Raw genomic sequence first — 56548 nt, 5'->3', positions numbered from 1 at the left:
GCGCCTTTGCTTCGCCATGCGATGGCAAGAAGCGCTGCACCGCATATAGACCCACGGCGCCGATCGGCACGTTGATGAGGAAAATCCAGTGCCACGTGATCGCCTGAACGAACCAGCCGCCGAGCGTCGGCCCGGCGATCGGGCCCAGTTGCCCCGCCACCGAAATGAACGCGAGCGCCGCGACATACTGGTCGCCCGTGACGCTGCGCAGGACGGCGAGCCGCCCGATCGGCAGCAGCATCGACCCACCCACGCCTTGCAGCACGCGCGCCATCACCAGTTGACCGAGCGTGTGCGCGCTCGCGCAGCAGATCGAGCCGAGCACGAAAACGAGAATGGCGGCGAAGTAGACGCGCCGCGTGCCGAAGCGGTCGGCGAGCCAGCCCGAGGCGGGCGTGAGCATCGCCATGGTCAGCGTGTAGGCGACCACGATCGGCTGCATCGCGAGCGGTGCGACGTGCAGGCTTTTGGCAATCGACGGCAATGCGGTGTTGACGATCGTCGTGTCGAGCGACTGCATGAAAAAGCCGGCGGCGACGATCCAGAGCAAAGCGGTCTGGGAAGAATCCTTGGTCATCTTTTCACCGGGCAGCGGGGCGGCGGCATGGGGCGGCCGTCTCGACGCCGAGTATTCAGTGGGGGCGACCCAGTCATCATATTGACATCCTCGTCAATCGGGAACCCCACTAAGGGCATTGACTGTTATCGACTTTGCCGATGAGCGGCGCGACAATGCCCCATGCTCAATCCCATCTGGCTCAAAACTTTTTCGACCGTCGCGGCCTGCCACAGCTTCACCGAGGCGGGGCGGCGACTCGACTTGACGCAATCGAGCGTCAGCGAACACATCCGGCGGCTCGAGCAGAGCGTGGGCCGGCGCCTGTTCGTGCGCGACACCCATTCGCTCGCGATGACGCCGGACGGTGAAGCCATGCTCGCGCACGCCAGCGTGATTCTGCAGGCGCTGGCGCGGGCCGAATCGCAGTTTCGCGCGCCGCGTCTGAAAGGCCGCGTGCGGCTCGGTTCCTCGGACGACGTCGCGCTCGGTCCGCTGCCCACCGTACTCGCCGCGTTTCGCGACGCGCATCCGGATGTCGAACTGGAAATCACCATCGGCATGACCGGCAAGCTGTATGAGTTGCTCGATGCGGGGGCGATCGATCTGCTGGTCGGCAAGCGCCGTCTCGGCGACAGGCGCGGCGTGCCGCTCTTCACCGGGCGGCTGGAGTGGCTGGCGCGCGCCGGTACGCTGGTCGACTTGAGTCAGCCCTTGCCGCTGATTCTGGTCGCCGAACCGAGCGTGACACGCGCCGTCGTGCTCGACGCGCTCGCCGAGGCGGGATTCAGTTGGCAGTTGGTGTGCACGAGCAGCAGCCACGCCGGTTGCATCGCGGCCGCGCGCGGCGGCCTCGGCATTACGGTTCGTCCGCAGTATCTGGCGGCACGCGGCCTTGCGGCGCCCCTGAACACGGCGAGTCTGCCGACGCTGCCATCGGTGGAATTCATCGCGCTGGCGGCGAAGCGGCTTAGCCGGCCGGCGGGCACGCTGCTGCAATTGCTGCACGACAGCGATTTGCGCGGATCGTGGATCGGGGAATAGCGGCGAGGCGTGCGACGCAAGGATCGACGCCATGCATTGACATGACGGCGAAGGATCGCGCACCGGCATAGCGAATCCGCGTGGTGCGTGCCGCCGCTTTCCAACCGAAGCGGACTGAACTGAATTGTTTGTGAGCGCGTGCCGCTTAGGCGGGCAGCTTGCGGAACGAAATCGCGAAGCGGTTCCATGCGTTGATCGCGGAAACCAGCAGCGTCAAATCGACCAGTTCTTCGTCGCTGAAGTGCGGGCGCACCGCTTCCCAAACGGCGTCGGGCACGTGCTCTTGCGATACCAGCGTCAGCGCTTCCGTCCATTCGAGCGCGGCGCGTTCCCGGTCCGTGAAGAACGGCGTTTCGCGCCAGACCACCACGGTCGCCAGACGACGGTCGGTTTCGCCGCCCTTGCGGGCGTCGGCAGTGTGCATGTCGACGCAGTATGCGCAGCCGTTGATCTGCGAGGCGCGCAGACGAACCAGTTCGGTCAGCGATTTTTCGAGCGCCGATTTGCCGATGCGTTCTTCAACGCCGATCATGGCCTTGATCGCGGCGGGGTTGGCTTTGTAGAAGTCGAGACGTTGTTCCATGATTTGCTCCTGAGTTGGGTTGGACGCATTCCGCGATGCGATGGGGGAAGATTAGGCGCATGACTGGCTTCGGGAAATGACCGATTATGGTTATTTTCAGGTAACCACTTTGACGCGGTGAGCGGGCGCGCACGCGGCCCGCCGAGCGTCCTTACCGACCGTAATGGCATCGTTGCCGCGCATCGGCCGATTCGGTATGGTGGGTCATTCACCCATCTACCCATCCGAAGAGATCGCGCATGACTTCCGCCGCAGACCAGCAACCGCCGCCGATCCGTACCGACGTCCTGATCGTCGGCGCCGGCCCGGTGGGGCTTTTCGCCGCTTTCGAGGCGGGCGTGATCGGCCTGTCCTGCCAGATCGTCGACGGGCTCGACAAGATCGGCGGCCAATGCATCGAGCTTTATCCCGACAAGCCGATCTACGACATTCCCGCCATTGCTTCGTGCACCGCGCGCGAACTGGTCGAGCGACTGCTGGCGCAATGCAAGCCGTTCGATCCGCCTATCCATCTCGAACAACGGGTCGAGTCGGTCGAGCAGGGCAGCGACGGACGCTGGACGGTACGTACCGGGCGTGGCCTCGTGTTCGATGTCGCGGCGATCCTGCTGGCCGCCGGCAACGGCGCGTTCGTGCCGCAAAAGCTGGCCTTGGCCGAGGCCGTACCGCTGGAGTCGCGTCATGTGCACTACAGCGTGCCGCGTCTCGCGGACTTCACCGACAAGGTCGTGGTCGTGGCGGGCGGCGGCGATTCCGCGCTCGACTGGGCGCTGGCGCTGCGCAAGGTCGCGCGCCGGGTGACGCTCGTGCATCGGCGCAGCGGTTTCAGCGCGGCTGATTCGAGCGTCGCGTCGATGCGGCGCGCGGTCGAGGCGGGCGAGATGGACTTTATCGTCGGCGCGATTGCGGGGCTCGACGTCGAAGGCGATGCATTGAAGTCGATCACGTTGCGACATATCGACGGAGAGACGCAACTCGCGGCCGAGCATCTCGTCGCGCTCTATGGACTCGTTGCCGATCTTGGGCCGATCGCGAAGTGGGGGCTATCGATTCACGCGGGGCGCGTCGATGTCGATACGTCGAACTATGAGAGTTCGCGGCCCGGCATCTTCGCGGTGGGCGACATCGCCAATTATCCGAACAAGCAGAAGCTGATTCTGTCGGGCTTTCATGAGGCATCGCTGGCGCTGCGCCGAGCGTACTCGTACGCTTACCCGGACAAAAAGCGTGTGCACGTGCATTCGAGCTACGACGCGAAGCTGGCGGCAAAGGTCAGTGCCGCCGGGTGACCATCTCGCCGAGATAGCGGTTTCCTGATTGATCCAGCCGGCAGTAACCGCAGGCCACTACCGGCTCTTTTCCACACGCCGCTTATTTCCCGGCGGGTTGACTCGCGGCCGCGGCCGCGCTGGCTTCCTTGTCCTTCTTCTTGGCCTCGTGATGGCCGATCGCGCAGCCGGCCGCCGCGCCCGCTACGCCATGGTCACCCGCGACGTGGCCGGCCACGCCGCCCACTACCGCGCCTTTCGTACAGCCTTCGGCTTGCACGGCAGTGCAGGTGAGTGCCAGCGCGGCACTGAGAGCGAGGGTAATGAATGCCTGTTTCAATTGCGACTCCTGTTGTTTGATGATGGTGCGATCACGGAGTAGCAATTGCGGGGCCCGGCGATCCCGCCAGCGCTTTTCTCGACGCGGACTCTGGCGCCGGGCCGTTCGCGCGGACCTCAGGTGAAACCATAGGCCAAGCGGGCGATGATTGGCGGTGTATGCTTTTGGCCGTAGCCCTTATTTCCGACCACAATGAAACCGCTTGATGTCCCTTCCGCCAGCGAAAACGGCCAGCCCGTCACCGTCCCGGCCGCGGTCCGCCCGGGCGCGGCTGTCGAGGTCGACTACTGGGCGCTGCTGCAGGCAATCGAAGACTATGCGATCTTCCTGCTCGACCCGACCGGGCTGATCATGAGTTACAATGCGGGGGGGCACAAGCTGACGGGTTACTCGGAGCAGGAGATCGTCGGCGAGCACTTTTCGCGTTTCTATACCGAGGAAGCCGTGGCGCGCGGCTGGCCCGCCTACGAACTGCAACAGGCGTCGCTGACCGGCCGTTTCGAAGACGAAGGCTGGCGCAAGCGCAAGGACGGCACGACCTTCTGGTCGAATGTCGTGATCACGTCGATGCGCAACGACGCGGGCATACTCACCGGCTTTGCCAAGATCACGCGCGATTTGAGCGCGCAACGCGAGTACGTGGAGGCGCTGCGGCAAAGCGAGGAGCGTTTCCGTTTGCTGGTCGACTGCGTGAAGGATTACGCGATCTTCATGCTCGACCCGCAAGGCTACGTGGTGAGCTGGAATTCGGGCGCCGCGCGCATCAAAGGTTATACGCGCGAGGAAATCGTCGGCCGGCATTTCTCGACCTTCTACTTACCTGAGGAAGCGGCGGCCGGCAAGCCCGCGCGCGAACTGGCGATTGCCCGGCAGCTCGGCCACGTCGAGGACGAAGGCTGGCGCGTGCGCAAGGACGGCACGACTTTCTGGGCCAACGTCGTCATCACGGCGGTGCATGACGAATCGAACCGGCTGCGCGGCTTCGCCAAGGTCACGCGCGATCTGACCGAGCGGCGTCAGCGCGAAGAACTGGAACGTTCGGGCGAGCGCATGCGCCAGTTTCTCGCGACCCTCGCCCATGAGTTGCGCAATCCGCTCGCGCCGGTACGCAACGCGATCGGCGTGATGCAACTCGAAACCGGTGTGAGCCCCACAGTGGCACGTTCGCGCGACCTGATCGACCGGCAGGTCGCGCACCTCACGCGGCTCGTCGACGATCTGCTCGACGTTGGCCGGATCATGTCGAACAAGGTCGAGTTGCGCTTCGGCCGTGTCGATCTGGCCGAGGTCATGGCGCGCGCGATCGAGGCGGCCCGGCCGTTCACCGATGCGCACGAGCAGCGGGTCGTCCAGCATATGCCCGACGAGCCGGTGTTCGTGCGCGGCGACATGACGCGCCTCGTGCAGGTGTTGCAGAACCTCTTGCACAACTCGGCAAAATTCTCGCCGGTCGGCAGTGCCATCGATGTCGCGGCGCGAGTCGACTACCAGATGGCCGTGCTCGAAGTGCGCGATGCGGGTTGCGGCATTCCTGTGCGCTCACTCGACAAGATCTTCGAACTGTTTGCTCAGGAAAAGGACGGGCAGAATACGGGCGAGGGCGGTCTCGGCATCGGCCTCACGTTGTGCAAGTCGCTCGTCGAGATGCACGGTGGCAGCATTATCGCGAGCAGCGAAGGGCCGGGCTGCGGCAGCACCTTCACGCTGAGTCTGCCGCTGGCTGCCGCGCTACCCGAAGCAACGGGCGATGAAGCGAACGCGGCGAACACCGAAGTCGCGCCGCTGCGCATTCTGCTGGTCGATGACAATCGCGATTCGGCCGACAGTCTCGCCATGCTGCTCGAACTCAAAGGCCACGAGGTGCGCATCGCCTACGAGGGCGAGCAGGCGGTGCTGATCGCGCCGCGTTTCGCGCCTCATCTCGCGGTGATCGACATCGCGATGCCGAAGATGGACGGCTACGAGACGATTGCGGCACTGCGCGTCATGCCCGCGCTTGCCAACACGCGGTACGCCGCCATGACTGGCTTTGGCCACGCGAGCGATCGCGAGCGTACCCGCGAAGCCGGTTTCCATGCGCATCTCGTGAAGCCGGTCGGACTCGAACTGTTCGATGCCCTGCTGGCCGACGTGGAAGCGCGGCGCAGCGAACGCGGTCCCGACTAGCCGTTCAGGCAGGGCGCGCTTCCCTCATACCAGAGCGGTGTGACGGCTTGCGCGCCTGGGCATTCCCGATTCCTGAAGAAAGGTGTTGCGCGTTCGGGCGTCCGGCGTTCGACTTCCGATGTTCGAGGCACGCCACTTGCTGTGGGTCTTCTGTGCGCGGCGGCCCTTGAGAGTCCGCCGGCAGTCGATGAACAGCTTCAGGGAGGCACGATGCTCGATACGCGTGGCCGTACGGCGGGCGCCAACGCGCGGCCGCCGCAAAACGCCGGCATGATCGCATCTCGCGATTGCCATGTCGGGGCGGGCGGAACGCCCAAGGACGCGAAACCCGCCGCGTCGCTCGACAATTTTCTGCGTGATACGCGTTTCGATTCCGGCGACCCCGTCGCGCTCGGCGGCGTGTTGCGCGCGCTGGTCGAGCGCGGCTACGACCGTGCGCCTGACATGCCCTTGCCCGGGCACGGCGAAACGCTGGTGCGCTGGCGTACCTTGGCCGCAGTAGCCGCGTGCGATCTCGGGCTCGTCAAGCTGTTTGAAGGACACACCGATGCGCTCGCGATTCTCGCCGAGCTGCGAGGCCCCACGCCGCCCGCGGGAAGCCGCTGGGGCGTCTGGGCCGCCGAGCCGCCCGATGCGCGCGTGCAAGCGCTCAAGGTAGGAATCCGAAGCGATGGCGAAAACCTTCGCCTCACCGGCACGAAAGCGTGGTGCTCGGGCGCGGGTGTGGTCACGTATGCGCTCGTTACCGCATGGTTGGACGATGAGCCGGTGCTGGCGGCCGTCGCAATGAATCAGCCGTCCATCTCGATCGACACGTCGAAGTGGCAGGCGGTCGGCATGCAGGCCACCGCAAGCGCGGACGTGAGCTTCGACCAGGCATCGGCGACACTCGTGGGCGGCGCGCATGCCTATGTACGGCGCCCCGGCTTCTGGCACGGCGGCGCCGGCATCGCCGCGTGCTGGTACGGGGCCGCCGCGCAGATCGCGCGCATGCTGCGCGCCGCGTGCACACGGCGCGCGGATCCGCATTGGCTTGCCCACCTCGGTGCGGTCGAGGTGGCATTGGCCGGCGCGGCCGCGGTATTGCGCGAGACCGCCGCGCACATCGACGCGAATCCGTTAGCCGACTCGCAGCGCGAGACCCTGCGCGCGCGCCTGGTGGTGGAAGAGGCCTCGACGGCCGTGATGAATCACGCTACGCGTGCGCTTGGCGCCGGCCCGTTGTGCCGCGACGCGCGCTTCGCACGTGCGCTGGCGGATCTGCCGGTGTTCCTGCGGCAGAGCCACGCGGAGCGCGATCTCGCTGCGCTCGGTGAGCTGATCGCCGCAGCGGAACCCGCCGACGGTCGTGACGGTCCTGATGCCGGAGGTGCCCCGTGGATGCTGTGACGTCATACACGGAGGGCCGCTGACATGAGCTCACCGGCTACCTACTTCGACGAACTCTATCGACACAGCGACGATCCGTGGAAGTTGCGCGAAGGCTGGTACGAGAGCCGCAAGCGGTCGTTGACGCTCGCGTTGCTGCCGCGCCCGCGCTACCGGAGTGCGTTCGAACCCGGCTGCGCGAACGGCGAACTGACCGTCGAGCTGGCGAAGCGTTGCGACATGCTGCTCGCGGCGGATCTGCATGAGCGCGCGGTGCAGCTTGCACGCGAGCGCGTTGCCGACGCGCCGCACGTCCGCATCGAACAGCGCACGGTGCCGCGCGAGTGGCCGACCGAGGCCGGGCCGTTCGATCTGATCGTGATCAGCGAATTCGCCTATTACCTCGATTCGGCGGAGCTGGAAACGCTGGCTGCTCGCATCGCCGCCTCGCTGACCACGGACGGCACGCTGCTCGCCTGTCACTGGCGCCGGCCCTTCGCCGAAGCGCTCGAATCCGCCGATGCCGCGCATGCGCTGTTCGACGCACGCTGCGGCCTCACGCGTCTCGCGCATCACGATGAAGCCGACCTGCTGATCGATGTCTGGTCGCGCGACGCACGCTCGGTCGCGCAACGCGAGGGGCTCCTATGATCGGCGTGATCGTTCCGGCGCATAACGAAGAGGCGTTGCTGGCGCCGTGCCTCGCTGCCTTGATCGCGGCCTCGCGCCACGAGGATCTGGCGGGCGAAACGGTGCGCATCGTGGTCGTGCTCGACGCATGCGACGACTTCAGCGGGGCGATCGCACGGGCCTACGGCGTCGAGACGCTGACGCTGAAGGCGCGCAATGTCGGCATTGCGCGCGCGGCGGGCGCGGACTTCCTGCTGGCGGACGGCGCGCGCTGGCTCGCGTTCACCGACGCCGACAGCCGCGTCTCGTCAGGCTGGCTGGTGGCGCAGCTTTCGCTGGAAGCTGACGCGGTGTGCGGCTCGATTGCCGTCGACGACTGGACCGCGCATCCGCACAGCGTGCGCGAATACTTCCGCAAAACTTACGTGGATGCCGACGGTCATCGTCATATTCACGGTGCGAACCTCGGCGTGTCGGCCGACGCCTACCGGCGCGCGGGCGGCTTTCCGCCGCTCAAGTGCAGCGAGGACGTGGCGCTGGTCGACCGGCTGATCGCGATCGGCGCGCGCATCGCGTGGAGCGCGGCGCCGCGCGTGATTACGAGCGCGCGCGCAGCGGCTCGCGCTCGCGGCGGCTTCGGCGATACGCTTGCGGCGTGGGCGGCCGCCGGATAAAGGCGCCGCCTGCTACAACAGGAGGGCGACAGCATGGAAGCGTTCTTGCTGCTGTTCGGTCAAGGCAGGATGCTCGACCCGCTGCAGATGGCCATGCGCTCGATCGTCGTGTTTCTGATCGCGCTGGTGCTGATCCGCATTTCGGGCCGACGCTCGTTCGGACAACGCTCGCCATTCGACTCGGTGGTGGTGATCCTGCTCGGCGCGATGTTGAGCCGGGCCATCGTCGGTGCGTCGCCGTTTATCGCCACCGTCGTGGCGTCGTTCGCAATCGTCGTCTGCCACCGGGCGTTGGCGTGGGTATGCATGCGCTCGCGCGCGCTGGAGCGGCTGGTGGGCGGCGTCGAACGCGAGGTGTTCAGCAACGGCGAATTCAACGCGCGCGAGATGGACGCGGCGTTGATCAGCCGAACCGACTTCAGGAAAGCGTGCGGCAGAAAACCGGCTCACGTTCAATGGAAAACGTGGCCGCGGCGATTCTCGAGCGCAACGGCGAAGTGAGCGTGATCCGCAAGAAGGCGTGAGTCGAACCGGTCAGCCCCGGCCACCGCGCGAGATTTCTTCGCCGGCTCCGCGCGGCATGCGCAGCGTGACCGGAATCGACGCGAACGAGCATAGTCCAACCACCAGAAACGCCGGCCAGAAATCCGACCATGTGATGCCAGGATGCCCATGCAACACGCGTGAGATCTGCAGCACGATGCCGCCGATCGTGACGCCGAGGCCGAGCGACATCTGCTGCACGACGCTGCCGAGACTCGTGGCGCGGCCCACATCGCGGCTCGCGATTTCCGCGTAAGTGAGCGAGTTCAGACTCGTGAATTGCAGCGCCGGGAAGAAGCCACCGAGCAGCACGATCACCCAGATGATCCAGGTCGGCGTGCCGGGGAAAAACAGTCCGCACGCAGCGATTGAAAGTCCGGACAACGCGGCGTTCACTACCAGCACCGAACGGAAACCGAAACGATGCAGCACGCTCGAGGCGACCGTGCGCATGAACATGCCGCCGAATGCGGACGCGCAGGTGATCAGGCCGGATTCGAACGCGCTCATGCCGTGGCCTTCCTGCAGCATCAGCGGCAACAGGAACGGCAGCGCGCCGAGGCCGATCCGGAACAACGAACCGCCCAGCACGCTCGCCTGGAACGTGGGCACCTTGAAAAAGCGCAGGTCCAGCAGCGGCAGCGGGACGCGCTGCGCGTAGGCGACATAGGCCGCGAGCAGAACCGCGCCGCACGCGCACATGCCGAACGCGTCGCCGTTGGAAATCAGTTCGCCGCCGACCAGCGACAGCCCGAGCAGAAGCAGCACCGCGCCCGCCGCCGACAGAAAAAAACCGATCCAGTCGAGCGGGCCCGGGTCCGGTTCGCGCGTGTTGGCGATGTGCTTGTTGGTCAGATAGATGCCGAGGATGCCGATCGGCACGTTGATGAAGAAAATCAGGCGCCAGTGCAGATAGGTGGTGATGAAGCCGCCGAGCAGCGGCCCCGCGGCCGGGCCGAGCATCGCGGGAACGCTCAGATAGTTCATCGCGCGGATGAAGTCGGCCTTGTGCACCACGCGAAAGATAATGATCCGCCCGACCGGCACCATCATCGCGCCGCCCACGCCTTGCACGAAGCGCGCGAGCGTGAAGGTGGCGAGAGAATTCGACGCGGCGCACAGCAGCGAACCCGTCACGAAGATACCGATCGCCGTGCGGAAGATCGTGCGTGCGCCGAACCGGTCGGCGAGCCAGCCGCACACGGGGATAAACACGCCCAGTCCCAGCACGTAGCTCGTCACCGCGATTTTCAGCGTGACCGGATCGCGCCCGAAGTCGCGCGCCATGGCGGGTAGCGCGGTCACGATCACGTTCGCGTCGACGCTTTCCATGAACATCGCGCAGGCGACGATAAGGGGCGCAATCAGGGCTTTCTGGACGGCGGTCATGAAGGCGGGCTGCGGCGAACGGTCGCAGGCAAAGGGGCCATTATTGCACCTGTACGGTGCGGTTTGTTAATAGCGCGGCGGCCGATGCCACCCTTTTTAAGTCGGGCGACCGGGCATGTGACCGTCATGCAACAGTCGGTCGTTTTATTGATATTTGTTGCAGTGCGGCAGGAGGCGGTTATAATCGGGTTATTGCCTAGGTATAAACCCTATACAGGAGTCCGCCATGAACACCGCTTCCAACGCTTCCGCCGTCCGCGCTACCGTCGCCGCCAACAGCACTTTCTTCGGCAAGCTGCGCGCCTTGGCCCTGCATGCCCTGAACCTGCATCTGCAAAACTGCGCCGTGATCGCCGAGGCGCATCGCCGTCCGGAGTAAGACAAAGGCCGCGCGCCGCATGCGCTGACTGATAGAGCAGGGCGCTGACATGCGCCCCGTCTGTCATGCGCACGTCGCCACGGCTTAGCATTATTTCTGCGTCATTCATGCCAGCCAGGCCGCGATGTCACCGCGGCTTGGCTGGCATGCGCAGCGAGCGCTGAGCGAACCGATTCCCCATTATTCGAAAATCGTTGCAGCGGCGGCACGCGCATATCGCGCGCTGTGTGCGGTCCTTTCGTCACGCCGGTCGTGTTTGATCTCGTACGGCATCTGGGCCGTACATCGTGGCCTGAGTCAGTCGCGGGCGCGGCGCGACACCTTCGCTACGGTCTTGCGTTCCATGGTCGCTCGCGTGGCGAGCGCGCTCATCAACAGCGCCATGGACACCAATCCGACCAGATACACGCCTGCCATCATCCAATCCTGTTCCGCCATCTTCTTTCTCCTTCAAGTACCGAATTTCACCCGGCAAATGTGCCGCGTTTCACTGAGCTATTGCTCTCGATTACGGCACGCGAAGAGAAAATCTTGATGCTGCGCTTCCATGGTTCGAGCGATACAGCGTGCGCGCACGCTCGGCGCCATGTCGAATCTTCATTCGCGGCGCGTAAATAGCGTTTAAACTTCAGCCCCCTGTCAGCTACCGGGCGCGTCCCGTCACAGCCCAATCGGCAATATCGACCGTTTTATTCGCGCATATCGCCGCAGCGCGCCGCGCGGCGCTTTCAGCTCCGAAGGCCGGCTAAGGTTAAACCCCGCAATCCGGCTGACGCTGTCAACCTTTTCACCCCAATGCCGTTATCCATTTGTAATCGCCAATAACCGGCGATGCCGCGGCAGACGATCCGTCGTCGCAACAGTTCCACGCAAGGCCCAGCATTGACCATGTTCCATCGATATAACTATAAATTCGACCGGCTAGGCGCGATGTTCGACCGTGCATCGAAAACGCTTGGCAACCGGGGACTTCTCTCGCCCCTGCTCGCACTCGTGATTGGCGCGTTGCTGCTGGTCGTCTTGCAACATCTCTCGCAAGCAGTCGACTATCGCTCGGTGATGCATGAGTTGCGTCGGCTGACGGCCGGCGAATGGAGCGCCGCGCTCGGCGCCACCGCGCTCAGCTATGTGGCGCTGGTCGGCCGCGATGCCGTCGGTTTGCGCTATCTGGGTGCGCTCGTGCCGCGTGTGGCGCTGTGGATCGGCGCAACGGCGGGCTCGGCGCTCGGCAACGCCACCGGTTTCGGCGCGCTGACGGGCGGCGCCGTGCGCGCGCGCGTCTACGGCGTGGCGAGCGTCACGCCCGCGCAGATCGGCCGCATGACCGTGTTCACGAGCGTGTCGCTCGCGCTCGCACTGGTGTTGATGACGGCGCTCGGCATGGTCGGCGTGGCCGGCACGCTCGCACCGATGCTGCATCTCGAACCCGTCACGCTGCGTTGGATCGGCATGGCGCTGCTCGCCGTGCTCGCATCGGCCGCCGCCGCGTGTCGCCGCGACACGCGCCCGGTTCGCACGCGGTGGCAGTGGCTCTCGTTCGATATCCCCGCGCGCCGCGACCTGCTCGCGCAAGTGGCGCTCGCAGTGCTCGACGTGGTGGCCGCCGGCCTCGCCTTGTGGGCGCTGCTGCCGCATGCGGATGTGAGCTTCGTGACCTTCATCACGGTCTACGCCGCGGCCATGCTGCTCGGCATGATCGGCCACACGCCCGGCGGCGTCGGCGTGTTCGAAGCGGCGATGGTGTTCACGCTGAACGGCAGCGTGCAAACGCATCAGATGGTTGCCGCCTTGCTCGCGTATCGCGCGATTTACTTCGGTGTCCCGTTGATCGTTTCGGCCGCGCTGCTCGCCGGTTTCGAAGGGCGCGCGCTGAAAAGCCGTTTGCCGCTGCAATATGCCGCTGCGGCGTCCAGGCTCGCGCCGCTGTTTCTGAGTCTCGTCACCTTCGTGGTCGGCGGCATGCTGGTCATTTCCAGCGCGACGCCCGCGTTCTGGCAACGCATTTACATACTGCGCGACGTGCTGCCGCTGTGGGTGCTCGAAAGTTCGCAGATGCTTTGCAGCGTGCTCGGTGTGCTGCTGCTGTTCGTCGCGCGTGGTTTGATGCGCCGGCTGGACGCCGCATGGTGGATGACGCTGCTGCTCGCGGTGCTGAGTCTCGCGTTGTCGCTGACCAAGGGTCTGGCGTTCGTGGAAGCCGGGGTGCTCGGCATGCTCGTCGTGTTGCTGCTGTCCACGCGCCGGCGTTTCAACCGTCATTCGTCGCTGTTCGCCGAGCGCTTTACGGCGGGCTGGCTGGTGTCCGTCGCGATGGTGCTGATGCTGGCCACGTGGGTCATGCTGTTTGCTTTCCGCGACGTGCCGTATACCCGCGACCTGTGGTGGCAATTCGCTTTCGACGAACGCGCGCCGCGTGCGCTGCGCGCGACGCTCGCCGCAAGTGTGTTCGCCGCGACATTCTCGTTCTGGCAGCTGCTGCGTCCCGCGCCGGGGCGCTTCGTCAAACCGGCGCCGGCAGATCTGCACGACGCGGCGCGCATCGTGCGCGCGCAGGAACGCAGCGACGCCGGTCTCGCGCTGATGGGCGACAAGAGCTTCCTGTTCTCCGAGTCGCGCGAGGCTTTCCTGATGTACGCGAAATACGGCCGCACGTGGGCCGCTTTGCACGATCCGGTGGGTCCGCGCGAAGAGTGGGCCGGCCTGATCAGCAAGTTCGTCGCGCTTGCTCACGCGCACGGCGGGCGCGCGGCGTTCTATCAGGTGCGCGCCAACGCCTTGCCGCTTTACCTCGACGCCGGTCTCACGCTGATGAAGCTCGGCGAGGAAGCGCACGTCGTGCTGGACGATTTCGACCTGAAGGGCTCGCATCGCGCGCACCTTCGCTATGCGCTAAAGCGCGGCGAGCGTGATGGCTTCACCGTCGAAGTGATCGATCAGGCGAACGTACCCGCATCGCTCGAGACGCTGCGCGAGATTTCCGACGGCTGGCTCGACAGTCGCGACGCGCGCGAAAAGAGCTTCTCAGTGGCGGCCTTTACGGACGAATATCTCGCTGCGCAATCGGTGATGCTGGTGCGCCAGAACGGTGAGCCCGCTGCCTTCGTCACCTTCATGACGACCGACCTGAACACCGAAGCGACCGTCGGCGTGATGCGTCATGTGGAAAGCGCGTCGCCATATGCCATGGAATATCTGTTCACGCAGTTGGCGCTGCATCTGAAACAGGCGGGTTTCCGCTCGCTCAGTCTCGGCATCGCGCCGCTTTCCGGCATGCAACCCACGCCGCTCGCGTCGCGCTGGCATCGCCTCGCCGGCATCGTATGGCGCTTCGGCGGCCGTTTCTATAACTTCCGCGGACTGCGTGCTTTCAAGAGCAAGTTCCAGCCGCATTGGGAGCCGCGCTATCTCGCGGCGTCGGGTTCGGTCGGCGTGTTCTTCACGCTCGCGGACCTGTCATTGCTGGCAGGAGGCCGGCGTTCATGACATTGCATTCGTTGTTCAAGCTCGTTCTCGCAACGAGCCTCGTGACCGGTGGCGCACTCGCGCACGCGGCAACCACTACGACTACCACGGTGCCCGGCGGCCGCTATGGCGACGTCACGGTCACGCAACGGGCCGGTCCGTTGCGCGGCTTCGTGGTGCTGTACTCGCAGGCGAGCGGCTGGAGCGCGGCGGACCAGCAGAGCGCCGACGCGCTCGCCAAGGCCGGTGCGTTGACTGTCGGTGTCGACACGGCTCGCTACGCCGCCAATCTGGTCGCGAAGAAAGAGGCCTGCCATCAACTGGTGGGCGATGCGGAAGCGTTGAGCCATCAGCTCGAACGTCAATCGCGATCGAGCCATTATTTCGCGCCGATTGTCGCGGGCACGGGCCAGGGCGCGACGCTAGCCATGCACGTGCTCGAACAGGCGCCGTCGAACACGATTGCCGGCGCGGTCGCGGTGGACGCCGAGCACACGCTCGATGCACGCTTTCAGCCATGCCCACCGGACCCGACGATTATCCGCGACAAGGTGCCGGGTTTCGTCGAAAAGGCGGCCACGGGTAACGCCGATCGCGCGCGCCTCGTCGCGTTGCTCACGCCGCATTTGCAGGCCGTGTCGACGAGCGACGACGACGTCTCCGATCTGCCGCTCATCGAACTGCCGGCGGCGCATCCGAACGGCCTGATGGCCATCGTGATTTCCGGCGACGGCGGCTGGCGCGATCTCGACAAGACGATCGCGCAGGCTTTGCAGAAAGACGGCGTCTCCGTGATCGGTTGGGACAGCCTTCGCTATTTCTGGAGCGAGAAGCCGCCCGCGCAAACCAGCCGCGACCTCGCGCGCGTGATGCAAACCTACGGCGCGCGCTGGAACGCGCAGCATATCGCGCTCGTCGGCTATTCGTTCGGCGCGGATGTGATGCCGTTCGCCTATAACCGTCTGCCCGAAGCGTTGCGCGCGAAGGTAGCGCTGATCGCGCTGCTCGGCTTCGCGCCCGATGCCGATTTTCAGATTCGCGTGGGCGGCTGGCTCGGCATGCCGGCCAGCGACAAGGCGTTGAAGGTCCAACCTGAATTGACGCGCGTGCCGCCCGCCATCGTGCAGTGCTTTTACGGCGAGAGCGAGAAGGACACCTTGTGTCCGGCGCTGACCAAAAGCGGCATCGAGGTGATCCGCACTTCGGGCGATCACCACTTTGGCGGCGATTACAACTCGCTTGAAAAGCGCATTCTCGGCGCCTTCAGGAAGCAGAGCGGCGTGCATTGACCGTCGCATCGCGCATGGCAATCAGCAGGATTGACAAAGCGCCTCAAGTCAACGAAGATGCAACGCATGAACTGCCTCGACATCCGTATTGCGCTGATTATTAGCATCATTCATCGAATGGTGGGTTAGCGCGCGTCTGATAGCAGTGACACATAACCCGCCCCACGAGGCGGGTTTTTTTATGTCCGCTTGCAGCCTGCCTCCTGGTGAACTCTCCGATGATTCGTCCTTGCCGCACAGGAGCTTGCCTTGTCGTTACACCAATTCAAACAGGTGGCCGTTACCGCCGATAGCGTCGCGCTTCGTCACGACTACCTGAAGAAAACCCTGACCGCGCGCGTGTACGACGTGGCCCGCGAGACCGAACTCGAACGCGCGCCGAATCTGTCGGCACGTCTGCGCAATCCGGTCTATCTGAAGCGCGAGGACAACCAGCCGGTGTTCTCGTTCAAGGTGCGCGGCGCGTACAACAAGATGGCGCATATTCCTTCTGAAGCGCTGGAGCGCGGGGTGATTACGGCGTCGGCGGGCAATCATGCGCAGGGCGTAGCGTTGTCGGCGGCGCGCATGGGCGTGAAGGCGATCATCGTGGTGCCGGTCACCACGCCGCAAGTGAAGGTCGATGCCGTGCGCGCGCACGGCGGTCCGACCGTCGAAGTGGTGCAGTTCGGCGAGTCGTATAGCGATGCGTATGAGCACGCAGTCGAACTGCAGGAAGAACGCGGCCTGACCTTCGTGCATCCGTTCGACGATCCGTATGTGATCGCCGGACAGGGCACCGTCGCAATGGAGATTCTCAGCCAGCACCAGGGGCCGATTCACGCGATCTTCGTGCCGATCGGCGGCGGTGGACTGGCGGCGGGCGTGGCCGCGTACGTCAAATCGGTGCGCCCGGAGATCAAGGTGATCGGTGTGCAGACCGATGATTCGTGCGCGATGGCCGCGTCTCTGAAGGCCGGTGAGCGTGTCACCCTGAACGAAGTCGGTCTGTTCTCGGACGGCACGGCTGTGAAGCTGGTCGGTGAAGAAACCTTCCGCCTGTGCAGCGAATATCTTGACGACGTGCTGCTCGTGAATACCGACGCGCTATGCGCCGCGATCAAGGACGTCTTCCAGGATACCCGCAGCGTGCTCGAACCCGCTGGCTCGCTGGCCGTGGCCGGCGCGAAGCAGTATGCGGAGCGCGAAGGCATCGAGAACCAGACGCTGATCGCAATCACGTCGGGGGCGAACATGAACTTCGACCGCATGCGCTTCGTGGCCGAACGCGCCGAAGTCGGCGAAGCGCGCGAAGCAGTGTTCGCCGTGACAATCCCCGAAGAGCGCGGCAGTTTCCGCCGCTTCTGCGAACTGGTCGGCACGCGCAGCGTCACCGAATTCAATTACCGGATTGCGGATGCGAACTCCGCCCATATCTTCGTGGGCGTGCAGATCAGGAATCGCAGCGAGTCGGCGCAGATCGCGGGCGCGTTTGAGGCGCACGGCTTCGCCACCGTCGATCTGACGTTCGATGAACTCTCCAAGCAGCACATCCGCTACATGGTCGGCGGCCGATCGCCTCTGGCACATGACGAACGTCTGTTCCGTTTCGAGTTTCCCGAGCGGCCGGGTGCGCTGATGAAATTCCTTTCGTCGATGGCGCCGAACTGGAATATCAGCCTGTTCCACTATCGCAACCAGGGCGCGGACTACAGCTCGATTCTGGTCGGCATTCAGGTGCCCGAGAGCGAGAACGAGGCGTTCACCCTGTTCCTCGCCACGCTCGGCTATCCGAACTGGGAAGAGACGCAAAATCCGGTCTACCGACTGTTTTTGGCGTCGTAATTTAGCTCGGGGTTTACCTTGATCTGGCGAAACGCTGCGCGAAAGGTGAGCCGTCGAGCGAATGGGCCACAAGCCTCGTCTGGACGGCGTTAAGGCTCAATTCCGCCTACCGGCGGCATGCGGCTGATCAAAGCTTCTATCTCTAAATTAAATACCGTCTATCCACCATATCGCGTTGCGCGATACCGTGCGTGATCGTCAAACTGAGTGCAAATCTAATGTCGCATTCAGGAGACGACTCATGCGTACTCAAGTTGGCATCATCGGTGCCGGGCCTGCGGGCCTGCTGCTTTCCCATCTTCTCCATCTGCGCGGCATCGACTCCGTCGTGCTCGAGTCGCGCAGCCGCGATCAGATCGAATCCACCATCCGCGCCGGGGTGCTCGAACAAGGCACGATGGATCTGCTGACCGAAGCCGGTGTCGGCGCACGGATGAAAGCGGAAGGCGCACTGCATCACGGCTTTGAACTCGCTTTCGAAGGCAAGCGGCGCCGCATCGATCTGACCGGACTCACGGGGCATTCGATTACGGTCTACGCACAGCACGAAGTGATCAAGGATCTCGTCGCGGCGCGTGTGTCCGACGACGGCAAGCTGCGCTTCGGCGTCTCGGAGACGTCGATTAACGGCATCGATACCGATAAGCCATCGATCCGTTATCGTCAGGATGGCGAAGCTTATGAATTGCAGTGCGACTTCGTGATCGGCTGCGACGGTTCGCAAGGCGTGTCGCGCGCAGCGATTCCGCAGGCGTTGCGCAAGGATTTCGAACGTGTGTACCCGTTCGGTTGGTTCGGTATCCTGTGCGAAGGGCCGCCGTCGTCGGACGAATTGATCTACGCGCGTCACGAGCGCGGTTTCGCGCTGATCAGCACGCGCTCGCCGAACGTGCAGCGCATGTATTTCCAGTGCGATCCGAAGGATTCCGTCGAGAACTGGTCCGACGACCGCATCTGGGCGGAACTGCATGCACGAGTCGACTCGCACGACGGTCAGAAGATTGTCGACGGCAAGATTTTTCAGAAGAACATTGTCGGCATGCGCAGTTTCGTATCGAACACCATGCAACATGGCCGGCTGTTTCTCGCGGGCGACGCGGCGCATATCGTGCCGCCCACCGGCGCGAAAGGAATGAATCTGGCGGTAGCCGATGTGCGCGTGCTGACCGAGGCGCTGAATGCGTTCTACGTGGAGAATCGCGCGGATCTGCTCGACAGCTACAGCGCGACAGCGCTCAAACGCATCTGGCGCGCCGAGCATTTCTCGTACTGGATGACCAGCATGATGCACCGTATCGAAGGGGCATCGCCTTTCGAACAGCAGCTTCAGGTGGCCGAGCTCGAATACGTGACGACGTCGCGCGCGGCGGCCACGGCAATGGCTGAAAACTACGTCGGCATCGCGGGCGCGCAGGCGTGAGCGGGCAGGGCGCGCATTGAGTCATGTGCGGAGTGGCGTGCCTGTCATTTGCGCGGGCTGAACATCGCGGCGGCTTCTCGCTGAAAGACCAGCCGGTCGACGGATACGCTAATCTCGCGATACGTCACGCTTGGGGGAATTGACCTGGCCGGATTCGACGCAGGTGAAGATCTTCGAAAACTATTCATAGGGACGCACCTCGCGCTGTCATTTTGCCAGGGTAAGCTGTGCCTTCGGTGCGTTCTCAAAATAGGGGCAGAGGTCGATGCGGCGTGTGATATTCAACCAGAAGGGCGGTGTGGGCAAATCGACCATCGTATGCAACCTGGCGGCTATCAACGCCAGCGAGAACTTGCGCACGCTGGTCATCGATCTGGACCCGCAAGGCAACTCGAGTCAGTATCTTCTTGGCAAGCAGGCCAGCGATCTCAAGCCCAACGTCGCGGACTTCTTCGAAACGGCCTTGAGTTTCAGTTTCAGGCCGACGCCTGTCTCGACGTTCATTCACCCCACGCCTTTCGAGAATCTCGATGTGATGCCTTCGCATCCCGACCTCGACACGCTGCACGGCAAGCTCGAGTCGCGCTACAAGATCTACAAGCTGCGTGACGCGCTGAACGAACTGGACGAGTACGACGCGATCTACATCGACACGCCGCCGGCGCTGAATTTCTATACGCGCTCCGCACTGATCGCAGTGGAACGCTGCCTGATTCCGTTCGATTGCGACGACTTCTCCCGTCGCGCGCTTTACACGCTGCTCGACAACGTCAAGGAGATTCAGCAGGATCACAACGCAGGGCTCGAAGTCGAGGGAATCGTGATCAACCAGTTTCAGCCGCGCGCGACTCTGCCGCTTCAACTGGTCGAGGAACTGATCAGCGAAGGCTTGCCTGTGTTGGAGTCGCGGCTGTCGACGTCCGTGAAGATTCGCGAGTCGCACCAGTACGCGAAGCCGATGATTCACTTCGATCCCCGTCACAAGCTCGCTCAGGAATTTGTGGCGTTGCATCGGGAATTGATTGGATAGCGAACGCCGCGGGTTGTGAATGTGATAATCCGCCACGTTCTCTAGCTAACGAGGTATGGCAATGCAGGTCTACGGCAGACGCAATTCGATCAACGTGCAGAAAGTGCTGTGGTGTCTCGCTGAACTGGGTTTCGAAGAAGGCCGGGAGTTTTCGCGGATCGACGCGGGACTGGAGTACGGTGTGATCGACACGCCGCAATATCGTGCGCTCAATCCGAATGGCCTGGTGCCGACGCTCGTCGACGGAGAGAGCGTGTTGTGGGAGTCGAATACGATTGTCCGTTATCTGGCCGCGAAATATGACGCGCAGACGCTCTTGCCTTCCGAACCGGCTGCCCGTGCCGACGTCGAGCGCTGGATGGACTGGCAGCTCGGTACGCTGTGGGCGACGTTGCGGGTCACGTTCCTGGGATTGACGCGCGTGCCGGAGGCGCAACGCGACTACGACGCCATCACGCGATCGTATCGTGAAGCAACGCGGCTTCTGGGCATCGTCGACGCGATCCTCGAAAAACACGACTTTCTCGCGCAGGATCGCTTTACCGTGGCCGATATCGGCGTCGGCCTCGCGGCGCATCGCTGGGTGCAACTGACTGAACGGTTTCCGGATACGCTGGGGGCGCAGCAGCCGTTGCCTTCGCTGGATCGATGGCTGCGGGCGATCAAGGCGAGGCCGGCGTTTTCCGCGGCGGTCGCTTCGTAAGTAGCTATCTGGCCGACGAATTGTGACGCGTGGTTCGCCGCCGGTCACCGGCATCAAACTCCCTTCAAGACGGGCGCACGTGCAGGCTTCTGTGCCCACACTCATTCCACCTCCGCCTTGATCGCCAAATAACCTGATCATTGCCGCCGGAATCCGAACCCGGCCGCCTCCCTGCGTCGTCTCCTTCCATTCCCCACTGACTCCGGGTCAACCCGCATTGCCAGGGCATGCTCTCGCGCCTATCTTTCTACATCATACGTATGACTTAGAGAGTATATCGTGGCAACCTTGCACAGGCAGGTCCTGAACCAGATGGGCGAGCAGATCTGTTCAGGCAAGTTCATGCCCGGCGACATTCTTCCCGCCGAGCCCGTGCTTGCCGAGCAGATGCAGGTAAGCCGCATCACTATCCGCGAGACGATGAAGTCGCTGTCCGCCAAGGGCATGCTTCAGGTGCGCCGCCGCTATGGGACGGTCGTGCTGCCGCGTTCGCAATGGCAGTTGTTCGACCCGGACGTGATCACGTGGCGGGCTCGGGCGGGCGCAGTCGAGCCGGGCCTCGTCGAAGATCTGATGGAGTTGCGCCTGATCATCGAGCCGAACGCGGCGCGGCTCGCCGCGAAACGCGCGACCGCGGAAGACCGCGTCGCGGTCCGGCGCGCGTTCAAGCTGATGGAGCGCGCGGTCGCCGGGCATGGCGAATACGTTCCCGCCGACCTGGCGTTTCACGGCGCCATTCTCACGGCCTGCCACAACCAGTTTGTCCAGCAGATGCAGAACGCGCTGTCGGCGATCCTGCGTACCAGCTTCGAACTCAGCTCGGAGATCGAGGGTGGGCCCGCCCGTTCGCTGCCCATGCACGAGGCGCTGTGCGTCGCGATCGAGCAGGGCGACCCCGTGGCGGCGGAGCAAGCGGTGCTGACGCTGATCCAGCGCGCCGAGCAGGACTTCGAGGACCGCGCCGCGCTCGATCGCAGGGCTAACGAGAAGCCCGTTTGACGAGTCGCCTTAGCCACGCAACACGGCCATGCGAGGCGTCCTATTAGGCGGACCGTCGAGCAGCGGCGCCGTTGCATCCCCAACCCATTTGTCGCGACTGTCATGACGGCACGCGAGGGGCGCACTCGCGCCTTGTTATCGAACATCGAGAGGACACGTGCATGACACAGCTATTCGATTTGAGCGGGCGCACGGCGCTCATCACCGGCTCGGCGCGCGGCATCGGCTTCGCGTTGGCAGAAGGTCTCGCTGACGCCGGCGCCGGCGTGGTCCTGAACGGCACGCGCGCCGATACCGTGGCTGAAGCTGTCGAGCGGCTCCGCGCGAAAGGCTTGAACGCTCAAGGCCGCGCGTTCGACGTGACCGACGAAGCCGCCGTCGCCGAAGCCTTCGCGCAATGGGACAAGGACGGCGTGCAGATCGACATCTTGATCAACAACGCCGGCATCCAGTTTCGCAAACCGCTCGTCGATCTGGAACTGCGCGACTGGCAGCGTGTGATCGACACCAACCTCACGAGTGCATTCATTGTCGCGAAGCAGGCTGCGCGCCGCATGATCGCGCGCGGCACGGGCGGCAAGATCATCAACATCGGTTCGCTGACGAGCGAGGCCGGGCGCGCGACGGTCGGCGCCTATACGGCGGCGAAAGGCGGCATCAAGATGCTGACCCGCGCCATGAGCGCCGAGTGGGGGGGCGCGAACATTCAGGCCAATGCGATCGGTCCGGGCTACATCCTGACCGATATGAACAAGCCGCTGATCGAAAACGCCGCGTTCGATGCGTGGGTCAAGAGCGGCAATCCTTCGCAACGCTGGGGCAAGCCTGAAGAACTGGTCGGCACGGCGGTGTACCTGGCGTCGCCGGCATCAAGCTATGTGAACGGCCAGATCATTTACGTGGACGGCGGCTGGCTGGCCGTGCTGTAAAGACAGATTCGCGCGGGCAGAGCACAACAAAAACACCGCGTTCGCCAGATAGTAAGTATGCCGTACCGATCCGGAGACATCATGGAAAGCGTCAAAGCCATAGCGCCCCAAAGATGGTGGTATCTGATGCCCATCATCTTCATCACCTATAGCCTTGCCTATCTCGATCGCGCGAACTACGGCTTCGCCGCCGCAGCGGGCATCGATCGCGATCTCGGTATCACGCACGGCACGTCGTCGCTGATCGGTTCGTTGTTCTTTCTCGGTTACTGCCTGTTTCAGGTGCCCGGCGCGATCTACGCGCAGCGCAATAGCGTGAAGAAGCTGATCTTTTTCAGCCTGATTCTCTGGGGGCTGTGCGCGGCGGCCACCGGCTTGGTCAGCAACATTCCGATGCTGATGGTGCTGCGCTTTGTGCTCGGCGTGGTGGAGGCGGCCGTCATGCCGTCGATGCTGATGTACATCAGCCGCTGGTTCACCAGGAGTGAACGCTCGCGTGCCAATACTTTCCTGATTCTCGGCAATCCGGTGACGGTGTTGTGGATGTCGGTGGTGTCGGGCTATCTGGTGCGCAGCTTCGGCTGGCGTGAAATGTTTGTTATCGAAGGTGTGCCGGCGCTCATCTGGGCGGTCGTGTGGTGGTTCACGGTAAAGGACCGCCCGGCCGACGCGATCGGTCTGATCAACGCGTGCGGCGCGCTCGGTGCGTTCGCCGGTTCGTGGGTGGTGGGCTATCTGAACGGCGCGACCGGCAGCCCGGCGGCTTCCTATATTTTCATGGCGGGCGGCCTGCTGTCGTCTGTGATCCTGATGATGACCGTGCCGGCGAATTCCCAAGAACATGCGAAGCGCGAAGCATCGCTGTCGCTACAGCGCACGCAACAGTAGTCGATCGAATTCATTGGCTGAGACCTGGCAGATAGAGCATGGCAACCCTGATTACCGATGTAAAAGTCATCCTGACCGCGCCGGAAGGCATCAACCTCATCGTCGTCAAGGTGGAGACGAACCAGCCCGGTCTGTATGGCCTCGGATGCGCGACTTTCGCTTACCGGCATGTGGCGGTGCAGTGTCTGATCGAGGAATATCTGCGACCGCTGCTGATCGGCCGCGATGCGGACGCGATCGAGGAACTCTGGCAACTGATGCATCAGAACGCGTACTGGCGCAACGGACCGATCGAGAACAATGCGATCTCCGGTGTCGACATGGCGCTGTGGGACATCAAGGGCAAACTGGCGAACATGCCGCTCTACCAGCTGTTCGGCGGCAAGTGCCGCGAAGGCGTGCCGATCTATCGCCACGCGGATGGCCGCGATCTGACCGAATTGTGCGAGAACATCCAGAAGTATCGCGAGCAGGGCATCACGCACATTCGCTGTCAGAGCGGCGGCTATGGCGGAGCCGGTTTCGGCAAGGCACCGGCGAGCGCGCCGCAAGGCGCGGCGGACGGCGTCTATCTCGACAGCCGTAAATACATGCGCGACACGCTCAAACTGTTTGACGGCATTCGCAGCAAGATCGGTTTCGACGTCGCGCTGTGTCACGACGTGCATGAACGTTTGAAGCCGGTCGAAGCGATCCGCTTTGCGTGCGAACTGGAGCGGTACGAACTGTTCTTTCTCGAAGACGCGATCGCGCTGGAGGAGGGAGAATGGATGCGTCAGTTGCGCGCCAAAACGACCACGCCGCTGGCGCAGGGCGAGCTATTCAACAACCCGTACGAATGGCGCTTCCTGATTACCGAGCGTCTGATCGACTTTATCCGCGTGCATCTCAGCCAGATCGGCGGGATTACCGCGGGACGCAAGCTGCAGATATTTGCCGAGCAATTCGGCGTTCGAACGGCATGGCACGGCCCCGGTGACATGTCGCCGTTGGCGCATGCGGCGAATATTCATATCGATCTGGCCGCGCGCAATTTCGGCGTCCAGGAATGGTCGGGCATCGAGCCGCCGAATTTCGTGATCCAGGATCTGAAGGGTCCGCGAGCAGCGCTGCTCGATGTGTTCCCCGGCCTGCCCGAGTTCAGGCGGGGTCACGTCTACGCCAACGACAAGCCGGGTCTCGGTGTCGATATCGACGAAGCGGAGGCCGCGAAATATCCCTGCGAAAATAGCGTAACGACGTGGACCCAAACGCGCCTGAAAGACGGCACGCTGCAAACGCCGTGAAATCCCCACTTTGACGTAATGGTGTGCATGGACCCTGGTTTGGCAACAGGATTCGTGCGTGGACGCGCTCAACGTTGCGCCGCAAAACGCAACTATGCGGGCGATGCAGAACAGTCTCTCCACTGCTGCACGACAAACGGCGAATTCCGAGCAAATGAATTTGAAAATCACTCGCTGAACAGCCGTTTTTCATTGTAGTGGCAGCAGCAACAGTGAATTCAGGATTGGCGGATTTATCCCGCCGCGCTGGCCACCTACACTCGATGTACCGCTGCAACGATAGCCCTTGCCGCAGCGCGTAGAAAGACAATCTCTGGAGGTGGTTTCATGAAGTCGCTCATTCAAGCCGTTGCGATCGCCGTTGTTCTTGCCGCGCCGGTAGCTTCGTTCGCTCAGTCGTCCAATGAACCTGTATCGCAAGGCGCGCAAACGCAAGCCTCGGGTCATCAAGACCCGGCTCAGGCCGGCAACAGCGGATATGGTTCAGCCAGCGCAGGCACGTGGCAGGCAGGTCAAGGCAGCGATACGACGGTTAGCTCCTACTCGCCGCCGATTCACAACGCGCGTTAAGCATTTCACGAAGCGCGCGGCGAGCCCATCACCGCGCGCGAAACTGAATCTCTTCTTTTATGGCGCGCGCAACAGAGTCATCTCGTTGTGCAGCAGCGCCAGCAAATCATCATCGCTAGGCCGCGTGCCCCAATGCCGCGCGCCCGCTACCGACGCAATTGCGATCCACGAGTGAGGTGGAAACCATTCGCGCAAGAGTGTGCCGTTCTGACGCAAACACAATTGGCCGGTCTGTTCGCTGTATTCGGCGCAGATCAGCGTGTCGTCGATGCGCGCGGTGACTCGTCGTGGATCGCTGCGTAGCAAGTCGTCGCTCCTGCAGAACGTGTGACGCGAATGCGTGCGCGGCACGGCCGCGTCATCGACGCGGCCGCGGCTTTTGCATCAATGATCGCCGTGGCCATGGCCGTGATCGTGATCATCGCCATGGCCGTGATCGTCGCCATGACCATGCCAGCCGTTGTCGTGACCGCGCCAGTCGCCGTGCGGACCGCGCGCTTCATACCAATCGCGTCCGCCGTGATGACGCTCTTCCCATTCGCGCCGTTCCCAGTAGCGGTGACCGTCGTAATACCGTTCGCCGTACCAGCCCGGACTCACCACGACCACCGGCGGAGCCGGAGCGTAGACCGGCGGTGGCGGGGCATACACGGGTTCGGGCGCATAAACGACGCCTGGAACGCCGATGTTCACGCCCACATCGACGTGGGCCAGCGCGACCGACGACGCACCGATTCCGAGACCCGCGACGATCGCCATGGACAGCCAGCGGTTTTGTGATTGCTTCATATTTTAGTTCCGGCCTCTACGATGATGAGTGGAAAGTCTTGCGCGTGTCGTGCTCAATAACGATCGTGATAGTGGTTGTGGTAGCCGCCTTCCGGAACCACGATGCAGCCGCCCAATGCACTGCCGAGCGTGACGGCCAGAATGACCAGCGCGAAAATTCTTTTCATGACATTGCTCCCGTTTCCTTGTGACCCGAACTCTACTGAGCCGCGGCATTACCGGTGTGTTTGTGTGTAACAGGACGTGTCGATTGCGATATATGCGGGCAACCCGTGCGTCGCGTGAATAGCGTGCGTCGAGACGCAATGAGCAGAGGGGGCTCAGCGCGCAGTCTGACGCGCAAGCCATTGAACGCATTGTGGAAAGGTCGGCATGGCCGGGCGTTTCGCGTTTGCCGCGCTTCGAACCGCGCGTGTATCGACGGCCATTGGCTATGCCGCGGCGCATGTCGTAACGGCTATGCCGTGCGGATACATTCGGTTGCAGACTGCACTGTGCAGACCCGCGTTCTCGGCCGATTTATCGGACCAGCAGTGCGCACCTGTGCGTTGGCGCGATACCCGAGCCTCGATAGCAAACATGAGCGACAGCATCGTGACGATACCGGCGCCATCGCGTCCACGCGCGATCCTCATTCCGTCGAGTGTGATAAGGACATGAAAAACAAGTGTTTTACGCGGGCCGCCGGGACTGGTTAGATCGCTGGATGGGCTGACCGTCAGCCACTTCAGTTCGATCGCAATCTTGCGGTCAGCGCTGAGCTTTCTCGTCCTCAATCGTCCTCACACCGGGAGTGGCATAGCATGTCGAATCTGAGTCTCGCGACGTCCAACGCACTGGACATTCATCCCGTCACTGGCCGCATCGGCGCGGAAATTCGCGGCGTGCGGCTGTCGAGCCAACTCGAAGTGGCCACCGTCGAAGCGATTCGCGCGGCGCTGGTACGTCACAAGGTGATATTTTTCCGCGGCCAGACACACTTGCAGGACGCCGATCAGGAAGGCTTCGCCAGGCTGCTCGGCGAGCCGGTTTCGCATCCCACGGTGCCGGTGGTGGACGGCACGGACTATCTGCTCGAACTCGACTCACATCGCGGTGGCCGCGCCAATTCATGGCACACGGACGTGACGTTCGTCGACGCTTATCCGCAGGCGTCGATCCTGCGTGGCGTGACGATTCCGGAGGTGGGTGGCGACACGGTGTGGGCCAACACGGCCACGGCTTACGACGATCTGCCGCCGCCGCTCAAAGCGCTCGCCGATCAGCTCTGGGCCGTGCACAGCAACGATTACGACTACGCGAATCACACCAGCGTCGGCGAGCGTGGCCGCGATGCCGAGGCGATCAGACGTCACCGCGAGGCGTTCGTCTCGACGCGTTACGAGACCGAGCATCCGGTCGTGCGCGTGCATCCGGAATCCGGCGAAAAGACGCTGATTCTCGGGCACTTCGTGAAGAGTTTCGTGGGTCTCGCGCCGAGCGCGTCCGCGCATCTGCTGGAACTGCTGCAAGGTTACGTGACGCGTCTCGAGAACGTCGTGCGCTGGCGCTGGCAGGCCGGCGACGTCGCGATCTGGGACAACCGCGCGACCCAGCACTACGCGGTCAACGACTACGGCGACGCGCACCGCGTGGTGCGTCGCGTGACGCTGAAGGGCGATGTGCCTGTGAGTGTGGACGGCCGCCGCAGTTTCACGCGCAGCGTGCAGCCGAATCCGACGGCCAAGGCGGCCTGACGGCCCGTCGATCTAACGTTCAGCCCGGCTCGGCGGCGATCTGTTGCGGCGCGGCCGCTTGCCGATAACCGAGCCGCGCCGAGATCGCGAGGCCCGCCTTCCTGAGCAGCGCGACATAGTGCGACTTCGTGTCGGCGCCGCAGCGCATGGTCGGAAACGAAATCGACAGGCCGGCGATCACGCGGCCGAAGCGGTCGAACACCGGCACCGCGAGGCACCGCAGACCTTCTTCCTGTTCCTCGTTGTCCTCGCCGTAACCTTGCTCGCGCACGTGCGGCAGAATGTTCAGCACGGCCTCGGCGGAGGAGAGCGTCTTCTGCGTCGACTTGCGGAATTCGACGTGCGAGAGCACTTCGCGCGCATCGGCCGGATCCATCCACGCCAGCAGCACCTTGCCGATCGCCGTGCTGTGCAACGGATTGCGCCGGCCAATGCGCGACTGCATGCGCAGCCCGTAGTCGGCATCGATCTTGTGAATGTAGATGATGGCGTCTTCGTCGAACGCGCCGAGATGCACCGCCTCGCGCGTCGCTTCACCGATGCGGCGCATTTCCACGTCCGCCTCGCGCACCAGATCGACACTTTCCAACGCCTTCGCGCCGAGTTCGAACAGGCGGATGGTCAGCCGGTAGCGCTCCGTTTCCGCTTCCTGCGTGACGTAGCCGAGCGCTTTTAGCGTCTGGATCACGCGGTGCACGGTGGTCTTCGACATGCCGAGCCGCTGCGACAGTTCGCTGATGCCGATCTGTCCGCTGTCGCCAATCGCGCCGAGAATCGCGAAGACGCGGCCGATCGACGAGGCCGATTCGCCCTTGTCGCCGCAGTCGGCGTTCTCCGCGTCTTGCGCTTGTGGGGCGCCGTCGTCCTTGCGCTGTTTGCCTGCTGATGCCATTTCCGTCTTCCCTGTCTATCCGTTCCAGTGCCGTTCCCGCAAGTCGCTGCTATTTTCCCGGCGCATGCGCCCGCGCGGCGGCCGGGAGCATACCGCATCCTGCGCCCGCTGCCGGGTCAGCGAGCGAGCCAGCCGCCGTCCACTGCCAGTGTATGCCCATGCACGTAGTCCGAAGCCGCCGACGCGAGGAATACCACCGGCCCCGCGAGATCGTCGGGCGTGCCCCAGCGGGCGACGGGGATGCGGCTCAGAATCTCGTCGTTGCGCTGTGCGTCGTCGCGCAGCGCGGCCGTGTTCGCGGTCGCCATGTAGCCCGGCGCGATCGCATTGACGTTGATGCCTTGCGCGGCCCATTCGTTCGCGAGCAGCCGCGTGAGACCAAGCACGCCGCTTTTCGACGCCGTGTATGACGCAACGCGGATGCCGCCCTGAAACGACAGCATCGACGCGACGTTGATGATCTTGCCGCCGCTTTGCTGCTTCACGAATTGCCGCGCGGCAGCCTGCGAGAGAAAGAACAGGCTCTTCAGATTGACGTCCACCACGGCGTCCCAGTCGGCTTCGGTGAAATCGAGCGCGTCTTCGCGGCGAATGATGCCGGCGTTGTTCACCAGCACGTCGATGCGGCCGAACGCTTCCACAGCGGCGCGCACGATGTCCTCGACCGGCGCGATCGAGCCGAGGTCGGCGCGCACGTCCGCGAAACGTCGTCCGCAGGCTTGCACACGCGCGGCGGTGTCGCCGGCGTCGGCGCGGCTCACGCCGACGATGTCGCAACCGGCCGCGGCAAGCGCGACCGCCATGCCGGCGCCGAGCCCCGTATTGCTGCCGGTGACGATGGCGACGCGGCCGCTGAGATCAAAGGGATTCACGGTGTTAGAGCCCATGTCGCGCGGTCGTGGTTGCTGATGTGAAAAGGGCGATCCATCAACGCAAATCCCGCACCGCGATGTGATCCATATCGCTGAACACCTGGTTTTCGCCGACCATGCCCCAGATGAACGTGTACGCCCGCGTGCCGACGCCGGAGTGAATCGACCAGCTCGGCGAGATCACCGCCTGTTCGTTGTGCACGAGAATATGCCGCGTCTCGTTCGGCTCGCCCATCATGTGAAAAACGGCGGCGTCGTCGGCGACGTTGAAGTAGAAATACACCTCCATGCGGCGTTCGTGCGTATGGCACGGCATGGTATTCCACAGGCTGCCCGGTTCGAGTTTCGTCATGCCCATGGAAAGCTGGCAGGTGGGCAGCACTTCGGGAACGATGAACTTGTAGATGGTGCGGCGGTTGCTCGTGGCGGGGTCGCCGAGCGTTTGCGGCGAGGCTTGCGCGAGCGAGATGGTGCGGGTCGGATACGACGTGTGAGCGGGCGCGCAGTTCAGATAGAACTTCGCCGGGCGCGCGGCGTCGTCGCTGCCGAAGGCGATGGACTGCGTGCCCTGGCCGATGTAGATCGCCTCTTCATTGCGCACCTCGTGGCGCGTGCCGTCCACGTCGACCCAGCCGTCGCCGCCGATATTGATCGCGCCGAGTTCGCGCCGCTCCAGCAGATAGCTCACGCCTATAGCCTTGCCGACGGAACCGGGCACCTCGACCGCGCGCGCCACCGGCATCGCGCCGCCGACGATGATCCGGTCGATATGGCTATAGGTCAGCTTCAGCGCATCGCGCTCAAACACCTGATCGACCAGAAATGCCTTGCGCAGCCCCTCGGTATCCAGCGTCTTCGCGTATTCGCTGTTGATGGCCTGTCTCACTTCCATTGTTCCGTCTCCGCTGGGGTTGTGGGCTCGACTGTAGCGCAGAAATACAGTTTCGGAACAGCGGTCCGAAAATATTGCGATGCCGCATTATGACTGGCAAGGCTTCGAGAGAACGCACGGGTAAACGATGAGCTAGATTTATCAAGGAAACGGAACAGCGTTCCTTTCGCGGTGCTATATTGCGCCGAAAGGGAGCAGCCCGGCGCGAGAGCGGGACATTACCCAGGGTGAATTACCCGATAACTGGACGCGAAGTCCATGGAGGAGGCATGAAGCTCAAGAAGGCCATCGACCGCATTCCTGGCGGCCTGATGTTGGTGCCGTTGCTGCTCGGCGCCTGCGTCCACACATTTGCGCCAGGCGCGGGCAAATACTTCGGCTCGTTCACCAATGGCTTGATCTCCGGCACCGTGCCCATTCTGGCGGTGTGGTTCTTCTGCATGGGCGCGACCATCGATCTGCGGGCGACCGGCACGGTGCTGCGCAAGTCCGGCACGCTGCTGGTGACGAAAATGCTCGTGGCGTGGATCGCGACCATCATCGCCTCGCACTTCATTCCAATCGACGGCGTCAAGGCCGGACTGTTCGCCGGCCTCTCGGTGCTGGCGATCACGACGCCGATGGACATGACGAACGGCGGTCTCTACGCGGCCGTGATGCAGCAATACGGCACCAAGGAAGAGGCGGGCGCGTTCGTGCTGATGTCGATCGAATCCGGCCCGCTCGTCAGCATGATCATTCTCGGCGCAACCGGTGTGGCGTTCTTCGAGCCGCGCCTGTTCGTCGGCGCGGTATTGCCGTTTCTGGTCGGCTTCACGCTGGGTAACCTGGATGGCGAGCTGCGCGAGTTCTTCGGCCGTTGCGTGCATCCGCTGATTCCGTTCTTCGGCTTTGCGCTCGGTAACGGCATCGACCTCAGCGTGATCGTGAAGAGCGGCTTGCCGGGCATCGTGCTGGGTCTCGGCGTGATCGTCGTGACGGGCATTCCGCTGATTCTCGCGGACCGCTGGATCGCGGGCGGCAATGGCGCGGCGGGACTGGCGGCTTCGTCGACGGCAGGGGCCGCGGTGGCGAATCCGGCGATCATCGGCGAGATGATACCGAGCTTCAAGCCGCTGGTGCCGGCCGCGACGGCGATGGTCGCAACGGCCTGTCTGGTGACTGCGATTCTGGTGCCGATCCTCACGGCGATGTGGGTACGCCGGCATCATGCGCGCGATGCGTTACGCGAGGAGTTCGCAAGGGCAGCGGCTGGCAACGCGCCGCCCCTGAATGAACGGGACGTCCATGTGTAGCGTAGCAAAAGCGGCTCGCTTTCGCTCTAGTCGAGAAGCGTAAGCGGGCCGCGCGCTGGTGGCTTTGTTATCGCGCCAGCTTTGCTCCGCGCGTGTTCCCGCTGAAGGAGTCGCAGTTCCACGGTCTTGCCGGTCAGCGTGGGTTGCATGAGTCCTGAAGTCGTATCGTTCATGACAATAAAAAAAGTCCGCGAGCAACGACTCGCGGACCCGGTACGGTGGTGTAAAAACAGGCGGCGATAACGCCGCCTGGTTCCGCCTTAAACCGACATCACCGATACCGCCTTGGTGACCAGATAGCCTTCCATCGCTTCCGGACCGCCTTCCGAACCGTAGCCCGAATCCTTCACGCCGCCGAACGGCATTTCCGGCGACGGCGTGGCCGGCTGGTTGATCCACAGCATGCCGACTTCCAGTTGCTGCGACAGCAGATGCACGTTGGTGAACGACTTCGTGAACGCGTAACCGGCCAGACCGTATGGCAGACGGTTGGCTTCGGCGATTGCTTCCTCGAGCTTGTCGAAGCCGCGGATCGCGGCGATCGGGCCGAACGGCTCGTTATTGAACACGTCCGATTCGAGCGACACGTTGGTCAGCACGGTCGGCGCAAAGAAATTGCCTTCCGAGCCCACGCGCTCGCCACCCGTCTCGACCTTGGCGCCCGTCTTGCGCGCGTCGTCGAGCACCTTGCTCATCGCCGTCAGACGACGTGCGTTGGCGAGCGGGCCGAGTGTGGTGCCTTCGGCGAGGCCGTCGCCCAGCTTGAGGCCTTCAGCATGCTTCACCAGCGCCGCGGCGAATTCTTCGCGAATGCTGTTGTGCACCAGGAAGCGCGTCGGCGAGATGCAGACCTGGCCGGCATTGCGGAACTTCGCGCCGCCCGCGGCCTTCACGGCGAGCGCCACGTCGGCGTCTTCGGCCACGATCACCGGCGCGTGACCGCCGAGTTCCATGGTGGCGCGCTTCATATGCGCGCCGGCCAGTGCCGCCAGTTGCTTGCCGACCGGCGTCGAGCCGGTGAACGTCACCTTGCGGATCACCGGATGCGGGATCAGGTAGCCCGAAATTTCAGCGGGATCGCCGAACACCAGGCCGACCGTGCCCGCCGGCACACCGGCTTCGACGAAAGCCTGCAGCAGTGCGGCCGGCGACGCCGGGGTTTCTTCCGGCGCCTTGACGAGGAACGAGCAGCCGCATGCGAGCGCCGCGCTCAGCTTGCGCACGACCTGGTTGACCGGAAAATTCCACGGCGTGAAGGCGGCGACCGGGCCGATCGGTTCCTTCAGCACCAGTTGCTGCGCCGCGAGGTTGCGCGACGGCACGATGCGGCCGTAGACACGGCGGCCTTCGTCGGCGAACCATTCGATGATGTCCGCGGCCGCCAGCACTTCGACGCGTGCTTCGGCAAATGGCTTGCCTTGCTCCAGCGTCATCAGGCGGCCGATGTCCGAGGCCCGCTCGCGCACCAGCGCGGCGGCTTTGCGCATGGTCGTGGCGCGCTCGTTGGCCGGCACCTTGCGCCAGGCTTCGAAGCCGCGTTGCGCGGCGGCCAGCGCGCGGTCCAGATCGGCGATGCCGGCATGCGCCACTTTGCCGATGGCCTTGCCGGTAGCAGGATTGATGACGTCGAGGGTCTTGCCGCTGGCGGCGTCGCACCACTCGCCGTTGATCAGAAGTCGGGTATCGGTGTAGTTCGAGGTTGCCATGCTGAAGTTCCTATGTAGGGGAAAACGACAAGGCCGCGCGGTCGTGAAATATTGGGCTGAACCTGCGCGGGCCCTGGATGGACTGCCGATAACCAGACAGTTTATCTGATTGCATCGAATCGCACCGGCGGGCCGCCGGCTATGGCGCGCGGCACGCGTCTTGCGACGGCGTTGTCGCGGCGTCGAAAAAACGGGCAAAGCAACGCCGCGCAAAGAAGCGTAGAGTCGAGCGGCGGAGGCAGAATCCGGCGCACCCGCGGCGGCGGGCGAAGCTCGGCGAAAGCAGCCCAATCAACCCAGATGCACAGAGGAATCGACATGCCAACCGGTACAGTGAAATGGTTTAACGACGCGAAAGGTTTTGGTTTTATCACCCCCGACGACGGCGGCGAAGATCTGTTCGCGCACTTCTCGGAGATTCGTTCCGAAGGTTTCAAGTCCTTGCAGGAAAACCAGAAGGTCAGCTTTGAAATCAAGCAGGGGCCGAAAGGCAAGCAGGCGGCGGATATCAAGCCGGTCTGAGGTCATGGCCGGTGCACACGCGCAATGCGTGCGCGCCGGCCATCATGGCGCGTCACCCACACATAAAAAAGCGCCTCGTTCACACGCGTGACATGAAGCGCGGCGAGCGGGATCGCCCGCACGATCCTCTCTAGCACATCTAATCCGACGCCTGTTTCGAAGCACATGAAACAGCGCCGCCGGCATCGTCAGCGGCCATATTTTCCTTAAGGTTTCCTTCAGCTTTGCTCCGTAGTATTTGCGCGACTCCCGCCTCCCGGCGGGCAATAGTTCCGATAGTTTGTCGACAGAGAACTGAAAGCGCCAACTCAAGGCTTGCTGGAGCATCCATGAAAACCCTGTTCTTGCAGGCGCCGTCGTATGACGGCTTCGATGGTGGCGCGGGTTCGCGCTATCAGGCCAAGCGTGAAGTCCGCTCGTTCTGGTATCCGACGTGGCTCGCGCAGCCCGCGGCACTCGTGCCCGATAGCCGCGTGCTCGACGCGCCCGCCGACGGCGTTTCGGTCGAGGCCACGCTCGACATCGCGCAGCACTACGATCTGGTGGTGATCCACACCAGCACGCCGTCCTTTCCCACCGACGCGCTATTCGCCGAAGACCTGAAAAAGCGCAAGCCGTCGCTGCTGATCGGCATGGTCGGCGCCAAGGTGGCGGTCGATCCGCACAATTCGCTGACCGCGAGCGAAGCGATCGATTTCGTATGCCGCGAGGAATTCGACTTCACCTGCCAGGAAGTCGCCGAGGGCAAACCGCTCGCGCAGATCAAAGGCCTCAGCTACCGCAACCGCGACGGTTCGATCGAGCACAACGAAGCGCGCCCGATTCTCGAAGACATGGACGAACTGCCGTTCGTGGCGCCCGTGTACAAGCGCGATCTGAAGATCGAAAACTATTTCATCGGCTATCTGAAGCATCCGTACGTATCGATCTACACGGGCCGCGGCTGCCGTTCGAAATGCACCTTCTGTCTATGGCCGCAAACCGTGGGCGGGCATCGCTACCGCACGCGTTCGGTCGAGAACGTGCTGGAAGAAGTGAAGTGGATTCGCGACAACATGCCTGAAGTCAAGGAGATCATGTTCGACGACGACACCTTCACCGACTTCAAGCCGCGCGTCGAGGAAATCGCTCGCGGCCTCGGCAAGCTCGGCGTGACGTGGTCGTGCAATGCCAAGGCGAACGTGCCCTACGCGACGCTCAAAATCATGAAGGAAAATGGCCTGCGCCTGCTGCTGGTTGGCTACGAATCCGGCGACGACCAGATCCTGCTGAACATCAAGAAGGGCTTGCGCACCGACATCGCGCGCCGTTTCAGTGACGATTGCCGCAAGCTCGGCATCAAGATTCACGGCACCTTCATTCTCGGCTTGCCGGGCGAAACGCAGGACACGATCCAGAAGACGATCGAGTACGCCAAGGAAATCAATCCGCACACGATCCAGGTGTCGCTCGCCGCGCCGTATCCGGGCACGACGCTCTACAACCAGGCGGTCGAGAACGGCTGGCTCGAAGAGAACAAGGTGATCAATCTCGTGAGCAAGGAGGGCGTGCAGCTCGCGGCGATCGGCTATCCGCATCTGTCGCGCGAGGAGATCTACCATCAGCTCGAAAACTTCTATAAGCGTTTCTATTTCCGCCCGTCGAAGATCTGGGAAATCCTGCGTGAAATGCTGACGAGCTGGGACATGATGAAACGGCGCTTGCGCGAGGGCGTCGAATTCTTCCGTTTCCTGCGCGCCCACGAGGCGTGAGCGCCGCGCACCTGCTCGCCGTCACGCTGGCCTATGCGTGCGCGGCGTGCGCGGTTTTCGGCGTCGGCTATACCGTGCTCGCCGGTGCGTTGATCGGACGGTTCTTCGCGCGGGCGGTATCCGAGCCGACTGCCTTTCCGCCGGTCACGATCGTCAAGCCGCTGCACGGCAACGAGTGGGCGTTGCTCGCCAATCTGTCGAGCTTCTGCCGCCAGGATTATCCCGGACCCGTGCAATTCCTGTTCGGCGTTCACGACTCCGCCGACCCCGCGCTGCAAACCGTCGACGACCTGCGCCGCCTCTATCCCGACGCGGACATCACCGTCGTGGCCGACGCGCGCCTGTACGGCCCGAACCGCAAGATCAGCAACATCCTCAACATGCTGCCGCAAGCGCGGCATGACGTGCTCGTGTTCGCCGACAGCGACGTCAGCGTTGGTCCGGACTATCTGCGCAATGTGATCGGCGAGCTGGAGATGCCGGGCGTAGGTCTCGTCACCTGCGCGTATCGCGGACAGCCCGATCCCGGCTTCTGGCCGCGCCTGTCGGCCAAGGCAACCAACTATCAGTTCCTGCCGGGTGTCGTGACCGGTCTCGCGCTCGGGCTTGCGCGCCCGTGCTTCGGGCAGACCATCGTGATGCGCCGCGATACGCTCGAAAAAATCGGTGGCTTTACGCCGTTCGTGCGGCATCTGGCCGAGGATCATGCGATCGGCGAGGCGGTGCGACTGCTCGGAGAGAAGGTGGTGATTCCGCCGTTCACGATCTCGCATGCGTGCGTCGAATCGAGCGCGGCGCAACTCATCGCGCATGAACTGCGCTGGAGCCGCACCATTCGCCGCATCGATCCGCTCGGCCATCTAGGCTCCGCTCTGGTTCATCCGTTCGCGTTCGCGTTGCTCGCGGTGCTGTGCTCGGCCGGCGCGTGGTGGGCGTGGTCGCTCGCGCTCGCCGCCATGAGCGCGCGGCTCGCCTTGAAACTGCTGTCGGATCGCGCGTTGAAGCAGGCGTATCGCGACCTGTGGCTGCTGCCGTTCTGGGATATCGTATCGTTTGCGATTTTCGTCGCGAGCTTCTGGTCTTCGCGCGTGATCTGGCGAGGCATCAGCTTCAAGGTGGACGGCGACGGCCTGTTGTCGGCGGCCCAGGACGAATGAACGGCGGTACGGATCGGCAATGATGCAGAAGGTTTTTAAAGCAGTGGCTAAAAGCAGGGCAACGCGCCTGAAGCGCGCGCACGAGGTGCGCGCTCGATGAAACATCTCGGCCGTATCGCCGCGTTAGCCGGCTTGCTGGCGTCACTCTGGCTCGTCTGGCACGATAACCCCGGCGCCGTGCTCGGCGCGCTGCGCGCGGCCGGCGCGGGACTGCTGCTGGCCGCGCTCGCGCACGTGCTGCCCATGCTGGCCAATGCCTGCGACTGGCGTTCGCTGATTCGCGGCGCGAATCGTCCCGGTCTCATCAATATGCTGCACCTCGTGTGGGTGCGCGAATCGGTGAATAGCATGCTGCCGGTGGCGCGCATCGGCGGCGAGGTCGTGTCGTTTCGCATGCTCAGACGTTGGGGCGTGCGGCCGTCCACGGCGGTGGGCAGCATCGTCGTCGATATGCAGCTTACGGTGATCAGCCAGCTGCTGTTCACGATGGTCGGCATCGGCTTTCTGTTCGCCCATGCGCATTCCGACACGCTGCGGCTCGCCGGACAGCTGGCGTGGGGCGTGGTGGTGCTCACGCCGCTGCTGGTGCTGTTCGCACTGGTGCAGCACGCGAGCCCGTTCGAGCGCATCACGCGCGCGCTCAATCATCTGACGAGCGGCAAGCTCGCCGCGCTGGTCGGGCAGTCGGCGCAGATCGATCAGGCCATCAGGCTGATCTGGCGCCGGCGTGGCGTGGTGCTGCGCTATCTGTTCTTCTGGCAACCGCTGCAGTGCTTCCTCACATCGCTGGAAATCTGGCTGGCGCTGCACTTTCTCGGCGTGCAGGTCACGCTCGTGGAAGCCGTGGTGATCGAATCGCTGATCCAGGCGATCAGCAGCGCGGTGTTCTTCGTGCCGGGCGGGCTGGGCGTGCAGGAGGGCGGCTTCATCCTGATCGGCGGCGCGCTGGGCCTCGATCCTTCCACCTGTCTTGCGCTGGCCGGCGCGCGCCGGATTCGCGATCTGGTGATGTTCGTGCCCGGCCTGATTGCGTGGCAGTTCGCGGAGTCGTCGAACCGGGCACCGGAGCGCGCGTTCGAGCGCGCGCCTTAAAGGCGCACGTCGCGCGGCGCAGCAGCACCCGGACGAGGGCGCCACAGTTCGCGGCTCGCGTGGCGCGTGGACGCAAGCAAGCACACCCTTGCAAGCCGGGCGCGTCGATGCGAGACCGCTTCTGCATTCTCCTCAACTCGCCTGCGCATAAGCCGGAAACGACACCTCGACGGCGAGCCCGCGCTCGCCGATGCCTTTGCCCAGACGCAGGCTCGCGCCAAAATGCTCCGCGATGCGCGCGACGATCGAAAGACCCAGTCCGCTGCCGGTGGCCTGATTACCCGTCGCGCGAAAAAAGCGATTCGTCAGACGGTCGAGGTCGCTTGCCTCGACTCCGGGGCCGTCGTCGCGCACGGTCACCTGCACGCGGTCTTGCGCGTGCTGCACCGCCACTTCGATGCTGCCGCCGGCGTGCCCGTACTTGATCGCGTTATCGAGCAGATTGTCGAGCAGGATGCCGATCAGCACAGGCTCCGCGTCGATCTCGGCGCGCAGGTCGCCGAGCAGCGTCACGTGAATGTCTTTCTGTTGCGCGTTGCGCTCGTTGGCGAGCAGCGCGTCTTTCGCCACCGTTGCCGGTTTGAGCGGCGCGGTCGAAATTTTTTCGTGCACGTCCAGACGCGCGAGCAGCAGCAACTGCTCCGCGAGCCGCGCGCTGCGATCGACGCCTTGCACCACGCGTTCCATGGCCAGCCGCTGCCGCGCCATGTCCGTTTCCGCCAGCGCGACTTGCGCCTGCACCTTGATCGCGGCCAGCGGCGTTTTCAGTTCGTGCGCGGCGTCGGCGGTAAACGCGCGTTCGCGCTCCAGCGAATGCAGCAGACGCGACAACAGCAGATTGATCGCATCGACGAGCGGGCGCACCTCGGTCGGCGCGCGGCCGATGTCGACCGGCTCCAGCCGGTTGACATCGCGCGAACGGATGGCCCGCGAGAGCAGCCTGAGCGGCGCCAGACTCCAGCCGATGCTGAACCACACCATAACCGCCAGCACCGGCAGCGCGACCAGCGTAGGGCGGGCAATGCGGCTCGCAACGCCGCTCACCAGATCGCTGCGCGTATTGGCCGGTTCGAACACGCGCACCGTATGGCCGAGCGCGGTGTCGCGCAAGGTGAACGAGTGATACATCTGGCCGCCGAGCGTGATGTCCCGCGTGCCGCTCACCCCAGGGACCGGCAGATCCCAAGCCTTGAGTTCGCGCAGTTGCGGGCTACCCGCCAGCACCTCGCCGTTCGCGCCGCGCACCTGGAAGAGCGCGTCGCGCGGCAGCGCGTCGTCGTCGTCGCGGTCGTTGGCGCCCGGCTCGCCGCCTTTTTCTTCCTCGCGCACGTCGATGCGCGCATTGGCGAGCGTGGTGAGATTGCGCTGATCGAGCAGGGCGAGAATCTGCGCGAGTTCCGCGAGACGCGCCTCTTCCCATTCGGCGACCTCGCGGGTGGCCTGACGATAACTCGACACCAGCGCCACGCCCCAGACCAGCGCGATGCTGGTGAGAACCAGCAGCACGAGACGCCGGCGGATCGACGCGCCCATCATTCTTTCTCCACCACGTAGCCGATATTGCGCACCGTCTTGATCAGCTTGGCGCCGAGTTTCTTGCGCAGATTGGACACGTGCACCTCGATCGCGTTGCTCTCGATTTCTTCCTGCCAGCCGTACAGGCTTTCTTCGAGACGCGAGCGCGACTGGGGAATCCCCTGGTTGGTCAGCAACTGCATCAGGATCGCCCATTCGCGCGAGGTGAGCGGCACGCGCGTCGTGCCCACTTCGACAGTTTGCGCAGCCGGGTTGACCGTCAAATGCTGATAGCGGATCTGCTCGACGCTGCGACCCTGCGCGCGGCGCAACAAGGCCCGGCAACGGGCGACCAGTTCGGTCAGATCGAAGGGCTTGCCCAGATAGTCGTCGGCGCCCGCTTCGAGGCCGCCGACACGGTCGACCACCGTGCCCCGCGCGGTCAGCACCAGCACCGGCACGTCCTTGCCCGAATCGCGCAGCCGTTTCAGCAGTTCCATACCCGACACGCGGGGCAGGCCGAGATCGAGCAGCACGAGGGCGTAGGCGGTGGTGTCGAGCGCGAGACCGGCCTTGTGGCCGTCGCGTGCCCAGTCGACCGTGAAGCCGGCCTGACGCAGTCCCGCTTCGATGCCGCAGCCGATCAGATCGTCGTCTTCTACGAGGAGTACGCGCATGTGTCGGTTTTTTCCATTCGATGTTTCATTGCACGGCAACCGCGATATTTCAGCAAGCCTGCAACTGTAATCCGAAGTTTAACCATGTTGTCATTACTCGCTTTATACGCTTACTTGCTTAAGGTTTCCTTCAGCTTGGATCGCTACTATCGCCCCTCAACAGGTCACGAGACCCAGCCATGAAGCCAGCCACCGTCGACATGCTGCGCGCCCACCTGATGGTGGCCTCGCTCACCGCCATGGGCGCCGAAGTGCTCGCCTGCGTCGCGCTGCTGGTGCTGCCGGTTTCGCAGAGCGCCTTCAACTCCATGTCGTTCCGCCTGCTCGCCATTGCCGTGATTTTCAGCGGCGTGATCGTGACACGCCAGTTCGCGCATGCCGCCTTCGAACTCGCGTTGCAGGGGCGTTTCGCCACGGGCGTGAGCCGACCTTCGCGGCCGGTCGCGATCGCCGCGAATTGTCCGCGCCGCTGGCTCGTGATTCTTCATCTGCGCCTGACCGGCAGGGCGTTCGTGCTGGCCGAGCACTGACGGAAGCGGACGATGGCGCCGCACGCAGTGACGGCATGTCAATGGGTTCTGCTGGCCGTCTGCTTGAGCGCGTCCCTGTACGCGCTGCTGGCGGCGGTCGCGATGCCGTTCTTCAGTTCGCGCCGCGGTGCGGCGGGTCGCACCGCTCATTCTTCCTCGCACGTTTCGCAACCGCAGCGGCGCTTCGCGCAGGTCGGCGTCAGCGTGCTCAAGCCACTGTGCGGCGCGGAGCCGCGTCTGTACGACAATCTGCGGACCTTTTGCGAGCAGCGTCATGCGCGTTTCCAGCTCGTGCTCGGCGTGTCCTCGCCGGACGATTCCGCGATTGCCGTGGTGCGCCGTCTGCAGGCCGCCTATCCGTCGCACGATATCGAACTCGCGATCGACGCGCGCGTCCACGGCAGCAATCTCAAGGTCAGCAATCTGATCAACATGGCCGCGCGGGCACGCCATGAGGTCATCGTGATCGCCGACAGCGACATCGCCGTCGAAGCCGGTTATCTCGACAGCGTGGCCGCGCCGCTCGCGGATCCGTGCGTGGGCGTGGTCACGTGCCTCTACGTGGCGCGCGGCATCGGCGGCTTCTGGCCGCGGGTGGGCGCGCTGTTCATCAACGAATGGTTCGCGCCGTCGGTGCGGGTCGCGCACGCGGCCGGCTCGCGCCGCTTCGGCTTCGGTGCGACGCTTGCGTTGCGGCGCGCGACGCTCGAACGCATCGGCGGTTTCGAGGCGCTGAAAAACTGTCTCGCGGACGACTACTGGCTGGCCGAACACGTGCGCGCGCTTGGCCTGCAAACCGTGCTCTCGCGCGTGATGGTGGCCACCGACGTGATCGAGCCGACGTTTTCCGCCTTGTGGCAGCGCGAAACGCGCTGGCTGCGCACGATTCGCTCGGTGAATGCGCCGGGTTTCGCGTTCCTCTTCATCACCTTTCCGACGCCCTGGCTATTGGCCGGCGCGTGGCTGAGTGCCGGCCTCGCGGCCGCTTCGCCGGATGCGGTGCACGCGTGGGCCGCGTTCATGAGCGGGGCCGGGGCGGCTGCGGGTCTCGCCGCGCGTCTGTTGATGCATCTGCGCTCGGCGCGTCGTGAGCGCACCTTCTGGCGCGATTTGCCGCTCGTGCCGCTGCGTGATACGTTGCTGGCGTTGCAGTGGTGCGCCGCCGTGTTCGGCTCGCATGTGATGTGGCGCGGTGCGCGCGTGCCGATCGAGGCTGCGGCGTCGAAGGCCGCGCGCAACGGCGCGTTGAATGTGATGGACGTGATGGAGGCGTCGGATGGCGGCTAAGCCACGCGCATTGATCGTGACCGCCGACGATTTCGGCCTGCACGCGCGAGTGAATCTGGCAGTGGAGCGAGCGCATCGCGACGGCGTGCTGAGCGCCGCCAGCCTGATGATCGGCGCGCCGGCCGCGAGCGACGCGGTGGCGCGCGCCCGCGCGTTGCCGCGCTTGCGTGTCGGCCTGCATCTGGTGCTGGCCGACGGCGACCCGCTCGCGCCGCGCGCGGCGATTGCGGCCTTGCTCGACGAGCATGGCCGCTTCGGCGACAACATGGTGCGCGACGGCGTGCGGTTCTTCTTTTTACCGCACGTGCGCAAGCAGCTTGCGCGAGAACTTCGCGCGCAGTTCGATGCCTTCGCGCAGACCGGTCTGACGCTCGATCATGTCAACACGCACAAGCATTTTCATTTGCATCCGACGGTGCTCGAACTGATTCTGGAGATCGGCCGGGAGTATGGGATGAAGGCGATGCGCTTGCCGTTCGAAGCGAACGCGCCGCTATGGTTGCGGCCGTGGATCGCGCGGGTCAAGACGCGTCTGGATCGCGCCGGCATTGCGCATAACGATTATGTGGTGGGGATCGCGGACAGCGGCCGGATGGATGAGGCGGCGTGGCTGGCGGCGCTAGCCGACCTGCCGCATGGGGTAGGGGAGATTTACTGCCATCCAGCGGTGGCGGGGGAGCGGGCGTTGAGCGACGGAATGAAGACGTACCGGCACGAGGATGAACTGCGCGCGTTGTTGTCGCCGAAAGTGGCGATGGCGATCCGGGCGGCGGGGGTGCAGGTTGGCGGGTTCGGGGATGTGCTGAAGGTAGGTTCGGTCCAGTTCACCGACTGATCTGACTGTGCGCCCGCCGCGAGCCGCGGGCGCACAGAAGCGAAATGCGGCGTAGGCCGCCGATCGCCGGCTTAAATCGCCGCCTTTTTCATCAACAACTTCAACAGCACTGGCAGCAACAGCAACACCAGCGGCAACTGCACGATCAACCCGGAAATAATCGCAATCGCCAGCGGCTGCTGCATCGCCGAACCTTGCCCAAGTGCAAAAGCCAGCGGCAGCAGCGCCAGAATCGCGGCGATCGTCGTCATCGCGATGGGACGCAGACGATTGCGCCCGGCGCTCAGCAACGCGTCCTCAAATGGCATTTCGTCGTCGCGCACGAGTCCCTGCAACTCCGACACATAAAAAATCGCCACCTCGGTCACGATGCCGATGATCATTGTCATCCCCATCATCGCGGAGATGTTCAATTCGATGCCGGTGACCCATAAGCCGATAAACACCGCGCCCGCCGCCAGCAACGGCATCGCCATGACCGCCAGCGCGACGCGAAAGCGCTCGTAGAGAAACAGCAGCAAGCCGAACACGAGCGCGATCGCCGCGCCGAATACGCTCAACAGTCCTTTGAACGCAATCTGCTGCTGCTGATACAGGCCGCCCAACTCGTAATACACGCCGGTGGGCAACAGGCTCTTATCGCCGAGCGTCTTCTGCACGTCGGCGATCGTCGAGCCCAGATCGCGGCCGTCGATGCGCGCGGTCACCGCCACCATCCGTTTCAGATTGTCGCGGCTGATCTCCGGCTGGCCGGTCACCGTCACCTGATCGGCGACGCGATCGAGCGCGAACAGATGGCCGTCGGGCGCGCGAATCTGCAACTGTCCCAGTTGCGTATCCGTGAGCTTCATCGCGCCGGCCACGCGTACGCGCACGCCGACCGTTTTCGGGCCGCTCTGGAATTGCGTGGCCACATTGCCTTCCACCATATCGGACACGGCCTGCGCGATCGATTGCGGGTCCATGCCCTCGGCCGCTGCCGCTTCGGGGCGGATGTGCAGTTCGAGCGCGTCGCCGGCGGGATCGATGCCGTCGTTCACGTCCACCACGCCCTGAATCTTGCCGATCTGCGCCGCTACCTTGCGCGCGGTCGTCTCGAGCGTGTTCGGGTCGTCGGAATAGATCTTGATCTGGACCGGTTGCGGCACCGCCGTCAGGTCGCCGATCAGATCCTCCATCAACTGCGCGAGTTCGACACTCACGCCGGGCACCTGAGTCTCGACCTTCGAGCGGATTTCCTCCATGACGGTGGCGATCGGCTCGCGATTGCCGGACTTCAGCCGCACGAAGAAGTCACCCTTGTTCGGCTCGTTCAGATCGCCGCCGAGACCGGCGCCGGTACGGCGCGAATAGGTCGCGACATTCGGGTTCGCGCGAATAATGCCTTCGATCTGCTTCATCAAGCGATCAGTCTCGCTCACCGACGTGCCCGGTTCCGTGTGGTAATCGAGCACGAAACCGCCTTCGTCCATGCTCGGCATGAAACCGCTGCCCACGCGCGTGAACGCGAACGCGGCCACCACGATCAGCGGCAGCAGGCCGAGCAGCACAAGCACTGGCCGCGCGGTGACGCGCTCCACCAGAAACGCGTAGCGCCGGTTCATCCACGAGGCGAAGCGGGTTTCCTGGTGTTCCTCGGCGTCTTTCGGTTTCAGCCAGCGGTCGCACAGAATCGGCACCGCGAGCCACGTGACGAGAAAGGAAATGAACAGCGCGCTCGCCATGGTGACGGAGAGCGCCTTGAAGAACGCACCCGTCACGCCGGATAGAAACGCCAACGGCACGAAAATGATCAGCGTCGCCGCCGAAGAACCCGCCAGCGGTCGCGTGAATTCGAGCGCCGCCGCCATCACTCGCCCATGAAAAGCGCGTGCGCCACCTTCGCGCATGCGCCGCACGATGTGCTCGATCATCACGATCGCGTCGTCGATGACGAGACCGACGGCGGCGGCCATGCCGCCGAGCGTCATGATGTTGAAGCCCATGCCGAACACGTCGAGCAACAGGATGGTCGCGGCCATCACCACCGGCACCAGCGCGACGGCGATCGCGGTGATCTTCCAGTTGCGCAGGAACGCGAACAACGTCAGCGCCGCCAGCACCACGCCGATCATGATCGCGTCGCGCACGCTGGTGGCCGAGGCAATCACCAGTTCGCTCTGGTCGTACCAGTTCGACAGATGCACGCCGGCCGGCATCTGATGCTGGAAGTCGGCGAGCTTCGCGCGGATCGCCCTGGCCATCGCCACGCTGTTCGCGCCCGGCTGTTGGTACACGTTGATGAGCACCGCGTCCTGGCCGTCGGCGGTGACGCGCATCCATTGCGGCACCACGCCCCGGCGTACGATCGCGACGTCGCCGAGGCGGATCTGCGTCGCGCCGCTGGCCGACACCACGACGTTGCGCAATTCGTCGAGCCGCGTAATGGTGGTGTTGGCAATCACGAGGTAGAGCTTGTAGTGATCCTCGATGCGGCCGTTCGCCATCAGCACATTGCTCGCGCCGATCGCCTTCGACACATCGGAGAGCGAGAGCTTGTACGCGGCGAGCCGCGCGGGATCGATCGCGACTTCGAACTCGTCCTGCGCGCCGCCTGTCACGTCGACCCGCGCCACGCCTTCCACCGAAGACAGCAACGGCCGCATCTGGAACTGCGCGAGGTCGTGCAGCGCGGAGAGCGACTGCTGCTGCGAAGTGAGGCTATACGCCAGCACCGGAAACACGGTCGGGTCCATGCGCCGCACCTGCATCGAGGTGCCTTGCGGCAGCGTCGCGAGAATCTCGCTGATGGCCGACTGTGCCTGCAAGGTGGCTTGCGCCATGTCGGTGCCCCAGTCGAAATTGATCGAGATTTCGGCCGCGCCACGGCTTGTTTTCGATTCCACGTCGCGCACGTTCGGCACGCGCCGCAGCGCTTCTTCGACCGGCATCGTGACGAGCGTGGCCATCTGTTCGGCGGGGCGGTCGCCCGCGTCGAGCGAAACGACCGCGCGCGGAAACGCGACGTTCGGAAACAGCGAGATCGGCAGGCGGAACGCGGTCAGTGCGCCCGCGATCGCCAGCAACGCGATCACGAACAGCAGCGAGCGGCGGTGCTTCTGCATCCATTGACCGAAATTCATCGCGGCGCGCCTGCACTGGTTCGCACCGCCATGCCGTCCTTCAACTCATAGTTGCCGCTGACCACGAGGCCTTGCGCGGCGTCGAGCGGGCCATCCACGCCGTAACGGTCGCCGTTCTCGACCTGGGTGGTCACCGCCACGCGGCGCGCCTTGTTCTGCGGCGTGATCTGGAACACGTACGCGCCTTGGCCGTCTTTCAGCACAGCGGCACGCGGCACGATCCAGTGCGTGCCGCTGCGGGTCGCGATGTCCGCGCTCACGCGCGTGCCGGGAATGAAGGCCGTCTGACCGAGCGGCACGTTCGCGCCGACATCGACGAGCTGGCTCTGCTGATCGATCGAGGCGCCCACGAGTGCCACGTGGCCGTTCGCCGAAGTCTTCGCGAGCGACGTGGACAGACCGTGCAGCGCGACGATGTCGCCGGCGTGGATCGCGGCGGCATCGGCGGGCTCGACGCCGAGCATCACGTTGGCGCGCGCGTCCTTGCCGCTGCCGCCCGCGAGTTGCAGGATCGCCGTGCCGGCTTGCACCTGATCGCCTTGAGCGGCCGAAACCTGCAGCACGACGCCGTCGTTCGGCGCGGTGATGATTTTGTTGCCGCTTGCCACGCCGGTCTGGTTCTGTGCGGCGAGCGCCTGCAGCGCGTCGTCGGCGGCCTTGCGGGCGCTGGCGAGTTGCGACTGCGTGGCGAGTCCTTTGTCGTACAGCGATTGCGTGCGCGCCAGCTCGCCTTGCGCGAGCGTCACGGCGCTTTTCGCCTGGGTTGCGGCAAGCACGGCGGCCGGGTCGGCCTGCACGAGGAAGAGCGGCGCGCCACGCGTCACCGTTTGCCCAGACTGCACGCGCATCTGCACGATGCGCGCGGTGTACGGCAGATTGACGGTGGTGAGGTTCGACGCGGACGCCGCGACGACGCCATACGCGCGTACCGGCTGCGCGATCTCGGCGCGCTGCACGCGCACGGTTTGCACGGCGACCACGGGTTGCTCGGCGGTGTCGCCAGCGCTTGCCGCGCGGGCCGTATGAACGCCCGCGCACAGCAGCGTGGCGCAGGCGATCGAAATCGCACCGGCGGCAATGCGCGGCCGCAGCGCTGAAGTCAGGCTATTTCGCATGAGTGTCGGTGAAGGTGAGAGCGGTGGAGTAGGCGTCGGGAATCGCGCTGCCGAGCAGCGCCTGCAAGCCGACGCGTTGTTCGGCGAGCGACTCGCGCAAGGTCGCGACGTCGATCTGTTTGGTGAGCGCGGCGCTTTGCGCGTCGGTGTAAGCGCCGAGCGCCAGGTTGTGTTCCGCGTAGGCCGCGGCTGCGTGCTGGGCGGCGACGTCGACCTCGGGCAACGCGGCTTCGGTTTGCTGCAATTGCCGCGTGAGGACCGCGTTGTCCGCACGCAGATGCGCGACGTCGCCGTAAGCGCTGTTCAGCCGTGTTTGATATTCGTCGCGCAAACGCTGGCGGCTGGCCTGCTCGATTGCGACGTTGCCTTGATTGCGGTTGAAGATCGGCAGGCTGAGGTTGATCTGGAAGCCGCTCGTGTAGATGTTCGACGTATCGCGCGCCCGCACGAAGCCCACCGACAGACTCGGGAACTGGCTGAGGATCGCGGCGCGATATTTCTGTTCCTGCGCCTCGTAGCCTGCTTGCAGCGCAATCAGATCCGGGCGGCGCCGAGGCAGCCCGGCGAGCGCGGCATCGAGCGTCGTGTCGGCGAGCGGCTCGATGTTGTCGCCGCCTGTGAGTTGCAGTTGCACCTCCGGCGAGATGCCGAGCAGCGCGTTCAGATCATGGTGCGTTTGCTCGGCTGCGCGTTCGGCGTCCGTGTATTGCTTGCGGGCGTCGCCATAGGCGAGGAGCGCGGCCGTCAACGTGTCGTCGGTGAGGTTGCCGTTGCGGCGCGCTTCGGCCATGCGTTCATAGCGCGTGCGCGTAAGCTCACGCTGGCGCTGCAAGAGGGGCAGCGTGTCCTGCTGGAAACGCGTCTTGATGAACAACTGCCGCGCTTGCGCGACGATCTGCCATTCCTGCCACAGCAGACCGAGGTCGGTTTTCGCCACCGTGGCGTCGGCGGATTGTTTGTTGGCGCTGCGCAGCACGATCGCCATCACGTCCATGCTCAGGCCGTAATTGAACGCGCGCACGGTGCCGATCTGGCCGGGATAATCGCTCGCTATGCTCAGTTGCGGGTCCGGCAGCAGGCCCGCTGAATAGGCCTGAGCGCGGGCAATGCCGAGGTCGTCGCGGGCCAGCCTCAGGTCTGGGTTGTTGGCGACCGCAAGCATCGCCACCTCGTCGATATCGAGTCCGTCGGACGGATCGAAACGATGCGCGGCCAGTTCCGGCAACGGCATGCTCGCCGGATCGATGCGGATGCGTTCGAGCGAATGGGCGGAGGTGGACGTATCCTGTGGCGCGAGCGGCTCGCGGTGATACCACGTGCAGCCGCCCATCAGCAGCGCGCAGAGCGGCATCAGCGCGCGCAACCGTTCGTAAAAGCGCGGTGTGTGTCCGGCCACGGGCCCGGCCGCGGCGAACACAGACACGGCCGCCGATATCGCCGCGGACGCGGCATTGAGAACGGGCAAAATGCGGCTCCTGAACAAAAAAACGGGGGCATCCGCGCGGGAAGGCCACGAAAAAGAAGAGATTTTGCTGATGGACTGCTTAAGACATGCTTAACGCCGATTTAAGCGGCCCTTCAGCCTTCCTTCAGTGTCCCTTCAGCAAAACATAAGCAAGCCATAAGGAAGCGTTAAGCTACCGAGCGGGACAATGCCGGAGCCAATAAGGGAGAGGAGAGGCCATGCGTCTGCTACTGGTCGAAGACGACGAGATGATTGCGGAAACGGTTCTGGGCGCGATGCGCCGCTCCGGATACGCGATCGACTGGGCCGAAGACGGCCGCGCGGCGGAGCTGTCGCTCGGCAACGGCGTGTATGACCTCGTGCTGCTCGATCTCGGCCTGCCGAAGAAGGACGGCATCGACGTCCTCAATGCCTATCGCAAGAACGGCGGCGCCGCACCGGTCATCATCCTGACGGCACGCGACGCCGTCGACGAACGGATTCGCGGCCTCGACGCCGGCGCCGACGATTATCTGATCAAGCCATTCGATCTCGACGAATTGGCCGCGCGCGTGCGCGCACTGCTCAGGCGCCGCACCGGCCAGAAGCAGCCGGTCTACGCGCACGGCGAGATAACCCTCGACCCCGCGGCGCACGAGGTCAGCAAGTCCGGCGAGCCAGTACCGCTCGTACCGCGCGAATTCGCATTGCTGCAAGCGCTGATCGAAGAGCCGACGCGCGTGTTCACCAAGACCGAGCTCGAAGAAAAACTGTACGGCTGGGGCGAGGAAGTGGGCAGCAATACCATCGAAGTGCACGTGCACAGCTTGCGGCGCAAGATCGGCGCGGACCAGGTGGTAACCGTGCGCGGCGTGGGCTACCGTCTGAAGAGGTGCTGATGACGTCGATTCGCCGCTGGCTGCTGGGCTGGCTGATCTTCGGTCTGGCGGCCGCCTCGGGCGTGGCCGGCTACGGCATCTTTCATACGGCGCGCGAGGAAGCGAGCGAACTCTTCGACTATGAGTTGCGCACGATCGCCCTGTCGCTGCCGTTGAATCTCGCCGGCACGGGCGACCGCGAACATCGCGACCCCGACCTTGGTGGTCTGTCCGACGACCGGGTCGTCATCGAAATCTGGGACGGCGCGGGCAAGCTGATCTATCACTCGCTGCAGGCGCCGGTGTTCGCGCGCCAGCCGCCGGGCTACGACACGGTGGAGCGCGGCGAGTATCACTGGCGCACGTTCGCCGTGCAGCAGGGGGAACGCTATATTCAGGTGGCGCAGCCCATCTCCGTGCGCGAGGACCTCGCGATGCGCCTCGCGCTGCATACGCTCTGGCCGCTCGGCGTGCTGGTGCCGGTGACGATCGTGCTGGTCCTGCTGGTGGTGGCGCGCGGGCTGGCGCCGATTGGCGGGCTGTCGCGCGCATTGTCCACCCGTACGATCGATTCGCTGGAACCGCTGCGCCTGGACAGCAGCATGCCGGTCGAGATCAGGCCGCTGGTCGAAGCGCTCAACGATCTGCTGCAGCGGCTGCACACGGCGTCGCAAGCGCAACGCACCTTCATCGCCGACGCCGCGCACGAGTTGCGCTCACCGCTCGCCGCATTGAAGCTGCAATTGCAGGCCGCGTCGCGCGATGGTTCGTTAAAGGGCGAAGGCCAAACGCTCGAACGCGTCGAGGGGCGCGTCAACCGCATCATTCACCTGGTGCAGCAACTGCTGGCGCTCGCGCGTGAAGACACACATCCGGTCACGGCGATGGTGCCGGTCAGCCTGCGGCGCATCGGCGAGCAGGCGGTGGGCGATTTTTCGCTGCTGGCGGAAACCAGGGAGATCGACATCGGCCTGGAGTGCGAAGGCGCGCGCACGGAGGGGGATGCTTATACCGTGCTGGCCGAGCCGCACGGCATGAGCGTGCTGCTGGGCAATCTGATCAACAACGCGATCCGGCATACGCCGCGCGGCGGACGCGTCGACGTGATCCTCAAGCGTGACGGCAGGCGCGTTGGCTTCGAAGTTGCCGATACCGGCTCGGGGATTCCGGAGGCCGAACGCGAACGGGTCTTCGACCGTTTCTATCGCGGCGAAGGGGCGCAAGGCGAAGGCAGCGGCCTTGGGCTTGCGATCGTGTCGCGCATTGCCGCGCGGCATCAGCTGGATCTGTCTCTGCGCAACAACGAAGGCCGGCCCGGCTTGCGGGTGTCCGTGTCCGGTCTGAAGGCGCATGAGGTCGGCGCGCCAGTGGCGCTTAAAATCTGACGGTGTTCGATTCACGCCGCCACGTTCAAGCGCCGCGTTCGTTGCTGGAGGAAAGCGCGGGAGGTGGATCATTCGACGCATCGCCGGACTCGGTGCTCAGCGTCGCGTCCAGTTCCGACGCGCTCGACACCTGGCGCAACTCGTCAGCGATGATCGACACCAGCGCATCCGCCGCGGCGCTTAACGGGCGTCGCGGATGGCTCACGCACACGATATGCCGCACGATGCGCGGCGCGAGAATCGGATAGGCGCGCAGGCTGCCCCGGCGCACCGCGCGCTGCACGGCGATCCGCGGCAGAATGGTCGCGAAGTGGGTGCTCTCCACCAGCTTCACGATCGTGCTCAACACGTCGATTTCGAAGCGCGGCGCGAGCAGCACGTCTTCATGCTGTGCCGCCGTATCGAGCACGCCACGCAAGCCGTGACGCTTGGTCGGCAGCACCAGTTCCAGTTCCGGCAGTTGCGCGAGTTCAATGGCGTGCGGCAGCTCGGGGCCGTGCTCGGCGCTCGTCACCAGCACCATTTCCTCGTCGAGCAAGGGCTGCGCGTCGAGTGAGAAGCGCGCGCGCGGTTTGTTGATCAAGGCCGCGTCGAGCTGGCCGCCCGTTACCCAGTCTATGAAGGTCGCGCTGTAGCCGTCGGCCACGGTTACTTCCACATGCGGATAACGCGCGTGAAAACGCGACAGTGCATCGGCCAGCACGCTTTCCGTGACCGATGCGATCAGCCCGATCGACACGTGGCCGGTCACCACCTCGTCGCGCTGCACGAGTTGCTGACGCGCGTGCGCGAGATCGCGCATGATCGGCAGAAACAGCCGGTACATGAGCCGGCCGGCGGCGGTCGGCGCCATGCCGTGCGCGTTGCGCTCGAAGAGCTGCTGGTGCAGTTCGTCCTCGAGTTTGGCGATCTGCATGCTGAGCGCGGGCTGCACGATGTTCAGGCGTTTCGCCGCCCGCGTGACCGAACCGTCCTCGAAGAGCGCGATGAAATACTGGATTTGCCTGAGGTCCATGTTGGTATGAATAAAACATCAGCAAACGTAATGAGAAAGACGCGCGGTATCAGATAAAGACAGGAACCGCGTTCCACGGATGCTCCTAAACCCTGGCTCCAGCTCCGCAGAATGCGCCGCGAGCCGCGCGGTGTCTATTGATATCCTGCCTACAATTGGCTGTCATTGGTGCTAACGCGCATATCATCGGGAATGATTCAATGCATCAATAATCAATATTAGAAGTTATACGCCGATCTCGTTACGCTTCCATCATCAACTGGCAGTCCGGTTCGGACATGAAGCCGGGGCACGGATGGAGACGTAGATGAATACTCGCGAAGCCGCATCGCACGGTACTTTCCAACTGACGTGGGGCCGCCCGTCCGGCGTGCTTACGCTGCGCGACTGGCTGGCGCATCTGGCGCGCACGGGCCGGCTGGCCACGATCGACAGGCCGGTGGCGCTCGAACACGAACTTGCCGCGATTGCCAAGCGCCTCGACGCCACGCAAGCCGCGTTCTTCACGAAACCGGGCGGTCACGACGTGCCGGTGGTCAGCGGTTTCATGTCGCGCCGCGCCTGGATCGCCGAAGCGATGGGTGTGGCCGAGGCCGATCTGCTGAAGCGCTTTCGCGACGCAGCCGATCAGCCGATTCCCTCGAAAGAAATTTCACGCGCCGAAGCGGCCTGCCAGCAGGTCGTGCATACCGGCGGCATCGACCTTCACAAGCTGCTGCCGATTCCCACGCACAGCGAGCACGACAACGGGCCATATATCACCGCGGGTCTCGTGATCGCGCGCAATCCGCGTACCGGCGTGCAGAACGTGTCGATCAACCGCATTCAGGTGCATGGGCCCGATCGCATGGCGATCCTGCTGCTGCCGCGCCACTTGTACGCATTCCAGAAAGCCGCGGAAGAGGCCGGCGATGCGCTCGACGTCGCCATCGCGATCGGCGTCGATCCGCTGACGATGCTCGCCTCGCAAGCCATTTCCCCAATCGATTCAGACGAACTGGAAATCGCCGGCGCGCTGCACGGCGCGCCGCTGCCGGTCGTCAAATGCGTGAGCAACGGCGTCAATGTACCGGCCTTCGCCGAGATCGTGATCGAAGGGCGCATTCTGCCCAATGTGCGCGAACCGGAAGGTCCGTTCGGCGAATTCCCGAAGTACTACAGCGCGCAGGAAGCGCGTGAAGTGATCGAAGTCACCGCGCTCACGCATCGCGAGAAGCCGATCTTTCATACGATCGTGCCGGCGGAAATGGAGCATCTGCTGCTCGGCGCGATTCCGCGCGAGGCGACGCTGCTCGCCCATCTGCAACGTAGTCATCCTAACGTGAAGGACGTGCATCTCTCCGTGGGCGGCGTGTGCCGCTATCACCTGTGGGTGCAGTTCGATAAGAAGCGCGAAGGCGAAGCGAAGAACGTGATTCTGTGCGCGTTCGGCGCGCACTACGACATCAAGCAGGTGGTCGTGGTCGACACCGATGTGGACGTGCACGATCCGGCCGAAATCGAATGGGCCGTCGCCACGCGCTTCCAGGCCGACCGCGACCTGGTCGTGATCGGGGGCGCGCAGGGTTCGCCGCTCGATCCGTCCACCACCGTCGGTCAGCCCGAAGACGCGCCGCCGCATCTGCAAGGTGTGAGCGCGAAGATGGGACTCGACGCCACGCGGCCGGTGGTGTATGCGTCGCACGTTTTCACGCGGGTGCGCATTCCGGGCCAGGACACGGTAAATCTGGACGAACTCATCGCCGCCGACAACGCCGCGTTCGATACCTATCTGGGTGGCGCGCATGGCTGAGCTCGCACATAAGCCGCAGCGCATCGTTGTCGGCATTTCCGGCGCGAGCGGCGCGTCGATCGGCGTGCGTCTGCTTGCGGCCTTGCGCCGTCTCGGCACGCACGAAACGCATCTGATCGTGTCGGCCTCCGGCGCTGTCACGGCGGCGCAGGAACTCGGCATGACGCGCGGCGATCTGGACAGTCTCGCCGACGTGGTCTACAACGTGCGCGACATCGGCGCGGCGGTGGCTAGCGGTTCGTTCATCACGGCAGGCATGGTGATCGCGCCGTGCTCGATGAAGACGCTCGCGGGCGTGGCCAACGGTTTCGCCGACAACCTGCTCACGCGCGCCGCCGATGTGATGCTCAAGGAGCGTCGCCGGCTCGTGCTGGTCGCGCGCGAAACGCCGCTCAATCTCGCGCATCTGCGCAACATGACTTCCGTGACGGAGATGGGTGGGATCGTGATGCCGCCGGTGCCCGCTTTCTACGCGCATCCCAAGACTATCGAGGACGTGGTCGATCACACGGTGGGGCGCATTCTCGATCTGTTCGGTATCGAGCATCGCGAGATCGCGCAGCGCTGGAGCGGGCTTGCCGACGAATTCACGGAGCGCCGCTCGGGAGTGGACGAATGAATCAGCGCGACTTGCTTCACGCAGGCGACACCGCGACGCGTGAACGCGAACCAGAACTGGATAAACGCCCGCGACGTCATCTCGGCCGCCCGATGGAGCGTCTGGAAGATCCCGCGATTCTCACCGGTCGCGGCCGTTACGGCGACGACATCGGCATTCGTCCGGGCACGTTGCACGCCGCGATCCTGCGCTCGCCGCACGCGCATGCAGAGTTGGTGTCGATCGACACCGATGCCGCGTCGAAACTGCCTGGTGTGCACGCGATCCTGACACGCGACGACCTGCGCGCCTGGTCTCGGCCTTTCGTGGTCGGCGTGAAATCGCCGATGGAACAGTGGGCGCTGGCGATGGACCGCGTGCGCTATGTCGGCGAACCGGTGGCGGTGGTGCTCGCGCAATCGCGAGCCATCGCCGAAGACGGGCTCGATCTGCTCAAGGTCGAATACGCCACGCTCGTTCCGGTCACCTCGATCGAGCAGGCGGCGAGCGATGCATCGCCGGTGTTGCACGAGAAAGTGGGCAGCAACGTGATCAGCGACCGGCATTTCCGCTACGGCGAGCCGGAAGCCGCGTTCGACAAGGCGCCGCATCGCGTGAAACTGGTGGCGCATTATCCGCGCAATACCTGCGCGCCGATCGAATGCGGCGTGGTGATCGCCGAATACCTGGCAGGCGACGAAGGCTACGACGTCACGTCGAATTTCATGGGGCCGTTCTCGCTGCACGCGGTGATGGCGATGGCGCTGAACGTGCCCGCCAACCGTTTGCGTCACAAGGCGCCGCGCGATTCGGGCGGCAGCTTCGGCGTGAAGCAGGCGGTGTTTCCGTACGTGGTGCTGATGTGCCTCGCTTCGCGCAAGGCGGGCGCGCCGGTGAAATGGGTCGAGGACCGGCTCGAGCATCTGAGTGCGGCGACCTCCGCGACCGCGCGCCTCTCGACGCTCGAAGCCGCCGTGGAAAGCGACGGCCGCATCACGGCGCTCTCCTACGATCAACTCGAAGATTGCGGCGGCTATCTGCGCGCGCCGGAACCGGCCACGTTCTATCGCATGCACGGCTGCCTGACTGGCGCGTACGCAATCGACAATCTGCTCGTGCGCAACCGCGTCGTGCTGACCAACAAGACACCGACGGGTCTGGTGCGTGGCTTCGGCGGTCCGCAGGTGTACTTCGCGCTCGAACGGCTGATGCAGCGCATCGCGCTCGAACTGAACCTCGATGTGCTCGACGTGTACCGCCGCAATTTCGTCGCCGCCGATGCGTTCCCGTATCGCGCCGCGGCGGGTGCGCTGCTCGACTCGGGCAACTATCCGGAAGCGCTGCGCCGTGCGCTGAGCGAAGGCGGGTATGACGAGCTGCTTGCACGTCGCGCGGCGGCACGCAAGGAAGGGCGGCTGTACGGGATCGGCTTCGCGGCGATCGTCGAGCCGTCGGTGTCGAACATGGGCTACATCACGACCGTGATGCCCGCCGAGGCGCGCAAGAAAGCCGGGCCGAAGAGCGGCGCGATAGCGAGCGCGACCGTGAGCGTCGATCTGCTCGGCGGCGTGGTGGTCACGATTGCATCGACGCCCGCGGGCCAGGGGCATATGACGGTGTGCGCGCAAGTGGTCGCGGACGTGCTCGGCGTGTCGCCGGATGACGTCATTGTCAATGTCGAATTCGATACGCACAAGGACGCGTGGTCGGTGGCGGCGGGTAATTATTCCAGCCGTTTCGCCGGCGCGGTGGCGGGCACGGTGCATCTCGCGGCCGTGCGCGTGCGCGAGAAGATTGCGCGCATCGTGTCGAAGCAGATGGGCTGCGCGCCGGACGATATCCGTTTCGAAGAAGGCAGGATTTTTGCAAAGGGTGCCGAGGATCGCGCGCAGCCGTTCGGCCGCGTCGCCGCCAATGCGCCGCATTGGGCGCCCGCGCTGCTGCCCGAAGGCGAAGAGCCCGGCTTGCGCGAGACGGTGTTCTGGAATCCGCCGAACATGGCCGCGCCGGATGAGAACGATCGCGTCAACACATCGGCCGCCTACGGTTTTGCTTTCGACATGTGCGGCGTCGAAGTGGATCACGCCACCGGCCGCGTGCGGATCGACCGCTACGTCACCGCGCACGACGCCGGCACGCTGCTGAACCCGGCGCTCGCCGACGGGCAGATTCGAGGCGCGTTCGCGCAAGGACTCGGCGCGGCGTTGATGGAGGAATTCCGCTACGGCGCGGACGGCAGCTTCCAGTCGGGCACGCTCGCCGACTATCTGATGCCGACCACCTGCGAAGTGCCCGATCCGCTGATCGTGCA

At 64.2% G+C, this 56548-nt stretch carries 48 protein-coding genes and 2 pseudogenes (2 of these 50 running past the window's edge); 33 read left to right on the top strand and 17 right to left on the bottom strand.

Annotated elements, in window-relative coordinates; all coding sequences use genetic code 11:
- Positions 1 to 619: pseudogene (locus B0G71_RS11075) on the bottom strand (DHA2 family efflux MFS transporter permease subunit); its annotated part reaches 824 nt to the left of the window's first position; the annotation flags it as partial.
- 120 nt (positions 620 to 739) lie between these two features.
- Between B0G71_RS11075 and B0G71_RS11070 the strand changes: the two are divergent.
- A complete protein-coding gene (locus tag B0G71_RS11070; protein WP_116117140.1) occupies positions 740 to 1600 on the top strand; it encodes a LysR family transcriptional regulator in 861 nt (286 codons plus the stop codon).
- A 145-nt stretch (positions 1601 to 1745) separates the two neighbouring features.
- Here B0G71_RS11070 and B0G71_RS11065 read toward each other — a convergent pair whose 3' ends face one another.
- Positions 1746 to 2183 carry a carboxymuconolactone decarboxylase family protein gene (locus B0G71_RS11065; protein WP_116141740.1) on the bottom strand — a complete coding sequence of 146 codons (438 nt, stop codon included), beginning with the start codon at positions 2181 to 2183 and terminating at the stop codon, positions 1746 to 1748.
- A gap of 239 nt (positions 2184 to 2422) precedes the next feature.
- Here B0G71_RS11065 and B0G71_RS11060 point away from each other — a divergent pair, with 239 nt between their 5' ends.
- Positions 2423 to 3472, top strand: a complete 1050-nt coding sequence (locus tag B0G71_RS11060) for an NAD(P)/FAD-dependent oxidoreductase (protein ID WP_116141738.1) — start codon at positions 2423 to 2425, stop codon at positions 3470 to 3472.
- Between the two features lie 82 nt (positions 3473 to 3554).
- On the opposite strand, the gene B0G71_RS11055 is transcribed toward B0G71_RS11060, so the two are convergent.
- A complete protein-coding gene (locus B0G71_RS11055; RefSeq protein ID WP_116148501.1) occupies positions 3555 to 3791 on the bottom strand; it encodes a hypothetical protein in 237 nt (78 codons plus the stop codon).
- Between the two features lie 192 nt (positions 3792 to 3983).
- Here B0G71_RS11055 and B0G71_RS11050 point away from each other — a divergent pair, with 192 nt between their 5' ends.
- From B0G71_RS11050 to B0G71_RS11030, 5 genes and pseudogenes are all read left to right on the top strand, one after another.
- The gene (locus tag B0G71_RS11050) at positions 3984 to 5957 is read left to right on the top strand and encodes a PAS domain S-box protein (RefSeq protein WP_116141736.1); all 1974 of its coding nucleotides are present in this window, start codon (positions 3984 to 3986) and stop codon (positions 5955 to 5957) included.
- Between the two features lie 210 nt (positions 5958 to 6167).
- Positions 6168 to 7346 (top strand): acyl-CoA dehydrogenase family protein, encoded by a 1179-nt coding sequence (locus B0G71_RS11045; RefSeq protein ID WP_116141734.1) that lies wholly within the window; start codon positions 6168 to 6170, stop codon positions 7344 to 7346.
- Between the two features lie 24 nt (positions 7347 to 7370).
- Positions 7371 to 7976, top strand: coding sequence for an SAM-dependent methyltransferase (locus B0G71_RS11040; protein WP_116141732.1), 606 nt, complete (start codon positions 7371 to 7373; stop codon positions 7974 to 7976).
- Positions 7973 to 8629, top strand: a complete 657-nt coding sequence (locus tag B0G71_RS11035) for a glycosyltransferase family 2 protein (RefSeq protein WP_116117133.1) — start codon at positions 7973 to 7975, stop codon at positions 8627 to 8629. Before B0G71_RS11040 ends, B0G71_RS11035 begins: the two co-directional genes overlap by 4 nt.
- A 33-nt stretch (positions 8630 to 8662) precedes the next feature.
- Positions 8663 to 9153: pseudogene (locus B0G71_RS11030) on the top strand (DUF421 domain-containing protein).
- Positions 9154 to 9163: 10 nt separating this feature from the next.
- Here the strand turns inward: B0G71_RS11030 and B0G71_RS11025 are convergent.
- The gene (locus B0G71_RS11025; RefSeq protein ID WP_106284312.1) at positions 9164 to 10561 is read right to left on the bottom strand and encodes an MFS transporter; all 1398 of its coding nucleotides are present in this window, start codon (positions 10559 to 10561) and stop codon (positions 9164 to 9166) included.
- Between the two features lie 226 nt (positions 10562 to 10787).
- Between B0G71_RS11025 and B0G71_RS41320 the strand changes: the two genes are divergently transcribed.
- Positions 10788 to 10940, top strand: a complete 153-nt coding sequence (locus B0G71_RS41320; RefSeq protein WP_166679109.1) for a hypothetical protein — start codon at positions 10788 to 10790, stop codon at positions 10938 to 10940.
- A gap of 297 nt (positions 10941 to 11237) precedes the next feature.
- Here the strand turns inward: B0G71_RS41320 and B0G71_RS41315 are convergent, their stop codons facing one another.
- Positions 11238 to 11378 (bottom strand): hypothetical protein, encoded by a 141-nt coding sequence (locus tag B0G71_RS41315; protein WP_181916754.1) that lies wholly within the window; start codon positions 11376 to 11378, stop codon positions 11238 to 11240.
- Between the two features lie 492 nt (positions 11379 to 11870).
- Between B0G71_RS41315 and mprF the strand changes: the two genes are divergently transcribed.
- The 11 genes from mprF to B0G71_RS10970 all read left to right on the top strand — a co-directional run bounded on the left by mprF (position 11871) and on the right by B0G71_RS10970 (position 25340).
- Positions 11871 to 14423, top strand: coding sequence for a bifunctional lysylphosphatidylglycerol flippase/synthetase MprF (mprF, locus tag B0G71_RS11020; RefSeq protein WP_258875759.1), 2553 nt, complete (start codon positions 11871 to 11873; stop codon positions 14421 to 14423).
- Positions 14420 to 15691, top strand: coding sequence for a virulence factor family protein (locus B0G71_RS11015; protein ID WP_116141728.1), 1272 nt, complete (start codon positions 14420 to 14422; stop codon positions 15689 to 15691). The genes mprF and B0G71_RS11015 overlap by 4 nt, the downstream gene beginning before the upstream one ends.
- A gap of 249 nt (positions 15692 to 15940) precedes the next feature.
- Positions 15941 to 17515 carry a threonine ammonia-lyase, biosynthetic gene (gene ilvA, locus B0G71_RS11010; protein WP_181916753.1) on the top strand — a complete coding sequence of 525 codons (1575 nt, stop codon included), beginning with the start codon at positions 15941 to 15943 and terminating at the stop codon, positions 17513 to 17515.
- Positions 17516 to 17756: 241 nt separating this feature from the next.
- Positions 17757 to 18935 (top strand): 4-hydroxybenzoate 3-monooxygenase, encoded by a 1179-nt coding sequence (locus B0G71_RS11005; protein ID WP_116141726.1) that lies wholly within the window; start codon positions 17757 to 17759, stop codon positions 18933 to 18935.
- Between the two features lie 265 nt (positions 18936 to 19200).
- A complete protein-coding gene (locus B0G71_RS11000; RefSeq protein WP_116141724.1) occupies positions 19201 to 19965 on the top strand; it encodes a ParA family protein in 765 nt (254 codons plus the stop codon).
- Between the two features lie 55 nt (positions 19966 to 20020).
- Positions 20021 to 20668: a glutathione S-transferase family protein gene (locus tag B0G71_RS10995; protein WP_258875551.1), complete on the top strand. Its 648-nt coding sequence runs from the start codon at positions 20021 to 20023 to the stop codon at positions 20666 to 20668.
- Positions 20669 to 20947: 279 nt separating this feature from the next.
- Entirely contained in the window at positions 20948 to 21667 is a 720-nt protein-coding gene (locus B0G71_RS10990) for a FadR/GntR family transcriptional regulator (protein ID WP_116141720.1), read from the top strand.
- Positions 21668 to 21828: 161 nt separating this feature from the next.
- The gene (locus B0G71_RS10985; protein WP_116141718.1) at positions 21829 to 22596 is read left to right on the top strand and encodes an SDR family oxidoreductase; all 768 of its coding nucleotides are present in this window, start codon (positions 21829 to 21831) and stop codon (positions 22594 to 22596) included.
- Between the two features lie 81 nt (positions 22597 to 22677).
- The gene (locus B0G71_RS10980) at positions 22678 to 23484 is read left to right on the top strand and encodes an MFS transporter (protein ID WP_116141716.1); all 807 of its coding nucleotides are present in this window, start codon (positions 22678 to 22680) and stop codon (positions 23482 to 23484) included.
- Between the two features lie 38 nt (positions 23485 to 23522).
- Positions 23523 to 24770 carry an enolase C-terminal domain-like protein gene (locus tag B0G71_RS10975; RefSeq protein ID WP_116141715.1) on the top strand — a complete coding sequence of 416 codons (1248 nt, stop codon included), beginning with the start codon at positions 23523 to 23525 and terminating at the stop codon, positions 24768 to 24770.
- A gap of 327 nt (positions 24771 to 25097) precedes the next feature.
- On the top strand, positions 25098 to 25340 hold the full coding sequence (locus B0G71_RS10970) for a hypothetical protein (RefSeq protein ID WP_116117125.1): 243 nt from the start codon (positions 25098 to 25100) through the stop codon (positions 25338 to 25340).
- A gap of 57 nt (positions 25341 to 25397) precedes the next feature.
- On the opposite strand, the gene B0G71_RS10965 is transcribed toward B0G71_RS10970, so the two are convergent.
- Positions 25398 to 25646, bottom strand: a complete 249-nt coding sequence (locus B0G71_RS10965) for a hypothetical protein (protein WP_106284393.1) — start codon at positions 25644 to 25646, stop codon at positions 25398 to 25400.
- A 78-nt stretch (positions 25647 to 25724) separates the two neighbouring features.
- Complete coding sequence (locus tag B0G71_RS10960; protein WP_106284323.1) at positions 25725 to 26129, bottom strand: hypothetical protein; 405 nt, start codon at positions 26127 to 26129, stop codon at positions 25725 to 25727.
- 803 nt (positions 26130 to 26932) lie between these two features.
- On the opposite strand from B0G71_RS10960, the gene B0G71_RS10955 reads away from it, so the two are divergent.
- Positions 26933 to 27865, top strand: a complete 933-nt coding sequence (locus B0G71_RS10955) for a TauD/TfdA family dioxygenase (RefSeq protein ID WP_116141713.1) — start codon at positions 26933 to 26935, stop codon at positions 27863 to 27865.
- Between the two features lie 19 nt (positions 27866 to 27884).
- On the opposite strand, the gene kdgR is transcribed toward B0G71_RS10955, so the two are convergent.
- The 3 genes from kdgR to kduI all read right to left on the bottom strand — a co-directional run bounded on the left by kdgR (position 27885) and on the right by kduI (position 30521).
- Positions 27885 to 28757, bottom strand: a complete 873-nt coding sequence (gene kdgR, locus B0G71_RS10950) for a DNA-binding transcriptional regulator KdgR (protein ID WP_116141711.1) — start codon at positions 28755 to 28757, stop codon at positions 27885 to 27887.
- A 116-nt stretch (positions 28758 to 28873) separates the two neighbouring features.
- Positions 28874 to 29644, bottom strand: a complete 771-nt coding sequence (kduD, locus tag B0G71_RS10945) for a 2-dehydro-3-deoxy-D-gluconate 5-dehydrogenase KduD (RefSeq protein WP_116141710.1) — start codon at positions 29642 to 29644, stop codon at positions 28874 to 28876.
- Positions 29645 to 29684: 40 nt separating this feature from the next.
- Positions 29685 to 30521, bottom strand: coding sequence for a 5-dehydro-4-deoxy-D-glucuronate isomerase (gene kduI, locus B0G71_RS10940; protein WP_116141708.1), 837 nt, complete (start codon positions 30519 to 30521; stop codon positions 29685 to 29687).
- A gap of 269 nt (positions 30522 to 30790) precedes the next feature.
- Between kduI and kdgT the strand changes: the two genes are divergently transcribed.
- Positions 30791 to 31816, top strand: a complete 1026-nt coding sequence (gene kdgT / locus B0G71_RS10935) for a 2-keto-3-deoxygluconate transporter (RefSeq protein WP_116141706.1) — start codon at positions 30791 to 30793, stop codon at positions 31814 to 31816.
- A 260-nt stretch (positions 31817 to 32076) separates the two neighbouring features.
- On the opposite strand, the gene B0G71_RS10925 is transcribed toward kdgT, so the two are convergent.
- Positions 32077 to 33522: an NAD-dependent succinate-semialdehyde dehydrogenase gene (locus tag B0G71_RS10925; RefSeq protein WP_116117117.1), complete on the bottom strand. Its 1446-nt coding sequence runs from the start codon at positions 33520 to 33522 to the stop codon at positions 32077 to 32079.
- A gap of 318 nt (positions 33523 to 33840) precedes the next feature.
- On the opposite strand from B0G71_RS10925, the gene B0G71_RS10920 reads away from it, so the two are divergent.
- The 4 genes from B0G71_RS10920 (at position 33841) to B0G71_RS10905 (ending at position 38044) form a co-directional block, all read left to right on the top strand.
- On the top strand, positions 33841 to 34044 hold the full coding sequence (locus B0G71_RS10920) for a cold-shock protein (protein WP_007181784.1): 204 nt from the start codon (positions 33841 to 33843) through the stop codon (positions 34042 to 34044).
- Positions 34045 to 34373: 329 nt separating this feature from the next.
- Positions 34374 to 35795, top strand: a complete 1422-nt coding sequence (gene hpnJ / locus B0G71_RS10915) for a hopanoid biosynthesis associated radical SAM protein HpnJ (RefSeq protein ID WP_116141704.1) — start codon at positions 34374 to 34376, stop codon at positions 35793 to 35795.
- The gene (gene hpnI / locus B0G71_RS10910; RefSeq protein WP_116141702.1) at positions 35792 to 36952 is read left to right on the top strand and encodes a bacteriohopanetetrol glucosamine biosynthesis glycosyltransferase HpnI; all 1161 of its coding nucleotides are present in this window, start codon (positions 35792 to 35794) and stop codon (positions 36950 to 36952) included. The genes hpnJ and hpnI (B0G71_RS10910) overlap by 4 nt, the downstream gene beginning before the upstream one ends.
- A gap of 96 nt (positions 36953 to 37048) precedes the next feature.
- Complete coding sequence (locus tag B0G71_RS10905; protein WP_116141700.1) at positions 37049 to 38044, top strand: flippase-like domain-containing protein; 996 nt, start codon at positions 37049 to 37051, stop codon at positions 38042 to 38044.
- A gap of 132 nt (positions 38045 to 38176) precedes the next feature.
- Here the strand turns inward: B0G71_RS10905 and B0G71_RS10900 are convergent, their stop codons facing one another.
- Positions 38177 to 39580, bottom strand: a complete 1404-nt coding sequence (locus B0G71_RS10900; RefSeq protein ID WP_116141698.1) for an ATP-binding protein — start codon at positions 39578 to 39580, stop codon at positions 38177 to 38179.
- Positions 39577 to 40236: a response regulator transcription factor gene (locus tag B0G71_RS10895; RefSeq protein ID WP_106284334.1), complete on the bottom strand. Its 660-nt coding sequence runs from the start codon at positions 40234 to 40236 to the stop codon at positions 39577 to 39579. Before B0G71_RS10895 ends, B0G71_RS10900 begins: the two co-directional genes overlap by 4 nt.
- Positions 40237 to 40415: 179 nt before the next feature.
- Here B0G71_RS10895 and B0G71_RS10890 point away from each other — a divergent pair, with 179 nt between their 5' ends.
- From B0G71_RS10890 to hpnK, 3 genes are read left to right on the top strand one after another with little or no spacing between them, the layout of a single operon-like run.
- On the top strand, positions 40416 to 40766 hold the full coding sequence (locus B0G71_RS10890; protein WP_116141696.1) for a hypothetical protein: 351 nt from the start codon (positions 40416 to 40418) through the stop codon (positions 40764 to 40766).
- Between the two features lie 12 nt (positions 40767 to 40778).
- On the top strand, positions 40779 to 42053 hold the full coding sequence (gene hpnI, locus B0G71_RS10885; protein WP_116141694.1) for a bacteriohopanetetrol glucosamine biosynthesis glycosyltransferase HpnI: 1275 nt from the start codon (positions 40779 to 40781) through the stop codon (positions 42051 to 42053).
- Positions 42043 to 42888 carry a hopanoid biosynthesis-associated protein HpnK gene (gene hpnK, locus B0G71_RS10880; RefSeq protein WP_116141692.1) on the top strand — a complete coding sequence of 282 codons (846 nt, stop codon included), beginning with the start codon at positions 42043 to 42045 and terminating at the stop codon, positions 42886 to 42888. Before hpnI (B0G71_RS10885) ends, hpnK begins: the two co-directional genes overlap by 11 nt.
- A gap of 71 nt (positions 42889 to 42959) precedes the next feature.
- On the opposite strand, the gene B0G71_RS10875 is transcribed toward hpnK, so the two are convergent.
- The 3 genes from B0G71_RS10875 to B0G71_RS10865 are packed head-to-tail and all read right to left on the bottom strand — an operon-like array spanning position 42960 to position 48590.
- Positions 42960 to 46010, bottom strand: a complete 3051-nt coding sequence (locus B0G71_RS10875) for an efflux RND transporter permease subunit (RefSeq protein ID WP_116141690.1) — start codon at positions 46008 to 46010, stop codon at positions 42960 to 42962.
- Complete coding sequence (locus B0G71_RS10870; protein WP_116141688.1) at positions 46007 to 47125, bottom strand: efflux RND transporter periplasmic adaptor subunit; 1119 nt, start codon at positions 47123 to 47125, stop codon at positions 46007 to 46009. The genes B0G71_RS10875 and B0G71_RS10870 overlap by 4 nt, the downstream gene beginning before the upstream one ends.
- Positions 47115 to 48590 carry a TolC family protein gene (locus B0G71_RS10865; RefSeq protein WP_116141686.1) on the bottom strand — a complete coding sequence of 492 codons (1476 nt, stop codon included), beginning with the start codon at positions 48588 to 48590 and terminating at the stop codon, positions 47115 to 47117. The genes B0G71_RS10870 and B0G71_RS10865 overlap by 11 nt, the downstream gene beginning before the upstream one ends.
- A 218-nt stretch (positions 48591 to 48808) precedes the next feature.
- On the opposite strand from B0G71_RS10865, the gene B0G71_RS10860 reads away from it, so the two are divergent.
- Together B0G71_RS10860 and B0G71_RS10855 are read left to right on the top strand one after the other, a co-directional pair.
- Positions 48809 to 49468, top strand: coding sequence for a response regulator (locus B0G71_RS10860; RefSeq protein WP_116141684.1), 660 nt, complete (start codon positions 48809 to 48811; stop codon positions 49466 to 49468).
- Positions 49468 to 50832, top strand: coding sequence for an ATP-binding protein (locus B0G71_RS10855; RefSeq protein ID WP_116141682.1), 1365 nt, complete (start codon positions 49468 to 49470; stop codon positions 50830 to 50832). The genes B0G71_RS10860 and B0G71_RS10855 overlap by 1 nt, the downstream gene beginning before the upstream one ends.
- Positions 50833 to 50857: 25 nt before the next feature.
- On the opposite strand, the gene B0G71_RS10850 is transcribed toward B0G71_RS10855, so the two are convergent.
- Positions 50858 to 51847: a LysR family transcriptional regulator gene (locus B0G71_RS10850; protein ID WP_116141680.1), complete on the bottom strand. Its 990-nt coding sequence runs from the start codon at positions 51845 to 51847 to the stop codon at positions 50858 to 50860.
- A gap of 307 nt (positions 51848 to 52154) precedes the next feature.
- Here B0G71_RS10850 and B0G71_RS10845 point away from each other — a divergent pair, with 307 nt between their 5' ends.
- The 3 genes in view from B0G71_RS10845 to B0G71_RS10835 are tightly spaced (each overlapping or abutting the next) and all read left to right on the top strand, a layout consistent with a single transcriptional unit that may run on beyond the window.
- Positions 52155 to 53639 carry a UbiD family decarboxylase gene (locus B0G71_RS10845; protein ID WP_116141678.1) on the top strand — a complete coding sequence of 495 codons (1485 nt, stop codon included), beginning with the start codon at positions 52155 to 52157 and terminating at the stop codon, positions 53637 to 53639.
- Complete coding sequence (locus B0G71_RS10840) at positions 53632 to 54258, top strand: UbiX family flavin prenyltransferase (RefSeq protein WP_116117104.1); 627 nt, start codon at positions 53632 to 53634, stop codon at positions 54256 to 54258. Before B0G71_RS10845 ends, B0G71_RS10840 begins: the two co-directional genes overlap by 8 nt.
- A protein-coding gene (locus tag B0G71_RS10835) for a molybdopterin cofactor-binding domain-containing protein (protein ID WP_116141676.1) crosses the window boundary here: on the top strand, positions 54255 to 56548 show its 5' portion. 745 nt of this gene lie beyond the right edge of the window; only the first 2294 of its 3039 coding nucleotides appear in the window; the start codon lies at positions 54255 to 54257; the stop codon falls past the right edge of the window. Before B0G71_RS10840 ends, B0G71_RS10835 begins: the two co-directional genes overlap by 4 nt.

Origin of the sequence: Paraburkholderia sp. BL27I4N3, assembly GCF_003386115.1 — a bacterium.
Lineage (GTDB): Bacteria > Pseudomonadota > Gammaproteobacteria > Burkholderiales > Burkholderiaceae > Paraburkholderia.
This window is presented reverse-complemented; position numbering and strand designations above follow the sequence as displayed.

What these genes read in the sequence shown, in the direction of transcription:
- B0G71_RS11070 (WP_116117140.1), top strand. Translation starts at nt 740, where the DNA reads ATGCTCAATCCCATCTGGCTCAAAACTTTTTCGACCGTCGCGGCCTGC.
- B0G71_RS11065 (WP_116141740.1), bottom strand. Translation starts at nt 2,183, where the DNA reads ATGGAACAACGTCTCGACTTCTACAAAGCCAACCCCGCCGCGATCAAG.
- B0G71_RS11060 (WP_116141738.1), top strand. Translation starts at nt 2,423, where the DNA reads ATGACTTCCGCCGCAGACCAGCAACCGCCGCCGATCCGTACCGACGTC.
- B0G71_RS11050 (WP_116141736.1), top strand. Translation starts at nt 3,984, where the DNA reads ATGAAACCGCTTGATGTCCCTTCCGCCAGCGAAAACGGCCAGCCCGTC.
- B0G71_RS11045 (WP_116141734.1), top strand. Translation starts at nt 6,168, where the DNA reads ATGCTCGATACGCGTGGCCGTACGGCGGGCGCCAACGCGCGGCCGCCG.
- B0G71_RS11040 (WP_116141732.1), top strand. Translation starts at nt 7,371, where the DNA reads ATGAGCTCACCGGCTACCTACTTCGACGAACTCTATCGACACAGCGAC.
- B0G71_RS11035 (WP_116117133.1), top strand. Translation starts at nt 7,973, where the DNA reads ATGATCGGCGTGATCGTTCCGGCGCATAACGAAGAGGCGTTGCTGGCG.
- B0G71_RS11025 (WP_106284312.1), bottom strand. Translation starts at nt 10,561, where the DNA reads ATGACCGCCGTCCAGAAAGCCCTGATTGCGCCCCTTATCGTCGCCTGC.
- B0G71_RS41320 (WP_166679109.1), top strand. Translation starts at nt 10,788, where the DNA reads ATGAACACCGCTTCCAACGCTTCCGCCGTCCGCGCTACCGTCGCCGCC.
- B0G71_RS41315 (WP_181916754.1), bottom strand. Translation starts at nt 11,378, where the DNA reads ATGGCGGAACAGGATTGGATGATGGCAGGCGTGTATCTGGTCGGATTG.
- mprF (WP_258875759.1), top strand. Translation starts at nt 11,871, where the DNA reads ATGTTCGACCGTGCATCGAAAACGCTTGGCAACCGGGGACTTCTCTCG.
- B0G71_RS11015 (WP_116141728.1), top strand. Translation starts at nt 14,420, where the DNA reads ATGACATTGCATTCGTTGTTCAAGCTCGTTCTCGCAACGAGCCTCGTG.
- B0G71_RS11005 (WP_116141726.1), top strand. Translation starts at nt 17,757, where the DNA reads ATGCGTACTCAAGTTGGCATCATCGGTGCCGGGCCTGCGGGCCTGCTG.
- B0G71_RS11000 (WP_116141724.1), top strand. Translation starts at nt 19,201, where the DNA reads ATGCGGCGTGTGATATTCAACCAGAAGGGCGGTGTGGGCAAATCGACC.
- B0G71_RS10995 (WP_258875551.1), top strand. Translation starts at nt 20,021, where the DNA reads ATGGCAATGCAGGTCTACGGCAGACGCAATTCGATCAACGTGCAGAAA.
- B0G71_RS10985 (WP_116141718.1), top strand. Translation starts at nt 21,829, where the DNA reads ATGACACAGCTATTCGATTTGAGCGGGCGCACGGCGCTCATCACCGGC.
- B0G71_RS10980 (WP_116141716.1), top strand. Translation starts at nt 22,678, where the DNA reads ATGGAAAGCGTCAAAGCCATAGCGCCCCAAAGATGGTGGTATCTGATG.
- B0G71_RS10975 (WP_116141715.1), top strand. Translation starts at nt 23,523, where the DNA reads ATGGCAACCCTGATTACCGATGTAAAAGTCATCCTGACCGCGCCGGAA.
- B0G71_RS10970 (WP_116117125.1), top strand. Translation starts at nt 25,098, where the DNA reads ATGAAGTCGCTCATTCAAGCCGTTGCGATCGCCGTTGTTCTTGCCGCG.
- B0G71_RS10960 (WP_106284323.1), bottom strand. Translation starts at nt 26,129, where the DNA reads ATGAAGCAATCACAAAACCGCTGGCTGTCCATGGCGATCGTCGCGGGT.
- B0G71_RS10955 (WP_116141713.1), top strand. Translation starts at nt 26,933, where the DNA reads ATGTCGAATCTGAGTCTCGCGACGTCCAACGCACTGGACATTCATCCC.
- kdgR (WP_116141711.1), bottom strand. Translation starts at nt 28,757, where the DNA reads ATGGCATCAGCAGGCAAACAGCGCAAGGACGACGGCGCCCCACAAGCG.
- kduD (WP_116141710.1), bottom strand. Translation starts at nt 29,644, where the DNA reads ATGGGCTCTAACACCGTGAATCCCTTTGATCTCAGCGGCCGCGTCGCC.
- kduI (WP_116141708.1), bottom strand. Translation starts at nt 30,521, where the DNA reads ATGGAAGTGAGACAGGCCATCAACAGCGAATACGCGAAGACGCTGGAT.
- kdgT (WP_116141706.1), top strand. Translation starts at nt 30,791, where the DNA reads ATGAAGCTCAAGAAGGCCATCGACCGCATTCCTGGCGGCCTGATGTTG.
- B0G71_RS10925 (WP_116117117.1), bottom strand. Translation starts at nt 33,522, where the DNA reads ATGGCAACCTCGAACTACACCGATACCCGACTTCTGATCAACGGCGAG.
- B0G71_RS10920 (WP_007181784.1), top strand. Translation starts at nt 33,841, where the DNA reads ATGCCAACCGGTACAGTGAAATGGTTTAACGACGCGAAAGGTTTTGGT.
- hpnJ (WP_116141704.1), top strand. Translation starts at nt 34,374, where the DNA reads ATGAAAACCCTGTTCTTGCAGGCGCCGTCGTATGACGGCTTCGATGGT.
- B0G71_RS10905 (WP_116141700.1), top strand. Translation starts at nt 37,049, where the DNA reads ATGAAACATCTCGGCCGTATCGCCGCGTTAGCCGGCTTGCTGGCGTCA.
- B0G71_RS10900 (WP_116141698.1), bottom strand. Translation starts at nt 39,580, where the DNA reads ATGATGGGCGCGTCGATCCGCCGGCGTCTCGTGCTGCTGGTTCTCACC.
- B0G71_RS10895 (WP_106284334.1), bottom strand. Translation starts at nt 40,236, where the DNA reads ATGCGCGTACTCCTCGTAGAAGACGACGATCTGATCGGCTGCGGCATC.
- B0G71_RS10890 (WP_116141696.1), top strand. Translation starts at nt 40,416, where the DNA reads ATGAAGCCAGCCACCGTCGACATGCTGCGCGCCCACCTGATGGTGGCC.
- hpnI (WP_116141694.1), top strand. Translation starts at nt 40,779, where the DNA reads ATGGCGCCGCACGCAGTGACGGCATGTCAATGGGTTCTGCTGGCCGTC.
- hpnK (WP_116141692.1), top strand. Translation starts at nt 42,043, where the DNA reads ATGGCGGCTAAGCCACGCGCATTGATCGTGACCGCCGACGATTTCGGC.
- B0G71_RS10875 (WP_116141690.1), bottom strand. Translation starts at nt 46,010, where the DNA reads ATGAATTTCGGTCAATGGATGCAGAAGCACCGCCGCTCGCTGCTGTTC.
- B0G71_RS10870 (WP_116141688.1), bottom strand. Translation starts at nt 47,125, where the DNA reads ATGCGAAATAGCCTGACTTCAGCGCTGCGGCCGCGCATTGCCGCCGGT.
- B0G71_RS10860 (WP_116141684.1), top strand. Translation starts at nt 48,809, where the DNA reads ATGCGTCTGCTACTGGTCGAAGACGACGAGATGATTGCGGAAACGGTT.
- B0G71_RS10855 (WP_116141682.1), top strand. Translation starts at nt 49,468, where the DNA reads ATGACGTCGATTCGCCGCTGGCTGCTGGGCTGGCTGATCTTCGGTCTG.
- B0G71_RS10850 (WP_116141680.1), bottom strand. Translation starts at nt 51,847, where the DNA reads ATGGACCTCAGGCAAATCCAGTATTTCATCGCGCTCTTCGAGGACGGT.
- B0G71_RS10845 (WP_116141678.1), top strand. Translation starts at nt 52,155, where the DNA reads ATGAATACTCGCGAAGCCGCATCGCACGGTACTTTCCAACTGACGTGG.
- B0G71_RS10840 (WP_116117104.1), top strand. Translation starts at nt 53,632, where the DNA reads ATGGCTGAGCTCGCACATAAGCCGCAGCGCATCGTTGTCGGCATTTCC.